General features: G+C 71.5%; 54 protein-coding genes. 33 read left to right on the top strand and 21 right to left on the bottom strand.

Translation table 11 applies throughout. The annotated features are described in order from the left end of the window. The 4 genes from M3C17_RS09590 to M3C17_RS09575 all read right to left on the bottom strand — a co-directional run. Positions 1-736 (bottom strand): SDR family NAD(P)-dependent oxidoreductase (locus M3C17_RS09590; protein WP_259977459.1); only part of this gene is annotated, 736 nt, incomplete at its 3' end. Between the two features lie 95 nt (positions 737-831). Further along, entirely contained in the window at positions 832-1,428 is a 597-nt protein-coding gene (locus M3C17_RS09585; RefSeq protein ID WP_259977458.1) for a dihydrofolate reductase family protein, read from the bottom strand. Between the two features lie 107 nt (positions 1,429-1,535). Further along, positions 1,536-1,892 carry a YciI family protein gene (locus tag M3C17_RS09580; protein ID WP_259977457.1) on the bottom strand — a complete coding sequence of 119 codons (357 nt, stop codon included), beginning with the start codon at positions 1,890-1,892 and terminating at the stop codon, positions 1,536-1,538. A 2-nt stretch (positions 1,893-1,894) separates the two neighbouring features. Continuing rightward, positions 1,895-3,163, bottom strand: coding sequence for an RNA polymerase sigma factor (locus tag M3C17_RS09575; RefSeq protein WP_259977455.1), 1,269 nt, complete (start codon positions 3,161-3,163; stop codon positions 1,895-1,897). A gap of 438 nt (positions 3,164-3,601) precedes the next feature. Here M3C17_RS09575 and M3C17_RS09570 point away from each other — a divergent pair, with 438 nt between their 5' ends. The 3 genes from M3C17_RS09570 (at position 3,602) to M3C17_RS09560 (ending at position 6,471) form a co-directional block, all read left to right on the top strand. Further along, positions 3,602-3,994, top strand: a complete 393-nt coding sequence (locus M3C17_RS09570) for a helix-turn-helix transcriptional regulator (protein ID WP_259977454.1) — start codon at positions 3,602-3,604, stop codon at positions 3,992-3,994. Position 3,995: 1 nt separating this feature from the next. Next, positions 3,996-4,973: an SRPBCC family protein gene (locus tag M3C17_RS09565; RefSeq protein ID WP_259977453.1), complete on the top strand. Its 978-nt coding sequence runs from the start codon at positions 3,996-3,998 to the stop codon at positions 4,971-4,973. A gap of 145 nt (positions 4,974-5,118) precedes the next feature. Beyond that, entirely contained in the window at positions 5,119-6,471 is a 1,353-nt protein-coding gene (locus M3C17_RS09560) for an FAD-dependent oxidoreductase (protein WP_259977452.1), read from the top strand. Here M3C17_RS09560 and M3C17_RS09555 read toward each other — a convergent pair. The 5 genes from M3C17_RS09555 to M3C17_RS09535 all read right to left on the bottom strand — a co-directional run bounded on the left by M3C17_RS09555 (position 6,462) and on the right by M3C17_RS09535 (position 10,161). Continuing rightward, positions 6,462-7,199, bottom strand: a complete 738-nt coding sequence (locus M3C17_RS09555; RefSeq protein WP_259977451.1) for a Pr6Pr family membrane protein — start codon at positions 7,197-7,199, stop codon at positions 6,462-6,464. The two genes, M3C17_RS09560 and M3C17_RS09555, sit on opposite strands and share 10 nt — an antisense overlap. 102 nt (positions 7,200-7,301) lie before the next feature. Beyond that, positions 7,302-8,180, bottom strand: a complete 879-nt coding sequence (locus M3C17_RS09550) for a ribonuclease H (RefSeq protein ID WP_259977450.1) — start codon at positions 8,178-8,180, stop codon at positions 7,302-7,304. A 52-nt stretch (positions 8,181-8,232) separates the two neighbouring features. Then, the gene (locus tag M3C17_RS09545; protein WP_259977449.1) at positions 8,233-8,505 is read right to left on the bottom strand and encodes a hypothetical protein; all 273 of its coding nucleotides are present in this window, start codon (positions 8,503-8,505) and stop codon (positions 8,233-8,235) included. A gap of 305 nt (positions 8,506-8,810) precedes the next feature. Continuing rightward, on the bottom strand, positions 8,811-9,116 hold the full coding sequence (locus M3C17_RS09540; protein WP_259977448.1) for a protealysin inhibitor emfourin: 306 nt from the start codon (positions 9,114-9,116) through the stop codon (positions 8,811-8,813). Continuing rightward, on the bottom strand, positions 9,091-10,161 hold the full coding sequence (locus M3C17_RS09535; protein WP_259977447.1) for a M4 family metallopeptidase: 1,071 nt from the start codon (positions 10,159-10,161) through the stop codon (positions 9,091-9,093). Before M3C17_RS09535 ends, M3C17_RS09540 begins: the two co-directional genes overlap by 26 nt. Positions 10,162-10,239: 78 nt before the next feature. On the opposite strand from M3C17_RS09535, the gene M3C17_RS09530 reads away from it, so the two are divergent. The 6 genes from M3C17_RS09530 to M3C17_RS09505 all read left to right on the top strand — a co-directional run bounded on the left by M3C17_RS09530 (position 10,240) and on the right by M3C17_RS09505 (position 18,103). Continuing rightward, positions 10,240-11,715 (top strand): hypothetical protein, encoded by a 1,476-nt coding sequence (locus M3C17_RS09530; protein WP_259977446.1) that lies wholly within the window; start codon positions 10,240-10,242, stop codon positions 11,713-11,715. Positions 11,716-11,782: 67 nt separating this feature from the next. Further along, positions 11,783-12,985, top strand: a complete 1,203-nt coding sequence (locus tag M3C17_RS09525; RefSeq protein ID WP_259977445.1) for a hypothetical protein — start codon at positions 11,783-11,785, stop codon at positions 12,983-12,985. A 223-nt stretch (positions 12,986-13,208) separates the two neighbouring features. After that, on the top strand, positions 13,209-14,519 hold the full coding sequence (locus tag M3C17_RS09520; RefSeq protein ID WP_259977444.1) for a sugar ABC transporter substrate-binding protein: 1,311 nt from the start codon (positions 13,209-13,211) through the stop codon (positions 14,517-14,519). A 4-nt stretch (positions 14,520-14,523) separates the two neighbouring features. Beyond that, positions 14,524-15,486: a carbohydrate ABC transporter permease gene (locus M3C17_RS09515; RefSeq protein WP_259977443.1), complete on the top strand. Its 963-nt coding sequence runs from the start codon at positions 14,524-14,526 to the stop codon at positions 15,484-15,486. Continuing rightward, positions 15,483-16,430: a carbohydrate ABC transporter permease gene (locus M3C17_RS09510; RefSeq protein WP_259977442.1), complete on the top strand. Its 948-nt coding sequence runs from the start codon at positions 15,483-15,485 to the stop codon at positions 16,428-16,430. The genes M3C17_RS09515 and M3C17_RS09510 overlap by 4 nt, the downstream gene beginning before the upstream one ends. After that, entirely contained in the window at positions 16,427-18,103 is a 1,677-nt protein-coding gene (locus M3C17_RS09505; protein ID WP_259977441.1) for an amylo-alpha-1,6-glucosidase, read from the top strand. Before M3C17_RS09510 ends, M3C17_RS09505 begins: the two co-directional genes overlap by 4 nt. An 18-nt stretch (positions 18,104-18,121) precedes the next feature. Here the strand turns inward: M3C17_RS09505 and M3C17_RS09500 are convergent, their stop codons facing one another. Continuing rightward, the gene (locus M3C17_RS09500; RefSeq protein WP_259977440.1) at positions 18,122-18,778 is read right to left on the bottom strand and encodes a GntR family transcriptional regulator; all 657 of its coding nucleotides are present in this window, start codon (positions 18,776-18,778) and stop codon (positions 18,122-18,124) included. Positions 18,779-18,921: 143 nt separating this feature from the next. On the opposite strand from M3C17_RS09500, the gene M3C17_RS09495 reads away from it, so the two are divergent. From M3C17_RS09495 to M3C17_RS09475, 5 genes are read left to right on the top strand one after another with little or no spacing between them, the layout of a single operon-like run. Next, on the top strand, positions 18,922-21,003 hold the full coding sequence (locus M3C17_RS09495) for a beta-galactosidase (protein ID WP_259977439.1): 2,082 nt from the start codon (positions 18,922-18,924) through the stop codon (positions 21,001-21,003). After that, positions 21,000-22,382 carry an aminomethyl-transferring glycine dehydrogenase subunit GcvPA gene (gcvPA, locus tag M3C17_RS09490; protein WP_259977438.1) on the top strand — a complete coding sequence of 461 codons (1,383 nt, stop codon included), beginning with the start codon at positions 21,000-21,002 and terminating at the stop codon, positions 22,380-22,382. Before M3C17_RS09495 ends, gcvPA begins: the two co-directional genes overlap by 4 nt. Beyond that, complete coding sequence (gene gcvPB, locus M3C17_RS09485) at positions 22,379-23,965, top strand: aminomethyl-transferring glycine dehydrogenase subunit GcvPB (protein WP_259977437.1); 1,587 nt, start codon at positions 22,379-22,381, stop codon at positions 23,963-23,965. The genes gcvPA and gcvPB overlap by 4 nt, the downstream gene beginning before the upstream one ends. Next, positions 23,962-25,254, top strand: coding sequence for an ATP-NAD kinase family protein (locus tag M3C17_RS09480; RefSeq protein WP_259977436.1), 1,293 nt, complete (start codon positions 23,962-23,964; stop codon positions 25,252-25,254). Before gcvPB ends, M3C17_RS09480 begins: the two co-directional genes overlap by 4 nt. A 16-nt stretch (positions 25,255-25,270) precedes the next feature. After that, a complete protein-coding gene (locus tag M3C17_RS09475; protein WP_259977435.1) occupies positions 25,271-26,029 on the top strand; it encodes an SDR family NAD(P)-dependent oxidoreductase in 759 nt (252 codons plus the stop codon). A 4-nt stretch (positions 26,030-26,033) separates the two neighbouring features. On the opposite strand, the gene M3C17_RS09470 is transcribed toward M3C17_RS09475, so the two are convergent. After that, positions 26,034-26,426 carry a VOC family protein gene (locus M3C17_RS09470; protein ID WP_259977433.1) on the bottom strand — a complete coding sequence of 131 codons (393 nt, stop codon included), beginning with the start codon at positions 26,424-26,426 and terminating at the stop codon, positions 26,034-26,036. After that, a complete protein-coding gene (locus tag M3C17_RS09465) occupies positions 26,423-26,704 on the bottom strand; it encodes a helix-turn-helix transcriptional regulator (RefSeq protein WP_259977432.1) in 282 nt (93 codons plus the stop codon). The genes M3C17_RS09470 and M3C17_RS09465 overlap by 4 nt, the downstream gene beginning before the upstream one ends. A 100-nt stretch (positions 26,705-26,804) precedes the next feature. On the opposite strand from M3C17_RS09465, the gene M3C17_RS09460 reads away from it, so the two are divergent. After that, complete coding sequence (locus tag M3C17_RS09460; protein ID WP_259977430.1) at positions 26,805-28,322, top strand: SDR family oxidoreductase; 1,518 nt, start codon at positions 26,805-26,807, stop codon at positions 28,320-28,322. Between the two features lie 58 nt (positions 28,323-28,380). On the opposite strand, the gene M3C17_RS09455 is transcribed toward M3C17_RS09460, so the two are convergent. The 3 genes from M3C17_RS09455 to M3C17_RS09445 are packed head-to-tail and all read right to left on the bottom strand — an operon-like array spanning position 28,381 to position 30,608. Continuing rightward, positions 28,381-28,800 (bottom strand): hypothetical protein, encoded by a 420-nt coding sequence (locus M3C17_RS09455; protein ID WP_259977427.1) that lies wholly within the window; start codon positions 28,798-28,800, stop codon positions 28,381-28,383. A 46-nt stretch (positions 28,801-28,846) separates the two neighbouring features. After that, complete coding sequence (locus tag M3C17_RS09450) at positions 28,847-29,926, bottom strand: HAMP domain-containing sensor histidine kinase (RefSeq protein ID WP_311198441.1); 1,080 nt, start codon at positions 29,924-29,926, stop codon at positions 28,847-28,849. A gap of 10 nt (positions 29,927-29,936) precedes the next feature. Further along, positions 29,937-30,608, bottom strand: a complete 672-nt coding sequence (locus tag M3C17_RS09445) for a response regulator transcription factor (protein WP_259977424.1) — start codon at positions 30,606-30,608, stop codon at positions 29,937-29,939. 87 nt (positions 30,609-30,695) lie between these two features. Between M3C17_RS09445 and M3C17_RS09440 the strand changes: the two genes are divergently transcribed. The 9 genes from M3C17_RS09440 (at position 30,696) to M3C17_RS09400 (ending at position 39,315) form a co-directional block, all read left to right on the top strand. Beyond that, positions 30,696-31,364 (top strand): M15 family metallopeptidase, encoded by a 669-nt coding sequence (locus M3C17_RS09440; RefSeq protein WP_259977423.1) that lies wholly within the window; start codon positions 30,696-30,698, stop codon positions 31,362-31,364. Continuing rightward, positions 31,361-32,602, top strand: coding sequence for an alanine racemase (gene alr / locus M3C17_RS09435; protein WP_259977422.1), 1,242 nt, complete (start codon positions 31,361-31,363; stop codon positions 32,600-32,602). Before M3C17_RS09440 ends, alr begins: the two co-directional genes overlap by 4 nt. Then, complete coding sequence (locus M3C17_RS09430) at positions 32,599-33,549, top strand: D-alanine--D-alanine ligase (RefSeq protein WP_259977421.1); 951 nt, start codon at positions 32,599-32,601, stop codon at positions 33,547-33,549. Before alr ends, M3C17_RS09430 begins: the two co-directional genes overlap by 4 nt. Positions 33,550-33,723: 174 nt before the next feature. After that, a complete protein-coding gene (locus tag M3C17_RS09425; RefSeq protein WP_259977420.1) occupies positions 33,724-35,103 on the top strand; it encodes an ABC transporter substrate-binding protein in 1,380 nt (459 codons plus the stop codon). A 58-nt stretch (positions 35,104-35,161) separates the two neighbouring features. Next, positions 35,162-36,055: a carbohydrate ABC transporter permease gene (locus M3C17_RS09420; protein ID WP_259977419.1), complete on the top strand. Its 894-nt coding sequence runs from the start codon at positions 35,162-35,164 to the stop codon at positions 36,053-36,055. Further along, on the top strand, positions 36,052-36,888 hold the full coding sequence (locus M3C17_RS09415) for a carbohydrate ABC transporter permease (protein ID WP_259977418.1): 837 nt from the start codon (positions 36,052-36,054) through the stop codon (positions 36,886-36,888). The genes M3C17_RS09420 and M3C17_RS09415 overlap by 4 nt, the downstream gene beginning before the upstream one ends. Beyond that, on the top strand, positions 36,885-38,027 hold the full coding sequence (locus tag M3C17_RS09410) for a Gfo/Idh/MocA family protein (protein WP_259977417.1): 1,143 nt from the start codon (positions 36,885-36,887) through the stop codon (positions 38,025-38,027). The genes M3C17_RS09415 and M3C17_RS09410 overlap by 4 nt, the downstream gene beginning before the upstream one ends. After that, the gene (locus tag M3C17_RS09405; RefSeq protein ID WP_259977416.1) at positions 38,024-38,869 is read left to right on the top strand and encodes an AraC family transcriptional regulator; all 846 of its coding nucleotides are present in this window, start codon (positions 38,024-38,026) and stop codon (positions 38,867-38,869) included. The genes M3C17_RS09410 and M3C17_RS09405 overlap by 4 nt, the downstream gene beginning before the upstream one ends. Before the next feature lie 56 nt (positions 38,870-38,925). Next, positions 38,926-39,315, top strand: a complete 390-nt coding sequence (locus M3C17_RS09400) for a VOC family protein (protein WP_259977415.1) — start codon at positions 38,926-38,928, stop codon at positions 39,313-39,315. Positions 39,316-39,322: 7 nt separating this feature from the next. Here the strand turns inward: M3C17_RS09400 and M3C17_RS09395 are convergent, their stop codons facing one another. The 6 genes from M3C17_RS09395 to M3C17_RS09370 form a co-directional block, all read right to left on the bottom strand. After that, a complete protein-coding gene (locus M3C17_RS09395) occupies positions 39,323-41,857 on the bottom strand; it encodes an RNA helicase (RefSeq protein WP_259977414.1) in 2,535 nt (844 codons plus the stop codon). 22 nt (positions 41,858-41,879) lie between these two features. Further along, the gene (locus tag M3C17_RS09390) at positions 41,880-42,374 is read right to left on the bottom strand and encodes a roadblock/LC7 domain-containing protein (protein WP_259977413.1); all 495 of its coding nucleotides are present in this window, start codon (positions 42,372-42,374) and stop codon (positions 41,880-41,882) included. Then, positions 42,371-42,910, bottom strand: a complete 540-nt coding sequence (locus M3C17_RS09385) for a hypothetical protein (RefSeq protein ID WP_259977412.1) — start codon at positions 42,908-42,910, stop codon at positions 42,371-42,373. Before M3C17_RS09385 ends, M3C17_RS09390 begins: the two co-directional genes overlap by 4 nt. 98 nt (positions 42,911-43,008) lie before the next feature. Then, positions 43,009-43,380 carry a hypothetical protein gene (locus tag M3C17_RS09380; RefSeq protein WP_259977411.1) on the bottom strand — a complete coding sequence of 124 codons (372 nt, stop codon included), beginning with the start codon at positions 43,378-43,380 and terminating at the stop codon, positions 43,009-43,011. 123 nt (positions 43,381-43,503) lie between these two features. Further along, positions 43,504-44,172 (bottom strand): DNA alkylation repair protein, encoded by a 669-nt coding sequence (locus tag M3C17_RS09375; protein WP_259977410.1) that lies wholly within the window; start codon positions 44,170-44,172, stop codon positions 43,504-43,506. A 23-nt stretch (positions 44,173-44,195) separates the two neighbouring features. Next, positions 44,196-45,233: an aromatic acid exporter family protein gene (locus tag M3C17_RS09370; RefSeq protein ID WP_259977409.1), complete on the bottom strand. Its 1,038-nt coding sequence runs from the start codon at positions 45,231-45,233 to the stop codon at positions 44,196-44,198. 140 nt (positions 45,234-45,373) lie between these two features. On the opposite strand from M3C17_RS09370, the gene M3C17_RS09365 reads away from it, so the two are divergent. The 9 genes from M3C17_RS09365 to M3C17_RS09325 form a co-directional block, all read left to right on the top strand. Beyond that, positions 45,374-45,829: an SRPBCC family protein gene (locus M3C17_RS09365; protein ID WP_259977408.1), complete on the top strand. Its 456-nt coding sequence runs from the start codon at positions 45,374-45,376 to the stop codon at positions 45,827-45,829. 128 nt (positions 45,830-45,957) lie between these two features. Beyond that, on the top strand, positions 45,958-46,536 hold the full coding sequence (locus tag M3C17_RS09360) for a TetR/AcrR family transcriptional regulator (protein WP_259977407.1): 579 nt from the start codon (positions 45,958-45,960) through the stop codon (positions 46,534-46,536). 145 nt (positions 46,537-46,681) lie between these two features. After that, positions 46,682-47,998 (top strand): cytosine permease, encoded by a 1,317-nt coding sequence (locus M3C17_RS09355; protein WP_259977406.1) that lies wholly within the window; start codon positions 46,682-46,684, stop codon positions 47,996-47,998. Then, positions 47,995-49,125, top strand: coding sequence for a DUF917 domain-containing protein (locus M3C17_RS09350; protein WP_259977405.1), 1,131 nt, complete (start codon positions 47,995-47,997; stop codon positions 49,123-49,125). The genes M3C17_RS09355 and M3C17_RS09350 overlap by 4 nt, the downstream gene beginning before the upstream one ends. Continuing rightward, positions 49,125-50,675: a hydantoinase/oxoprolinase family protein gene (locus tag M3C17_RS09345; protein ID WP_259977460.1), complete on the top strand. Its 1,551-nt coding sequence runs from the start codon at positions 49,125-49,127 to the stop codon at positions 50,673-50,675. Before M3C17_RS09350 ends, M3C17_RS09345 begins: the two co-directional genes overlap by 1 nt. A 63-nt stretch (positions 50,676-50,738) precedes the next feature. Continuing rightward, positions 50,739-51,785, top strand: a complete 1,047-nt coding sequence (locus tag M3C17_RS09340) for a DUF998 domain-containing protein (RefSeq protein ID WP_259977404.1) — start codon at positions 50,739-50,741, stop codon at positions 51,783-51,785. Between the two features lie 125 nt (positions 51,786-51,910). Then, complete coding sequence (locus tag M3C17_RS09335; RefSeq protein WP_259977403.1) at positions 51,911-52,141, top strand: hypothetical protein; 231 nt, start codon at positions 51,911-51,913, stop codon at positions 52,139-52,141. After that, positions 52,138-55,083: a helix-turn-helix transcriptional regulator gene (locus tag M3C17_RS09330; protein ID WP_259977402.1), complete on the top strand. Its 2,946-nt coding sequence runs from the start codon at positions 52,138-52,140 to the stop codon at positions 55,081-55,083. Before M3C17_RS09335 ends, M3C17_RS09330 begins: the two co-directional genes overlap by 4 nt. Positions 55,084-55,159: 76 nt before the next feature. After that, on the top strand, positions 55,160-55,359 hold a 200-nt coding region (locus M3C17_RS09325), incomplete at its 3' end, for a cold-shock protein (RefSeq protein ID WP_050723174.1).

Here is a 55,359-nt window from a genome sequence, read left to right as displayed (position 1 = left end):
CGCCGTCCACCAGGTGGTAGCTGCCGGTGATGAAGCTCGCCGCGTCGCTGGCGAGGAACACCACCAGGTTCGCCACCTCGTCGGCCTGACCGAGACGCCCGATCGGGTGCTTCGAGACGAGGAACTCCTTCGCCGCGTCGTCCATGCTCGCCAGCAGCGGAGTGTCGATGAAGCCGGGGCCGACCGAGTTCACGCGCACGCCCTGCGCCGAGTACTCGAGCGCTGCGGTCTTGGTCATCCCGACCACGCCGTGCTTGGCGGTGACATAGGCGGGGGAGCCGGCGAACCCGACGCTGCCGAGGATCGAGGCGATGTTGACCACGGAGCCGCCGCCGTTCGCGAGGATCGACGGGATCTGCGCCTTCATGTTGCGGAACACCGCGTTGAGGTTGATCGCGATGACCTTGTCCCAGGCGTCCTCCTCGTAGTCGGCCGTCGGCGCGGTGGCGCCGCCGATGCCGGCGTTGTTCACGCCGATGCGCAGCGGGGCGAGGGAGTTCGCCAGCTCGACCGAGGAGGCGATCCACGCGGGATCGGTCGCATCGCCGACGGACGCCTCAGCGGTCCCGCCGGCGGCGCGGATCTCGTCGACCACGGCCTGTGCGTTCTCGGCGTTCAAGTCGTTGACGACCACGGCGGCGCCGTTCTGCGCCAGCAGCAGTGCGACCGAGCGGCCGATGCCGCTGCCTGCTCCCGTCACGATCGCCGAGCGGTTCGAGACGTCGTACTGAGCCACGAGAGACTCCACTTCCGGGCGGGCGCGGTGCCGGGAGATCTTCTCGGACGGTCCGTCCTCACCTTCCAGCCTACGCCGGAATATCGGAGGTGGATTCAGCTGAATGGAATCGGGTGGCGCGTGTAGGTGCTGATCACGACGCCGCCGGGAGTGGCGACGCTGGTGCTGAGGCGGAATCGCGCCAGGCTGCTCTCGCCGTCGAACATCCGCTTCCCCGCGCCGAGGACGAGCGGGAAGGTGAGGATGCGGTACTCGTCGACGAGGTCGTGCGCGGCGAGACCTCGGACGAGAGTCCCGGAGCCGAAGACGGCGACGTCGCCGTCGGTGCGCGCCACGACGTCGCGGACCGCTCGTGGCAGGTCTCCGTCGATCACATGGGAGTTCTGCCACGGCGAACCGAGGGGCGAGGAGGTCACCACGTACTTCGGCATCCGGTTCATGGCGGCGATGGCGGGGACGGACTCATCGGCGTTGGCCCAGGCATCGCGAAGGATCTCGTAGGAGCGGCGCCCCAGCAGCATCGCGGCCGCACGAACCGTGGCGTCCTGCATGACGTCGTCGACGACGTCGTCGCTGAGGGGCGGGACCCAGCCTCCGCGGTCGAACCCTCCATCGGTGTCCTCGTCGGGTGACAGCGGCGACTGGATGACGCCGTCGATGCTGCTGAAGTTCACGACGACGATGCGTCCCATGACTGACCTCCGGAAGTGTGTGTCGCTGCGCGACGCGCGCTCAGGCTAGTGCAACTCTAAAGTTGCACTAGCCTGAGCGCAAGAGTGTCTCCGGGAGCCGACGGCGATCAGTCCTCGTCCCAGGGGAGCTTCACCATGGGCAGGACGTAGATGCGGCCGGAGATCGCGACGGGGTGCTTCGCCATGAACGCCGCGGCCTCGTCGATCGAGTCGGCGGTGATCAGGTCGTAGCCCGCGAACCACTCCTTGAACTCGGGGAAGGGGCCGTCGGTGACGATCGTCTTCCCGTCGCGGACCGCCACGGATTTCGCCTGTTCGGGCCCGGCGACGGGGCCGCCATCTCCGAGGCGCCCGGCGGCGTCGCCCTCGGTCGCCCAGCGCTCCAGGATCTCCTGGTCCTCGGCCCGCTCCAGCGGGGTGCCGGTGGCGTCGGACATGTGGATGACGAGGTAGGTGCTGCTCATGATCATTCTCCGTTCTGTGTGGTGAGGTGGTGGCGGCGGCGGATGAGGTGTGCGGTCTCGGCGGTGTTGCCGGCGAGCTCGATCGCGCGATCGTAGGCGGAGCGGGCTTCGGCAGTTCGGCCGAGCGCCCGCAGCAGCTCGGCGCGCGCAACGTGGAAGGCGTGGTGGCCGTCGAGCGACCCCGTGAGGGGCTCGACCATCGCGAGGGCGACCTGAGGGGAGTCGAACTCGGAGACCGCGATCGCCTTGTTCAGGGTGACGACGGGGCTCGGATCGATCCGTTCGAGCCGCGTGTAGAGCGAGACGATCCGGCCCCAATCGGTGTCGCGCGGGTCTCGCGCAGTCACGTGCACGGCGTTGATCGCGGCGAGCAGCAGGTACCGCCCGGGGCGGGCGTCGTCGCCGTCCAGGTCCGCGGCGCGCGAGTGCAGGAGCTGCGACCCTTCCGTGATGGCGGCGCGATCCCACACGGATCTGTCCTGCTGGTCCAGGCGCACGAGTTCACCATCGGGCGACAGGCGTGCCGCGGCGCGCGCATCCGTGAGGAGCATCAGGGCGAGCAGCCCGGTCGCGTCGGCATGGTCGGGAAGCAGCTCGTGAGCGAGCCGGGTGAGCCGGATCGCCTCCGCGCTCAGCGCGCTCCGGAGCGGGGCCGTGTCGGCGCCCGAGGCCAGGTAGCCCTCGTTGAACACGAGGAAGAGCACGGAGAGCACGGCGTCGATCCGGTCGGGCAGGTCCTCCGCGCGGGGGAGTGAGAAGGGGATGCGCGCCGCCTTGATCTTCGCCTTCGCGCGGGTGATGCGCTGGCCCATCGTGGTCTCCGCCACCAGGAACGCGTGCGCGATCTCGGCGACCGTGAGGCCGCCCACGATCCGCAGCGTGAGAGCAACTCGGGCCTCCCGCGGCAGGATCGGGTGGCAGCAGATGAAGAGCAGGCGCAGTCGGTCGTCGTCCACGGCGCCTGTGGACGCGGGTGGTTCCATGTCGTGCAGCATGATCGCCTCCCGGTGCTTCTCGTCGCGGCGGGCCTCGCGGCGCAGCCGGTCGATCGCGCGTCGGCTCGCGGTCGTCGTCACCCATCCGGCCGGGTTCGGAGGCACGCCCTGCGTCGGCCAGAGCTCGACGGCCGCAGCGAAGGCCTCGGCGGCCATCTCCTCCGCCAGATCGAGGTCTCCGAAGCGGCGGGCCAGTCCGGCGACGATGCGCGTCCATTCCTCGCGGTGCGTGCGCGCGATGATCGGCGCGGCCGCACGCGCGTCGGTGGGGCTCACGACGCCTCCGCCGCCGGGCGTCGGAGGGAGCGCGCCGCGGACCTCGTCGTCCGCTCCTGCTGATCGCGGATCGTCATGTCATGCATCCCTTCCGCGCCGGGGTGTTCCCGGCCTTCCTGATGTCCACGAACGGCGGACCGCGGATTCGACAGCCCGGCGAGAATCCCCCGGGGCGCATCGAGAAGCGCCCCTCGCCGCGGGTTCGTGGAGCGGGGTGCGGGGCGGCGTTCGGCGAGGGCGGCTCGGCGCTCCCACGCGGCCGTCCCCTGCTGCGTCGCCACGTCATGCAGCAGCAGGGCCATCATCGGATCAGTATGCACGGTGCCGCCTTTCGAGGTGAGGGCCGGAGCGCCCGAATACCTACACCACGAACGGGGCGTGCGCTTTTCGACAACCACCTCTTGACACACCCCACGAGCAGGCATAACGTACAACCAAATGGTTACACGAACAGAACTGAGCGAAGCGGAGGTCGACCGTGTGTTCCACGCACTGGCGACGTCGACCCGGCGCGACATCCTGCGCCGGACGATCGAGCGGGAGCAGTCCGTCTCGGCCCTCGCCTCCGAATACGAGATGTCGTTCGCCGCGGTCCAGAAGCACGTCGCCGTGCTGGAGGCTGCGAACCTCATCGTCAAGCGCGCCGAGGGACGCGAGCGGCTCGTCCGCGCGAACCCCGAGATGATCGCCCGCGCCAGGGCGCTCCTCGCCCGCTACGAAGAGCTGTGGCGATCGCGCATCGCCCGGCTCGACGACCTGCTGGCCGAAGCGCCCGCCGGCCGCCCCGACAACGACAGCACCGACACTGCACGAACCGAACAAGGAGACTGACATGCCCGTCACCGACGTCACCACCGATGCCGACACCCTCACCATGACCGTCACAGCCGACTTCGCGGCCCCCGTCGAGCGGGTGTGGGACGCGTACAGCGACCCGCGCCAGCTCGAGCGCTTCTGGGGTCCTCCCGGATGGCCTGCGACCTTCACCGCCTGGGACCACACCGTCGGCGGCCGCGCCGTCTACACGATGAACGGGCCGCGGGGCGAGAAGTCGACCGGCACCTGGGAGTTCCTCGCGATCGACGAGCCGCGCCGCTTCGAGGTGCTCGACGCGTTCGCCGACGAGAGCGGCACTCCGCTCGACGGCTTCCCCACGCAGCGCATGTCCTTCACCTTCGAGCCGACCGATCAGGGCACCCGCATGGTGACCACGAGTCACTTCGAGTCCGTCGACGCGCTCGAACAGGTCGTCGAGATGGGCCAGGTCGAGGGCATCAGGATGGCCATGGCGCAGCTCGACGCCGTGCTGCAGGACCTCCGCGAGTACGCGCAGGGCAAGGGCACGCGGGTCGAGCTGCTCGACGACACGCACGTACGCATCACCCGGCTCGTGGAGGGGCCGCGCGAGCTGGTCTGGCGCGCGCACTTCGAGCCCGAGCTGATCCGCCGGTGGATGCTCGGCCCTGACGGCTGGGAGATGACGGAATGCGTCGCGGCGACCGAGGTCGGCCAGTCGTACCGCAACTCCTGGGCGCCCGTCGGCGACACCCCCGGCGAGCCGTTCGGCTTCGAGGGCGAGGCGCTGCTGATCGACGCCCCGCGCCGCGCGGTCACCACCGAGCGCATGCAGGGGATGCCCACCGAGACCGTCAACGACCTCAGCCTGTATGAAGAGGACGGCGCCACCCTCGTCACGGTGCTCATCGAGTACCCCGACAAGGAGACGCGCGACATGATCCTCGCCACCGGCATGGCCGACGGCATGGAGGCGTCCTTCGCCCGACTGGAGCGGGAGCTGCTCTCCGTCTGAGCGGGACGGCGTTCACAACTCCTCAGAAACCGGCCGGATCCCCGCGGATCCGGCCGGTTTGCGCAGGCGAAGGGACGGATCTGAGGAGTTGTGAACGAGGTCCGCCGAGGCTCGGGCGCGGGAACCGGGATAAAGTGGCGACACCATGAGGATCACGCGCCGCACCCTGCTCCTCGGCGCCGGAGCCGGTGCCGTCTCGGTGCTTCTGGCCTCCTGCACTCCAGAGCCCGAGCCGACGCCCACCGCCACGCGCACCCGTGAACCCGAGCCGCCGCCCGGGGTGCCCGCTCCGGCCGCGAGCATCCGCAGCACCTGGACCACGGACCCGTTCTCACTGGGCGCCGCGAGCTTCATGCCCGTGGGGGTGCTCGCCGAGACCCGCTCCGCCCTCGCCCGGCCCGTCGACGACCGGGTGTTCTTCGCCGGAGAGGCCACGGCCGAGGAGGCCGCAGGCACCGTCCGCGGGGCCATCGCCTCGGGAGAGCGTGTCGTGCAGGAGCTGATGGATCCCGCCGGCTCGGGCGAGCGGATCGCCGTGGTCGGTGCGGGCCTGGCCGGCGCCACGGCGGCCGCGCTGCTCGCCGACCGCGGCATGCAGGTCACCGTGTTCGAGGCGCGCGACCGCGTCGGCGGCCGCGTGCAATCCGTGACGGACGACTCCTGGCCGCTGCCGGTGCAGCTCGGCGCATGGCTGTTCGGCGCGGACGACGCGGAGGTGCTCGACCGGCTGAGCAGTGGCGACGTCGGCATCGTCGACCTGGCCGGTGAGCTGTGGCAGACCCCCGACGGAGACATCGACCCCGTCGACCCGCAGCCCGTCACGGCAGCGCTCGCCGCCGCACAGGCCGCCCCCGAAGACACCTCGGTCACCGACGCGCTGACCGTCGCGGGCGTCGACCCCGCAGACCCCGGCATCGCCGCGCTGCTGCAGATCCTCGCCGCTCGCACGGGCGCCGACGCCACCGCGCTCTCCAGCTGGTTCGCGCCGCCCCTGCCCACGGGCGACCCGAAGGCCACGCGCGACAGTCTCGTCCCGTTCGTGGAGCACGCGCTCGACGGGGTGCAGGTGGGGCTGAACTCGCCCGTCGCGCGACTCGCCTACGACGACTCCGGAGTGAGCGTGCGACTGGGCACGGGCGAGGCGCTGTCGTTCGACCGGGTCGTGGTGACCGTGCCCCTGGGTGTGCTGCAGGATCGCAGCATCGAGTTCGACCCGCCGCTGCCCTTCGGCAACCGCGGCGCGATCTCCGCGCTCGGCATGGGCGCGATCGAGACCGTGTGGCTGCGGTGGGACGAGGCGTTCTGGGACAACGAGGAAGCCGTGTGGCACGCCGTCGGCTCCGATGCGCTGATCCCCACCTGGATCAACCTCCGCCCCGCGACCGGGGAGAACGTGCTCGTGGGCATCGTGGGCGGCTCCGCCGCGGCGGACTTCGCGGAGCTCGACGAGGACGCGGCGCTCGATGCGGCGCTGGAGTCCCTCGCGCTCTACCTCTGACCCGCGTTCGCCGAGACCAGCTCGCCCTCCTCGCTGTCTCGCGCGCGGTTCGCATCGGGCGGGTCGCCCGGCTCAGGATCCCGGGAGTCGGAGTCCCGCAGCGCCCGGGGCTGCGGCATCCGGCTGATGAGCACCAGGGCGGTCGCGACCACCGCGAAGGACGCGAGCGCGATCGCGCACGACACGAGGAACTCCGGCGGCCCGCTCACCTGTCGGGGGTCGAGGAAGTAGTACGGATACCAGCCGATCAGCGGGCCGCGGATCAACGTCGCGATCCCCCACAACACGGGGTATACGAGCGTCAGCGGCACCACGCGCCAGGGCACCGAGCGATGCCCCGGCGCCAGGGCCCACGCCGCGACCGTGACCGCCGGAAGATAGAAGTGCAGCACCTGATCCGACCACGGCACATCGATGCGGATGCCGCGCACGCCCGCCTGCCAGACGAGGATCGCGAAGACGAGGCCCGCCGTGATCGTCCAGGTCAGCACGAGCGCCAGCGCCACGGTGAGCCAGCGCGGGTCGCGGGCGCGACGCAGTGCCAGGACCCCTGCGATGGTCAGCAGCACGACGAAGGCGATGTTCGACTGATTGGTGAGGTAGGCGAAGAAGTTCTGGCTCGCGATCGTGTTCGACGCGAGCCCCCAGCTCAGTCGGTGGATGAGGGCGATGAGGCAGATCGCGGCCGCGCCGAGGCGGAGCAGACCGAAGACGGTGCGGGGCTTCACCGCTGCGTCACCGTCCCTTTCGCCATCCGCCGAGTCTACGGAGCCGAACCGCGCGCACGCGCATCCAGGCTCGTACGACGGCCGTCGGCGGGCGATCGTCCGTCAGATCAGGCGGCGAAGAGCCTCTTCGAGCGTGACGCCCTGGGCCTCGGCACGGTCCCGCAGGCGCGCGTGCTCGTCGGCCGAGAGTGGCAGCTGCAGCACGATCGGGTCGTCCTGCGCGGCGTCGAGTCCGTCGAGCAGGTCCGACGGCTCGGCCCACAGCGGCAGCGCATACGGGGAGTCGGCGGTTGCCGACGTCGCGGCGGCGGCAGCGGGCGCCGGGGCGGTGGACGTCGGTGCGGTGCGAGGGGCGGCGGCCGGCGTCGATGGTGCGCCGCCTGCGGTGGTCGGTGCGGTGGCGGATGCGGATGCTCCGGTGCTCGCGGCGTTCGTGGCTCCGGCGCTCGCTGCTCCGGCTTTCGTGGCTCCGGCGGCGACGGCGGCGGAGGCGGCGACCGCGGCACCGGCGTCGGTCGCGAGGGTGAAGCCCGGGCCACGGCGCGGTTCCTGTCCCTGCTGGTAGGCCTTGGCGGCGGCATTCGCGCGCTCGTCGGCCGCCTCGTTCAGCGGGTGTCCGGCGTGCCCCTTCACCCACGAGAACTCGACATCACGGCCACGGATCGCCTCGTCGATGCCCTCCAGCAGGTCGCGGTTGAGCACGGCGCCGCCGTCGGACTTCCGCCAGCCGCGGCGCTTCCACCCCGGCATCCACTTCGTGACGGAGTCGATGACGTACCGGCTGTCGCACTCGATCAGCAGCTTCTCGTCGGTGCCGGCCGTCGCGCGCAGCAGTTCGAGCACCGCCCGCAGCTCGCCCTGATTGTTCGTGCCGTGGGGGGAGCCGCCGGCCGCCCAGTTGGCGTCGTCGATGTACCAGGCCCAGCCGTTCGGGCCGGGGTTGCCCAGGGCGGAGCCGTCTGCGGCGGCGGTGATGGTCATCCTTCCACCGTATCGGTGAGGGAGGACGCGGCCGGGCGAGGCGGGAGCGGTGTCAGTCCTCGGGCTCGCCGTTCTCCGTGCTCTCGGCCTCGGGCGCGGGCGGGGCGACCGGGAACACGATCGAACTGACCGAAGAAGGCGCATCCGCGCCCAGGCCGAGCGTGAGCGGGTCGACGGCGGGGGCGGTGTCGAGCTGCTCCGCCTCCGAGCGCTCGAGCGGCTCCGAAGGCAGAGCCCACTGCTTCTCTTCTTCTTCGGGTCGCTGCTGGAAGAGTCCCATGCCCTCCATCATGACCCCCGCGCCGCCGTCTGCGTCCGATTCCACCGGATTCTCTGGGGCGCGTGCTGATCGAGGTCGCACTGTTGCGTCGGGGTCGCACGCATGAGTCGGGTGCGTGCGACGCGGGGCCGTATCTGCGACCGTGCACCCGTGCTCGTCGAGGTCGCGGAGTCGCGTCGAGGTCGCACTGTCGCGTCGAGGTCGCGGAGTCGCGTCGATGTCGCGGAGTCGCGTCGAGGTCGCACTGTCGCGTCGATGTCGCGGAGATGTGGCGGGGACGCGCGACGCGGGGCTGGATCTGCGGCGTGGGTGCTGCTCCAGGGCGCGCACTCACGCGTCGGGGAGGGGGCTCAGCGCGATGCCTGCCGTACGGCGTCGACGAGGGTGCGCCAGGGGCCGTCGATCGCGGAGTCGGGCAGTTCCCGCTCCCGCCGCTCGGAGGGGGTGCGCGCGCGGATGCTCCAGACGAAGCGGTCGGCGCCGCGGCTCTCATCGGGCTCGGCATCCCACGGGCAGCGGTCGATCAGGTCGATCCACTCGTCGGCATCGGGCTGCTCGGCCTCCACGCGCCACTGGCGACGGATCCCGGCGATGCCGCCCGAGCGGACCACCGCGATCACCACTCGCGCGTCAGTCGGTGGAGGGGAGTCGGTCACCCTCATAGACTCCCACGGCGGTCCACGCGCGTCGAGCCGCCGCCTCGGTCTCGGCGTCCACCGTTGCCGCCGCCGCGAGCGTGGCGTCGGCGAACTGCGTGAACGTGGCGGTGCGGGACAGCCCGCCGGTGAGCGCCCGGTACCAGACCGTGCCCGCGCGCTCCCACGCGTTGCCGCCGAGGTCGCGGGCGAAGAGGGCGAACGCGCGGTTGGGGATGCCGGAGTTGATGTGCACCCCGCCGTTGTCCTCCGTCGTCCGGACGAAGCCGCTCATGTGGTCGGGCTGCGGGTCCTTCCCGAGCTCGTCGTCGTCGTAGGCGGTGCCCGGCGCGATCATGGAGCGCAGCGCGGAGCCCTCGACCGCGTCGGTGAAGATCTCCGCCCCGATGAGCCAGCTCGCACGGTCGGCGGTCTGCCCGAGCGCGTACTGCTCGGTGAGGGCGCCGAGCACATCGGCGATCGACTCGTTCAGCGCACCGGGCTGCCCCTGGTACTCCAGGTCGGCGGTGTGCTGCACGACCCCGTGGGCGAGCTCGTGCCCGATCACGGTGAGGGAGCCGGTGAACCTCTGGAACACCTCGCCGTCGCCGTCGCCGAACACCATGCGCTCGCCGTCCCAGAAGGCGTTGTCGTAGTCGACGCCGTAGTGGACCGTGGCGTCGAGCGGCGCGCCGGCATCGTCGAGGGAGTTGCGGCCGAACGCCGCCAGCAGCATCTCGAACGTGGCGCCGAGGCCGTCGAAGGCCTGATTGACCGCCGTGTCGTGCACCGGGTCGTCGTCTTCCGTGCGGACGACCGCTCCCGGCAGCTGCTGGGTGTTGCCGGCATCGCTGATCGTGCGGTTCGGGGCGTCAGAGAGCTGGGCGACGAGGTCGCCGTTGGCGTCGATGGAGAGGTCGATGCGGGCGCGGAACGGCGGACGGCCCGCTGTGAGCGTCTGGCGGGCGGCTGCGGCCGCCTTGGGGAACCGCCCGGAGGCGGCCAGCCGCGCGAGCAGGTACGAGGGGACGACGCCATAACGGGGGAAGTGCTCTGCGCTGCTCATGCTGCGACCCTACGCCGGGCGAGGGACGTTGTCGGCGCGCTTGAGATTGAGAATCGTTATCAATAAGGTGGCAGGAACATGAACCTCTCGCTGCTCCGCCGTGCTGCCCTGCTCCCCTCCGCGCTCGCCGTCGCGCTCGCCGCCTCGGCCTGCGCGCCGGTGCCGTCGGCCGTGTCCTCCGGAACCCCCGCGGCCGATGATCACGGGGTCGGGGCGGCCGGAGCCGTCGAGGTGGCCTCACCGGCCCGCGCGCTCGTGATCGCCGACGAACACGGCGAGGCGACCCTTCTCGATCTCGACACCGAGGAGCGCCGGACTCTCGCGGCGGCCGAGGCCGACGTCACGGCAGTGACCGGGGACGGGCGCCTCGTCTTCCGCACTCGCGGTTCGGGAGCCGCCGCCGCCGTCGAGGTGATCGACACCGCCCGGTGGACCGTCCCGCACGGCGACCACACCCACTCCTTCCGCGGAGAGCCTCGACTGCTCGGCACCCTGGCGGGTGCGGGCGCCACGCACGCGGGTTCTGCAGGGCAGCGGACGGCACTCGGTCTCGACGACGGAGAGGTCGTGGTGCTCGTCCACGATGAACTCGGGGACGGCGTCGATCGAGCGCCGCGCCTCGACCTTCCCCACGCCGGGCCGGTCTTGCCGTTCGCCGACCATCTGCTCGTGCCGACCGCCGACGGCACGATCCGGGTCGTGGACGCAGACGGGGTGCCCGACTCGACCACCGCTCTGCTCTGCACCGCCGGAATCGCCGAATCCGGGGGTGCTCTCACCGATCCCGTCGCAGCCGATGCCGGTGCTCCGGTCGCGGACGCCGACGCTCTCACCGATCCCGTCGCAGCCGATGCCGGTGCTCCGGTCGCGGACGCCGACGCTCTCACCGATCCCGTCGCAGCCGATGCCAGTGCTCCCGTCGCGGACGCCGCCGGTCTCACCCCCGATCCCGCCCTCACCTCCGCCCTCACCTCCGGCCTCGCCGCCGCCGCCGGCCCCGACGTCGCAGCGCTCGATGCCGACATGACCCGGGTCGGCGCGGTGTACGCCTGCCGCGACGGTGCCGTGCTGTTCACGCGCGCAGTGGGTGGGACAGTCGTCGGCGAGAGCATCCTCGCGCCGCCCGGTTCCACGATGCCGGGCCGCCTGAGCGGGCGCACGGACCGCCCTGACCTCGCGGGGGTCGCCGTGGACGGGACGGCCTGGCTGCTCGACGTGCGCCAGCGCGCCTGGACGGCTCTGCCCTCCCAGACCCCGCTCGTGCGCGCGGCCGCGCTCGGCGATGACGACAGCCGCACGGTCGTCATCGACGTCGAGGGGCGCGTCCGTGTGCTGGCGCCCGACGGCGAGGTGCTCGCCCGCAGCGAGCCCGTGCTGGCGGATGCGGTCGCCGACCCCGCGCTGCGCGACCGCATCCACCTGCTGATCGACGCCACCCATGCCTACGTCACCGATCCCGCGGCGGGTGCCGTGCACGAGATCGACGTCGACGACGGTCGCACCATCCGCACGTTCGACGAGCTGGATCCGCGATTCGTCCAGCTGGTCGGCTGACCCCAGTCCGCGACGACCGCGGTCGTCACCGCGCATCCGCGCATCCCCCCAGAAAGAGAGAAGAACCATGACCCGAACCCGCAGCCGCCTCGCGATCGGTGCACTCGGCGCCCTCGCCGCCGTGGCGCTCGCCGGATGTGCCGGCAGCGCTTCCACCGCGAACACGACTGCCCCCGCGGGAGAGCAGCATCCGGCCGACACCCGCGTCGCCCTCACCTACGACGGCGGCATCCTCGTGCTCGACGGGGACACGCTCGCGCCGATCGGGGACGCCGAACTCGACGGGTTCCTGCGCGTGAACGGCGCGGGAGACCACGATGGCCACGTGTTCGTGACCGCGGAGGACGGCTTCCATGTGCTCGACACCGGGCTCGCCTCCGGCGCCGTCGCCTTCACCGGCGAGGTCTTCGACGCGGTGGCAGCCGGCCACGCCACGCCGCATGCCGGTCGTACGGCGCTGTTCGACGACGGCACCGGTGGGGTGCGGATCTTCGACACCGACGCGATCGGCACCGGCACGCTCCCGGCGGTCGACACGGTGACCTCGGAGGCCGCGCACCACGGCGTCGCGCTCGAACTCTCCGACGGCTCCGTGCTGACGACACTCGGCACCGCCGAGTCGCGCAGCGGGGTGCGGCACCTGGCGGCGGACGGCACAGAGCTGACGCGGAGCGAGGAGTGCCCGAACGTGCACGGCGAGGGCGCGCTGAAGGGGGAGGCCGTGGTGTTCGGTTGCGAGGACGGTGTGCTGCTCTTCGCGGATGGCGCCTTCACCAAGCTCGTGGCTCCCGACGCTTTCGGCCGCACCGGCAACGCGTATGTGTCCGACACGAGCGCGATCGCGTTCGGCGACTACAAGACGGACCCCGACCAGGAGGGCTACTTCCTGTCTCAGCTCGTGCGGATCGACACCGCCTCGCGGGAGCTTTCGGTGATCGATCTTCCCGAGGGGGTCGAATACACCTGGCGCGGGGTGGGGCGCAGCGCGCACGACGACGTCGTCGTGCTGGGGGCCGACGGTTCCCTGACGGTGCTCGACGAGCAGGGGGAGGTGCAGGACTCCTGGAGCGTCATCGATGCGTGGGAGAGCCCGACCGAGTGGCAGGAGCCGCATCCCGGGCTGCGCGTCGTCGGTGACATCGCCTACGTGACCGAACCGGCGAAGAGTCGCATGGTCGCGGTCGACCTGCATTCGGGGGAGATCGTCGCCGAGACGGCGCTCGATGTGGTGCCGAACGAGTTCGTGGTGGTCGGCACCGCCGGGCACTGATCGCGGAGCGTCCCGAGCGCCCGGCCTCTCTCGCGAGGCCGGGCGCTCGTTCGCGTGTGCGGGGGTCCGAGCTCCTGCGAGTCGGCGCGCGGTCGGGGCCCGATGGCCGCCAAGCCGCGCGCTCGCGTCTCGATCTTGACAGGATTGCGTTCTGTATACAGAATACTGGTGAGCCCCACGGGGCGATCCCGACCCGATCTTCAATGACGAAAGAGGTAGCGAGATGGCACGTGGCTCTGCGACACGGTATCTGGCATTGGGCGCCGTCGGAGCGCTCGCACTCGGACTCGCCGCATGCAGCGGCGGCGGTGGCGGCGGCGGTGTCGACGCCGACGGGAAGTCCACGGTCGTCTGGTCCACTTGGGGCACGCCGGAGGAGCTGACGCGCTACGAGGAGTTCAACAAGGAGTTCATGGAGCGTCACCCCGACATCACCGTCAAGCTCCAGCCCGTCGCCGGGTACGGCGACTACCACTCCAAGCTGCTCGCCCAGCTCACCAGCAACACCGCCCCCGACGTGTTCTACGTCGGCGACGACATGATCGGACAGTTCGTCGACTCGAAGCGGCTCATGCCCCTGCGCGAGCTGATGGACTCGAAGGACAGCAAGACCGCCTACGACGATTTCTTCCCCGGGCTGTTCGGCGCCGCCGAGAAGGACGGCGAGGTCTACGCCGCCCCCAACGACTCCAACCCGGACGTGTTCTGGTACGACAAGCAGGCGCTCGCCGCGGCCGGCATCACCGAGGACCCGGCGACCCTCGCCGAGAACGGTGAGTGGACCACCGACAAGTTCCTGGAGATGAACGCCGCCCTTAACGACGCGGGGCTCACCGGCACCATGTACTGGAACTACTGGGCCACGCACTGGAGCTGGCTCTCGTCGCAGGGACTCGACGCGCCCTACGACGACAAGGGCGCGTTCGTCGCGAACGAGGACGCCGACACCGTCGAGGCCATGCAGCAGTTCGGCGAGCTGTTCCAGGACGGCACCTTCGTCGTCGCCGACACCCTCCCGGACGGCGCCGGGGCCGACAGCGTGTTCGTGACGCACAAGGCCGGCTTCTTCGTGCAGGGCCGCTACACGATCGGCACGGTCAGCGCCGCGGGCGAGCAGGACAGCTACGACATCGTGCGCTGGCCCACCCCGGACGGCGAAGAGGCGCCCACCGGCGTCGCCACCTCGTTCCTCGCCATCAACGGCAAGACCAAGGTCAAGGACGCGGCGTTCACGTTCTGGACCGAGTTCCTCTCGGCCGAGGGGCAGACGTTCCGCCTGGAGGGCGGCGGCAACGCGGTGCCGTCGATCAAGGGCGCCGACGAGGTCGTGCTCGAGGGCGATTACCCCGCACACGCCCAGACGTTCCTCGACATGCGCGACATCGGCTTCGAGGACTACCCCGCCGAGGCCCGCATCCCCGGGCTTCCCGTCGCCATCGCGGAGGAGTTCCAGAAGCTCTACGAGGGCAAGGTCGACGCGCAGACGACGCTCGACACGATCGCCGAGGTGGTCGCGGAACGGTCGGAGAAGTAGGCCGGTGACCACTCTCACCGAGAACGGGCGGATGCCGCAGGTCGACCCTGCGGCATCCGCTCCGCCCCTGCGCCGAGAGGCCGCATGGCGGCGCCGCGACCGCCGCTGGGGCTACGTCTTCGTCGCGCCGCAGCTGCTCGGCATGGCAGTCTTCGTGCTCCTGCCGTTCACGGCGAGCCTCGTGCTCGCCTTCGCCGAATGGGACGGCCTGAGCGACCTCGAGTGGGTCGGCTTCGCGAACTTCGCCGAGCAGCTGACCGACCCCCTGCTCGGCAGGGCGATCCTCAACACGCTTCTGATCGCCCTGATCACGGTGCCGATCGGCCTGGCTCTCGCCGTCGTCGTCGCGGTGGCGCTGGAGAAGCTGAAGACCCGCACGCTCTACCTGATCCTGTTCTTCGCACCCGTGGTGACCTCGACCGTCGCGGTCGCCATGATCTGGCAGCAGATGTTCCGCGCCGACGGACTGCTGTCCACCACGATCGCCGAGGTGTTCGGCATCACGCCGCCGGACTGGCTGCAGGACCCGAAGCTCGCGCTGCTCGCGGTGTGCATCGTCACGATCTGGTCGTCGATGGGCCTGAACGTGGTGATCTTCCTGGCCGGGCTGCAGAACATCTCGCCCGCGGTCATCGAGGCCGCCCGCATCGACGGTGCCGGCGCCTGGCGGCTGTTCACGTCCATCCGCCTTCCGCTGCTGTCACCGATCGTGTTCTTCTCCTCGGTGATCGCGTTCATCTCCTCGCTGCAGACGTTCGACACGGTCTATGTGCTCGTCTCCGGCGGCGGGCCGGACAACGCCACCCGCACGATCGTGTACCACATCTTCGATCTCGGCTTCGGGCGGTTCGAGTTCGGTCCGTCCAGTGCCGCCAGCATCATCCTGCTCGTGCTCACGCTCGTGATCACGGCGATCCAGTTCGGCGCGCAGAAGAAGTTCGTCCACTACGAGGATGACCCGGCATGACCCTGCAGACCCCCTCCCTGGCCGAGCCGCACGCCCCGGCGACGGACTCCACGATCGCGATCACCGCACCGGGCTACCGGCGTCGAGGGCGCGGTGGACCCGGCGCCGACCGCGCCCGCCGACGCCTCGGCGCGACCGCGCTGCACATCGTGCTCACGATCGCCGGCATCTCGATGGTGTTCCCCTTCGTGTGGATGCTGCTGACGTCGTTCAAGACGCTGCCGCAGCTGCTGAAGAACCCGCTCGAGTTCCTGCCGAACCCGTGGACGGTGCAGAACTACGCCGACGCCTGGAACGCGGTGCCGTTCGGACAGGCGTATCTCAACAGCGCCTACATCGCCGTGCTCGTCGTGGTGGGCACGCTGCTCACAGCGTCGATGGCGGGCTACGCGTTCGCGCGTATCCGCTTTCGCGGCAGCAAGGTGCTGTTCATCGTGTTCCTCGCGACGCAGATGATCCCGGCGCAGGTCACCCTGATCCCGTTCTACCTGCTGATGTCGCAGATCGGGTGGGTGGACTCCCACCTCGCCCTGATCGTGCCGGGGATGATCGCCAACCCCTTCGCCGTGTTCCTGATGCGCCAGTTCGTGCTGGCCTTGCCGCGGGAGCTGGAGGAGGCGGCGCTGGTGGACGGCGCCGGCCGCTGGCGCATCTTCTGGAGCATCGTGCTGCCCAACCTCAAGCCCGGGCTCGCCGCGCTCAGCATCATCACCGCGCTCGGGGTGTGGAACGCGTTCCTCTTCCCGCTCGTGCTGCTGAACACCCCCGACCTCTTCACGGTGCCGCTGCTGCTGACCTCGTTCCAGGGGCAGTTCGGCTCGATCAACTACGGGCTCGTGATGGCCGCGTCGGCGATCGCCACCGTGCCGATGCTGATCGTGTTCGTGATCGGACAGCGGAAGATCCTCAACAGCATGGCCGCCTCCGGCCTCGGAGGCCGATGATGACGGACGCCCTCGATCTCGCGGGGCTCGCCGGCCGGCACCTCGACCTCGTGACCGCCCCGTTCACGCTGCCCCGCTCGCGCGTGCTCGTCTTCCGCGAGGGCGACGGCGTGCGCGTGCACACCTCGGAGTACGAGCGGAGGCTGTCGGACTGCCGGGTGCTCGACCTCGTGGAGGTGCTCGACCCGGACGGGGCCGTGCTTCCCGTGGCGGACGTGCGGCCCGAGCGGATCGCGTTCGGGGGCCCTCCTCTCGCTGCGCCGGCTGAGGAACCGGAGGTGCGTGCCACGCTCACGTTCGCCGATCCTGCGACGCTGAGCCTCGGTGGACACCCCGGCCTGCGGGTGCGGCTCACGCACCCGGACGGGCGGATCGAGGAGCACGCGCTCGGCCCTGGCCTCCGCCTGCACATCGGCGCCGACCGCTCCGTCACGGTCGAGCCCGGCGAACACGCCGAGGCGCTCGCGGCGACCACGGAGGTGTGGCGGGACTGGTTCGCCCGCTGCCCGCGTGTGCGGGACGATCTGCAGGAGATGACCGCGTTCTGCTGGTGGGTGCTCGGGGCGAACATCGTCGAGCTGCCCTCGCTCGGAGACGCGCGGGCGATCGTGCCGTCGAAGATCGGCTACGTCGGGCTGTGGCAGTGGGACGCGTACTTCATCGCGGTCGGTCTGCGTCACGGCGACCCCGCCCTGGCGCGCGAGCAGCTCGACATCGCGTTCCGCTTCCCCCAGCCGAACGGGCAGCTGCCCGACGTCGTGCACGAGGAGGGGGTGCTCGCGACGAGCGACGACCTCCCGGAGAGCGACAGGGCGAACCTGCGCCGCGCGGGGTCGCAGATCGCCGACCCCGCCGCACCCGTGCCCCTGACGAAGCCGCCGCTCGCCGCCTGGGCGCTGCGGAAGGTGCTCGACGCGGAGGACGCCCCGGAGTGGGTCCGCCGGCAGCTCGCGACCGTGATCCGCTCGCAGGACTGGTGGTTCGCCGACAGCGACCTCGACGGCGACGGCATGCCCGAGTACGGCCACCCGTACTCGTCCGGGCTCGACGACAGCCCCATCTTCGACGGGCCGCTGCCGACCGCGGCACCCGACCTCGGCGCGTATCTCGTGCGCCAGGACCGCGAGCTCGCCGCCCTCCTCTCCCGCTACGAGCCGGATGCCGACGTGTCGCGCTTCCACGCCCGTGCTGCCGCGACCCAGGAGCTCCTGCTGCGGATGTGGGATGCGGACGCCGAACGCTTCCTCGCCTTCGGCGGGGGAGAGACGCTGCGCAGCGACACCGTCGTCGGCCTCATGCCGCTGCTCACCGGCACCCTGCCGGAGCCGATCGCCGCCGCACTGCGTGCCGCGGTGGACGACACGGAGCGGTTCGCGCTGCCCTGGGGGCTGCCGACCGTGGCCGCGTCCGACCCCGACTTCTCCGAGGAGCGGATGTGGCGCGGGCCGGTGTGGATCAACACGGCCGCCCTGGTCGCGGAGGGGCTGGAGGCCTCGGGCGACCCCGAGCGCGCACGGCAGCTGCGCGAGCAGACCGTGGCGCTCGTGATCCACGGCGGCGGTCCGCACGAGTACTTCCACCCGCGCACGGGGCAGAAGGCCCGCACGGCCACGACGGCCTTCGGCTGGTCGGCCGCGCTCTTCGTCGACCTCGCCGTGACCCTGTCGGCCTGAGCCGTGCGGGGGCGCGGGTCAGGCGGTGAAGTAGCTGCTGGTGGCGCTGTCGAGGATGCGCTGCATGCCGTTGGTCCAGTTGAGCTTGAGCGCCTCGATCGCGCCGGGCACGTCGCCCTCGGCCAGGTGCCTGGCGATCTCGGCGTGCTCGGCGGCGACGCGCTCGACCTTCACGTCCTCCGGGACGAGCAGGGACTCGTAGCGGTGGAAGGAGCTGCGCACGCTCTCGATCACCGCGAGCAGCCGGGTGTTGGGGCAGGCGGACAGCATGAGGCTGTGCCACTCGTCGTCCTTCGTGATGACGAGCTGATGCTCGACCAGCTCGTCGGCGAACGCGTCGGCCATGTCCTTCAGCCGGGCGCCGATCGCCCGCAGCTCCTCTGGCGGACTGAGCTCGAGTGCCAGGCTCTCCAGTGCCGCCATGACGGGCGCGAGGTCGCGGAACTCGGAAGCGCTCAGCGGCACGAAGCGGAAGCCCTTGCCGTTCTCGCTCTCGATCTGCCCCTCGGACTCCAGGGCGATGAGCGCCTCCCGGAGCGGAGTGCGACTGACCCCGAGCTCGGTGGCGAGCTGCACCTCGTTGATGCCCTCGCCCGGCTGCACCAGCCCGGCGCGCATGCGGGTCAGCAGTTCCTCGCGCACCTGCGAGCGCAGGTTCTTGCGTTCGATCGCCATGCCTTCCCCTTCTGACGCCTGCCCGTCAGCCTATGGCTTGACGCCATCCTGACCAGCGACCTAGTGTGTGTATACAGAATACAGCTGAACGGGGAAATGCACCAGAGTGCCGCTCCCCGGCCGTGCCTCAGAGAGGAGCACCCGTGCCCGCACCCCGCGCCGACCAGCCGATCCGTCGCGTGCGCCTGGACGCACTCGCCTTCGGCGGGGACTACAACCCCGACCAGTGGTCGGAGCAGACGTGGCACGAGGACATCCGCCTGATGCGCGAAGCGGGCGTGAACATGGTGAGCCTGCCGATCTTCAGCTGGCCGCAGCTCGAGCCGGAGCCCGGCGTCTACGACTGGGGCTGGCTCGACAGGATCATCGACCTGCTCTGGGACGCGGGCATCGCGATCGACCTCGCCACCGCGACCGCCACCCCGCCCTCCTGGCTGCTGCGCGCCCACCCGGAGATGGCCCCGTGGGATGCCGACGGGCACCGGCTCGAGTTCGGCTCCCGGCAGACCTACTGCCCCTCCTCGCCGATCTGGCGCGAGAACGTCGCGCGCATGGCGCGGGCCATGGCCGAGCGCTACGGCGACCACCCCGGACTCGCGATGTGGCACATCTCCAACGAGTACGGCGACCACACCTCGCGGTGCTGGTGCCCCGAGTCGGCCCGCCACTTCCGGCGCTGGCTGCAGGAGCGCTACGGCGACCTCGACGGGCTCAACGAAGCCTGGGGCGTGAACGTCTGGGGTCAGCGCTACACGTCGTGGGACCACATCGAGACGCCCAAACGCGCCCCCGGACCGGTCAACCCCACCAAGCTGCTCGACTTCGAGCGCTTCTCCTCCGACGCGCTGCTGGAGCTGTTCCAGCTGGAGATCGACGTGCTGCGCGAGGTCACGCCCGACATCGCGGTGACCACGAACTTCATGAGCATGTTCCGCGACCTGGACTACTGGGACTTCGCCGCGGTCGAGGACGTGGTGACCGACGACGCCTACCCCGACCCCGCCGACCCCACCTCGCACGTGGGCGCCGCCCTCAACTACGGCCTCATGCGCGCGCTCAAGGGCGGGCAGCCGTGGCTGCTGCTGGAGTCCTCCGCGAGCGCCACCAGCTGGCGCGACGTGAACGTGCCGAAGGCCCCCGGCAAGATCCGCGTGGAGAGCCTGCAGGCCGTGGCGCACGGGTCCGACGCCGTCATGTTCTTCCAGTGGCGTCAGGCGAAGTACGGGCAGGAGAAGTTCCACTCCTCGATGCTCGGCCACCGCGGCGAGCGGTCGCGCAGCTTCCAGGAGACCAAGGCCCTCGGGTGGGAGCTGCGCAAGCTCGAACCCGTGCGCGGCACCCGCGTGCGCTCGCGCGTCGGGCTCGTGGTCGACTGGGACTCCTGGTGGGGATCGAGCGCCGCGGAGTCGCTGCCCTCCCAGCGGCTGCAGTGGGCGCAGCAGGCCCGCGCCTGGCACCGGGCGCTGTATGCGCTCGGGCAGCCCGTCGACGCGGTGCGCGCCGCCGGCCCCTTCGACGGCTACGACGTGATCGTGGCGCCGAACCTCTACATCGCGGAACCGGAGCACGCCGCAGCCCTCACGGCCTTCGTCGAGCGCGGCGGGCACGTCGTGGTCGGACCGTTCTCCGGCGTCGTCGACGCCACCGAGAAGGTGCACGACGGCGGCGCACCGGGACCCCTGCGGCGGCTGCTCGGCATCGAGGTGGACGAGCAGTGGCCGCTCGCCGACGGCCTCACCGAGCGGATCGCGTACGCCGACGAGACGCTGACCGTGCCCAGCTGGAGCGAGTGGATCGAGGCCGACGCCGACGTGGAGGTGCGCGGCGTGTACGCCGGTGGCGAGCTCGACGGCCTGCCCGCGATCACCCGGCGCCCGCTCGGCCGCGGTGCGGCCTGGTACGTGAGCGCCATGATCGACCACGACGGGTTGCTGCCGCTCTTCCGGGACGTGCTGCGCACGGCAGGGCTCCCCGCGCGCGACCGCATCGACCTCGACGTGGAGGTGGTCACCCGCGCCGACGACACCACCGACTACACGTTCTACCTCAACCACGGACGCACCCCTGTCGCCTTCGAGATCCCGGCACCCGCCGTCGACCTGCTCACCGGCACGACCCACCGCGACCGCATCGACCTCGGCCGCTACGGCGTCGCCGTGCTCGCCGCCCCGCGCTCCGAGACCATCCCCACCGCCACCCCGATCCCCGTGAAGGAGGACGCATGACCGCCCCGTTCGTGCATCCGTACATCCCCAACACCGCGCCGGAGTCGCGCGCCGCGATGCTCGCGGCCGTCGGGGCCGCCTCGGTCGACGAGTTCTACGCCGACGTGCCGGCCGACCTGCGCCTTGGCCGCCCGCTCGACCTGCCCGCCCCGCTCGTCGCGGAGCAGGACCTGGCGCGTCACGTGCGCGGCCTGCTCGCCAGGAACCGCTCGACGCAGGAACGGCTGAGCTTCCTCGGCGCGGGTGTCTACAACCACTACGTGCCCGCCGTGGTCGACGAGGTCATCGGGCGCAGCGAGTTCCTCACCGCCTACGCCGGGGAGCCCTACGAGGACCACGGCCGCTTCCAGGCCCTGTTCCAGTACCAGTCGCTGATGGCGGAGCTGCTCGCCATGGACGTGGTGAACGTGCCGACCTACGACGGCTACCAGGCCACCGCGACCGGGCTCGCCATGGCCGGCCGGATGACCGGCCGCCCGCGGGTGCTCGTCGTCAGCGACGTCCTTCCCGCGAAGTTCTCCAAGGTGCGCGACTACGTCAGGGCGCACCTCGAGCTGGAGCACGTGCGCGCCGCGGACGGCACCGCCGACGTGGCAGCCGTCCGCGCCGCACTCGGCGACGACGTGGCCGCGGTCTGGGTGGAGACGCCCAGCGCCACCGGAGCGGTCGAGGCCGCCCTGCAGGACCTCGCCGACGCCGCCCATGCCGCGGGCGCGGTGCTCGTGGTGGGCACCGACCCCATCGGCTACGGCGTGCTCGCACCGCCCGCGCTCGCCGGAGCCGACATCGTCACGGGCGACATCCAGTCCCTCGGGCTGCACCAGTGGTTCGGCGGAGCCCACGGCGGCTTCATCGCCGTGCACGACGACCCGGCGTTCGTGATGGAGATGCCGTCGCGCCTGTTCGGCCTCGCGACCACCGACGTGGAGGGGGAGTACGGCTTCGGCGACGTGGCCTACGACCGCACGTCCTTCGCGCACCGCGAGGAGGGGAAGGAGTGGGTCGGCACCGCCGCCGCCCTGTGGGGCATCGCCGCGGGCGTCTACCTCGCGCTCATGGGCCCCGCCGGGATGGCCGAGCTGGGGGAGGTGCTGCTCGCCCGCACCCGCTACGCGCAGCAGGCCCTCGCCGCGGTGCCCGGCGTCGCGCTCGATGACACCGCCGTGCACCTGCGCGAGTTCACCGTCACGCTGCCGCTCCCCGCGGCGGAGGTCGTGACGGCGCTCCGCGCCGAGGGCATCGAGCCCGGGGTCGTGGTGGGCGAGCACCGCCTGCTCGTCTGCGTCACCGAGCTCACCTCCCAGACCGACATCGACCGACTCGCCTCCGCGCTCGCCGCGGTCGTGACCCCCGAGCTCGCAGAGGAGCAGAACCGATGAGCCTCCCCGTCGCCCCCAAGCCCGCGCTCCGGCGCTTCCAGCAGGCCCGCTGGGACGAGCCGATCATCTTCGAGCTGTCCACCCCCGGCGAGCGCGGCGTGCTGGTCTCCGCCGTCGAGCCCGGTGTGCGCGCCCAGGTGGGCGACGTGGTCGCCGACCTGCCCGCGTCGCTCCGTCGCCCGACCCCGCCCGCGCTCCCGGAGATGGGGCAGATGCGCGTGCTCAAGCACTACCTCCGCCTGTCGCAGGAGAACCTCGGCGCCGACTTCAACGTCGACATCGGCCAGGGCACCTGCACCATGAAGTACGCCCCCAAGATCAACGACCAGCTCGCGGGCACCCCGCAGCTCACCGCCATGCACCCGCACCAGGACCCGGCCGACGCGCAGGGTGTGCTGGAGATCGTCTGGCAGCTGGAGCGCATGCTCGCCGAGATCTCCGGCATGGACGAGGTCTCGCTGCACACCCAGGGCGGCTCCGCGGCGATCTGGGCGAACATCGCCATGATCCGTGCGTACCACGAGGCCAACGGTGAGGCCGAGCAGCGCCGCGAGGTCATCACCACGATCTTCAGCCACCCGTCGAATGCGGCGGCCGCGAAGGCCGCGGGCTACGAGGTCATCACGGTCTACCCGGACGCCGACGGCTACCCCTCGCTCGACGCGCTCAAAGCCGCGCTGTCCCCGCGCACCGCCGCGATCATGGTCACGAACCCCGAGGACACGGGCATCTACAACCCCGCGATCCGCGAGTGGGTCGACGCCGCGCACGCGGTGGGCGCGCTCGCCTCGTACGATCAGGCCAACGCGAACGGCATCCTCGGCATCACCCGGGCCCGCGACGCCGGCTTCGACGTGTGCCACTTCAACCTGCACAAGACCTTCGGCACGCCCCACGGCTGCGGCGGACCCGGCTCCGGAGCGAACGCCGTGAGCGCGGCTCTGGCCCCGTTCCTTCCCGGACCCCGCGTAGTACGCCAGGACGACGGCGCCTTCGGGGTCGCGGAGGCGGGGGAGCAGTCCATCGGCGCGGTCGCCCCGTTCTTCGGCGTGATCCCCGCGCTCGTGAAGGCCTACTCCTGGATCATGGCCCTGGGTGCGGAGGGGCTGCTCGCGGCCGCGGAGACCGCGGTGCTCAACAACAACTACCTGATGGCGAAGGTCCTCGCGATCCCCGGCGCCTCGGCGCCCTATGCCACGGGTCGCCGCCGCATCGAGCAGGTCCGCTACTCCTGGGAGGAGCTGTACCAGGACACGGGGGTCTCGTCGGAGGAGATCGGCGTCCGGATGTCCGACTTCGGCATGCACTACTGGACGAGCCACCACCCGTACGTGGTGCCGCAGCCGTTCACGCTGGAGCCGACGGAGTCCTACTCGATGGCCGAGCTGGACGAATACGCGGCCACGCTCGCCGAGGTCGCCCGCGAGGCCAGGGAAACCCCGGAGATCGTGCGCACGGCCCCGCACAACCAGACTGTGCACCACACGCACCACGACGACCTGGACGACCCCGAGCGCTGGGCCATCACCTGGCGCGCCTACCGCCGCAAGTACTTCGGCGCCGCGGAGGCCGTCGCGTCGTGATCGGACTGGTCGTCAACCCGGTCGCCGGAGTCGGCGGCCCCGCGGGTCTCGCCGGCTCCGACGGGCCGGAGGTGCAGCGCCTCGCCGTCGCGCGCGGCGGTGTCCCGCGCGCGCCGCAGCGGGCCATCCTGGCGTTGACGACCCTGGCCGCACAGCACCCCGGGCTGGAGGTGCTGACCGCCGCCGGGGCCCTCGGGGCCGACGCGGTGCGCGTCGCCGGACTCGAGCCCCGGGTCGTGTACACCCCCGCCCCCGCGCCCGCGCCGGCCGCCCCCGCCCCCGCTGCCCCTGCCCCGTCCGCCCCAGCGCCGACCGAGGCGGCCGACACGTCCCGCGCGGTCGCGGCCCTGGCGGCGGCAGGGGCCACGCTGATCCTGGTGGTGGGCGGCGACGGCACCCTGCGCGACGCGGTCGCGGGGCTCGGGCTCGCGACCTCCACGTTCACAACTCAGGAGAAGTACACGGGCTCTGTGGTGGAAGCGCTGGATCTGCGGCGAACTGCACCGGTTCTCCTGAGTTGTGAACGCGCACCGACGCCACCCCCGCCGGCCGTGCTCGGCGTCCCCGCGGGCGTGAAGATGTACTCGCCCGTGTTCGCGGTGAGCCCGCGCGCGGCCGGGGCTGTCGCGGCGGAGTGGGCCGACCGGGGGCCGCTGCCGACGGCGGAGCGCGAGGTGCTCGACGTCGACGAGGCCGCGCTGCGCAGAGCCAGGGTCGAGCCGACGCTGTACGGACTGCTCCGGGTGCCCGTCCACGCGGGGCGCACGCAGGCGCGCAAAGCCCCCACACCGGTGACCGAGGCCGCGGCGGTCGAGGCCGCCGCCCGCGGAGCCGTCGCCCGCATGCGCCCGGGCGTCCGCTACCTGCTCGGCCCCGGCGGCACCACGGCCGAGATCGCGCGGCAGCTGGGCGTAGAGGGCACGCCGCTGGGTGTGGACGTCGTGCGCGACGGACGGCTGCTGCTCCGCGGCGCCAGCGAGGCGGAGCTGCGCGCCCAGCTCGACCAGGGCCCCGCGCAGGCCGTCGTCACGGTGATCGGCGGCCAGGGCTTCCTGCTCGGCCGCGGCAACCAGCAGCTCTCGGCCGCGGTGCTGCGCGCACTCGGTGATGACCCGCTGCTCGTGGTGGCCCCGGAGCAGAAGCTGATCGACCTGCACGGTCAGCCCCTGCTCGTCGACACCGGGGACCGCGAGCTCGACGCGCGGCTCTCCGGCCACATCCGCATCGTCACCGGACCAGGCACGAGCAGCCTCTACCCTGTGACCGCTCCCGAACTCTCTCCCGTCTGACCCGAAAGGAACCCCCATGCGACTCGAGAACAAGAAGGCCATCGTCACCGGAGGCGCGGGCGGCATCGGCCGCGCCACGTGCCTCGCGCTCGCCGAGGAGGGCGCGGCGGTCGCTGTGGTCGACCTGAACGGCGAGGCCGCGGAGGCCGTGGCGGCGGAGATCCGCGATGCCGGGGGTCGTGCGGTCGCGATCCCGGCCGATGTCTCCTCCGAGTCGGACATCGAGCGCGTCGTCTCCACGACGGTCGGCGAGTTCGGCGGGGTCGACGTGGTGTTCAACAACGCGGGCATCATCCGCCGGCAGACCGCCGTGGAGATCGACGTGGACGACTGGGACCTCGTGTTCGGCGTGAACGTGCGTGCGATCTACCTGATGTGCAAGCACGTCGTGCCGATCATGGAGGCGGCGGGCGGCGGCTCGATCGTCAACACGGGCTCGGGCTGGGGCCTCAAGGGCGGCGGCAGGGCGCTGTCGTACTGCGCCTCGAAGGGCGCCGTGGTCAACATGACCAGGGCCCTCGCGATCGACCACGGCCCCGCAGGCATCCGCGTGAACTCGGTGAACCCGGGCGACGTCAACACGGGGATGCTCCGTGACGAGGCCCGCCAGCTCTCGCAGGACGCGGATGCGTTCCTCGCCGAGGCCGCCGACCGCCCGCTGCGCCGCATGGGCGAGCCCGAGGAGGTCGCGCAGGCCGTGGTGTGGCTGGCGAGCGACGCCTCCTCGTACGTGACCGGTTCGGCGCTCGTGGTCGACGGCGGCGGGATCGCCTAGTCGCTCAGACGCTCTTCAGCTGGACGAGCTGGATGAGGTTGCCGCAGGTGTCGTCGAGCACGGCGACCCAGGCGCTGCCGATGTCGGTCGGCGGCTGGGTGAACACGACGCCGAGCCCGGTCAGGCGCTCGTGCTCGGCCGCGAGGTCGTCCACGGAGAACTGTGCGAGCGGGATGCCGTCTTCGACGAGGGCGTCGCGGTAGGGCTTCACGGCGGGGTGACCGGAGGGCTCGAGCAGCAGCTCGGGTCCATCCGGCGCCTCGGGCGAGGCGACCGTAAGCCAGGCGGCGTCGCCGAGCGGGATGTCGTGCTTCTTGGTGAAGCCGAGCACATCGGTGTAGAAGGCGAGGGCCGCGCGCTGGTCGTCGACGAAGATGCTGGTCAGTTCGATTCTCATGGGGTGCTCCGTGTCTGCGGCCACCGCTCGGCGATGCGGGCGAGTGGCTCGGGGTGGAAGTAGTGGAACTTGGAACGGCCGCGCCGCTCCGTGGACACGAGTCCGGCGGACTCGAGGACAGCGAGGTGCTGCGAGACGGCCTGACGGGTCGACGTCACGCCGTGTCGCATCGCCAGGGTCGTGCAGATCTCGAAGAGGGTCTGTCCGTCGCGCGCCGACAGCTCGTCGAGGATGCGACGTCTCGTCTCGTCGTCGAGCGCGTGGAACAGATCGGTCATGCCGTCATAATAGGCAAGTGTGTACTTGCATATCAAGACCCGGCAGGGCAGCAGCCGCCGGAGCGCCGGGCACTCAGGTCGCTCGCGTAAAATCGGCACAATGACCGACGCGCCCGACACCACCCCCGACCCGGGCCTCGGCATCGACCCCGACGACCTCGCCACCACGCTGCGCGTGCTCCGCGAGCTGCACCTGATCGACAACGAGCACCCCGACTTCGTGGCCGTGCGCCAGGCGACGGCGGCCATGTTCAAGGACGTCAAGCGCGTCCGCCGCAAGCAGATCAGGGACGCGATCGCCGAGGCCGACAAGGCCGTGGTCGCGCGCACCGCCACCGGCGCCCCCGACCGCATCGACGACGAGACCCGCGGCAACGACCTCGCGTCGAGCGTCGTGGACGCGCCCATCGCGGGCGAGCTGCTGAAGCCGCGCAACTGCTACATCTGCAAGCAGCCGTACACGCTCGTCGACGCGTTCTACCACCAGCTGTGCCCGGACTGCGCTCGCTTCAGTCACGGCAAGCGCAACGCCCGGACCGACCTCACCGGCAAGCGCGCGCTGCTCACGGGCGGCCGCGCCAAGATCGGCATGCACATCGCCCTGCGGCTGCTGCGCGACGGCGCGCACACCACCATCACGACCCGCTTCCCGCGCGACGCCGTTCGGCGCTTCTCGGCCCTGCCCGACGCGGCCGACTGGCTGCACCGGCTGCGTGTCGTCGGCATCGACCTCCGCGACCCGGCGCAGGTGATCGGCCTGGCCGACTCGGTCGCGGCGCAGGGGCCGCTCGACATCCTCATCAACAACGCGGCGCAGACCGTCCGCCGCTCGCCCGGCGCGTACTCGCTGCTCGCGGACGCCGAGCTGCAGCCGCTGCCGGACGGGCCGCTGCCGGAGATGGAGACCTTCGGGCACACGGCCGACCCGCACCCGCAGGCGCTGCAGGCGTCGGTCGACGCGCACCCGCTGCTGTCGGTCGCGGCGCTCGGCGGCACCGTCGCGGAGCAGGGCGGCCAGGCGCTCACGGCGGAGGACCTCGCACGGCTCGCGATGGCCCCCGGCTCCTCGTCGCTGGAGAAGCACGCCGACGGCACCGCGATCGACGCGGGCGGTCTCGTGCCCGACGTGAACCGCGTGAACAGCTGGGTGCAGTCGGTCGACCAGGTCGATCCGCTGGAGATGCTCGAGGTGCAGCTGTGCAACACGACGGCGCCGTTCCTGCTGATCAGCCGGCTGCGCGCGTCGATGGCCGCCTCCCCGGCGCGCCGCACCTACGTGGTGAACGTGTCCGCCATGGAGGGGCAGTTCTCGCGCCGCTACAAGGGGCCGGGCCACCCGCACACGAACATGGCCAAGGCCGCGCTCAACATGCTCACCCGGACGAGTGCGGGGGAGATGCTGGAGAAGGACGGCATCCTGATGACCGCGGTCGACACGGGCTGGATCACCGACGAGCGCCCGCACTACACGAAGGTGCGGCTCGCCGAGGAGGGGTTCCACGCCCCGCTCGACCTGGTCGACGGCGCTGCGCGGGTGTACGACCCGATCGTGCGCGGCGAGGCCGGCGAGGACATCCACGGCGTCTTCCTGAAGGACTACGAGCCCAGCCCCTGGTGACGCGTCAGGCCCAGATGTCGGTTCAGGCCCAGATGTCGGTTCAGGCCCAGATGTCGGTTCAGGCCCAGATGTCGGTGAGTGCGACGGGCGCGCTCGCCACCGGGCCGAACCCGGCGGCGACCGCGACCGCACGGATCTGCGTGTACGCGGCGAGCGTGGTCCGGGGCAGCGTGCTCGCGTAATAGCCGGACGAGTTCGTCGACTGTCCCGTGAGGATCGGTTCCCAGCCGGTCCCGCTCTCGCCCTGGAAGTCGAAGGCCTGGGTGAGATCGACCTCGCCGCTGCGGGAGAACGTGACGGTCCCCCACGCATAGCTCGAATCGAGGGCGAAGGCGCTCAGCGTCAGCTCCGGTGTGCCGAGCGAGGCGGCCGCTGCGGGGGTCGCGGTGGAGAACGCGATGACCGGCGTGACCCAGGCCGCGTGGATCATCGTCCGGCGTGACATGACACCGCGTGCGCGCGGCTCCTCGGTGGTCATGTCGAAAGACTAGCGTGCGGGCTCGACGCGGCGAGACGCTGTGGCCTCAGCCGACCGCCGGGGGCAGCGGCGCGGGGTACGGGAACCATACCGTGACGACCAGGCCGCCCTCCGCGCGCGGCGTGAGCACGAGGGTGCCGCCGTGCGTGTCGGTGATGCGCTGCACGATCGCCAGTCCGAGCCCCGCGCCCGCGTGGTCGTCGCGCGTGCGTTCGGCCCCGCGCTGGAACGGCTCGACGAGCGTGGCGACCCGGTGCGACGACAGCCGCTCCCCCGTGTTCTCCACCACGAGTGCCACCGCGTGCGGCATCGCGTGCGTCCGCACGGCCACGGCGCCGCCCGACGGCAGGTTGTGCACGATCGCGTTGAGCACCAGGTTCGTCACGAGCTGGGGCAGCAGCGCGCTCGACCCGAGCACGGGCGCCGCGACGCCGCCCACCTCGACCGAGACCCTGCGCCGGTCGGCCAGGGGCAGCAGGACCTCGACGGACTCCTCCGCGAGCAGCGACAGGTCGATGAGCTCACGCGGGAACGTGCGACGCTCGGCCCTGCTCAGCAGGAGCAGCGCCTCGGTGAGGTCGATCGCGCGGGTGTTCACCTCACGCAGCCGGGCGATCAGGGCGTCCACGTCGCGGTCGGGGTCGTCGCGGGCCACCTCCAGCAGCGTCTGCGAGATCGCGAGCGGGGTGCGCAGCTCGTGTGAGGCGTTGGCCGCGAACCGCTGCTGCTCTGCCACGTGCGCCTCCAGCTGCTCCAGCATCCCGTCGAACACGTCGGCGAGGTCGCGGAACTCGTCCCGGGGACCCTCCAGACGCACCCGGTGGGACAGCGATCCCTGCGCGGCGAGGCGGGCGGCGTCGCCGATGCGGTCGAGCGGAGCCAGCATCCGCCCGGCCAGCAGCCACCCGCCGCCCAGACCGATCGCGAGCAGGACCACCATGACCGCGGCGGCCACGGGCACGAACGCCCGGATCAGGTCGGAGCGGTTGGGTACGCGGATGTCGGCCACGATCTGCACGTCCGGGACGTAGCGCAGCAGGTACACCGCGACGGCGGCCAGCAGCAGCAGCCCGGAGACCACGACGATGCCCGCGTAGCTGAGGGTGAGCTTCAGGCGGGCGCTCATGCCCCGTCGCCTAGGCATCCGCCTCGGCCCCGATCCGGTAGCCCACCCCGGGCACGGTGCGGATCACCCAGGGCTCGCCCAGGCGCTTGCGCAGCGACGACACCGTGATGCGCACGGCATTGGTGAACGGGTCGGCGTTCTCGTCCCATGCGCGCTCCAGCAGCTCCTCGGCGCTGACCACACCGCCCGCGGCCTCGACGAGCACCTCCAGCACGGCGAACTGCTTGCGGGTCAGGGCCACGTAGCGGTCGTCGCGGTACACCTCGCGGCGGAACGGATCGAGCCGGAGACCTGCGACCTCGAGCACGGGCGGCCTCGCGCGCTGCCGACGGCGGTCGAGTGCCCGCAGCCGCAGCACGAGCTCGCGCAGCTCGAACGGCTTGGTCAGGTAGTCGTCCGCGCCGATCTCGAAGCCGGTCGCCTTGTCGTCGAGCCGGTCGGCCGCGGTGAGCATGAGGATCGGGATGCCGCTGCCGGACGCGACGATCCAACGCGCGATGTCGTCGCCGGAGGGCCCGGGGATGTCGCGGTCGAGCACGGCGATGTCGTACGCGTTGACGCTCAGCAGCTCCAGCGCGGTGTCACCGTCGCCCGCGATGTCGGCGGCGATGGCCTCCAGGCGCAGGCCGTCCCGCACCGCCTCGGCGAGGTAGGGCTCGTCCTCGACGATCAGCACACGCATGGGTGCGATCCTACGCACCGCGGTATATCGCGAGCGTATGGAAAAGCGCATACGCCCCGGCAACCGCGCCCCTCCTTCACTGGGAGCATGAACGTCCCCACCGTCCCCCGTCCGTCGCGCGCCCGTCGCCGGCGGCGCCTCGTCACCACCGCCGTCGCCCTCGCGCTCGCCGTGATCGCCGCGTTCGCCGTGCAGCAGTCGCTGTCCGTCGCGTTCGCCGACGCGCAGCGCGGCGGACCGTCTCCCGCGCCGACGCCGGTGCCGCCTGCCGGGATCGTCGGGTCGCCGGTCGCGCCGAGCGAGGCGGACGGCGTGATCCGCGACGGCGACCAGCCGACCGTGTTCGAGGAGGACAGGGCGGCGATCGGCAACCTCGACCCCGAACTGCGTGCGGCCCTGCAGCGTGCCGCCGTGGACGCCGAGCACGACGGGGTGACGATCCTCGTGAACAGCGGCTGGCGCTCCGCACTTCTGCAGGAGCACATGCTGCAGGAGGCGATCACCGAGTACGGCTCCGAGGAGGAGGCCCGTCGGTGGGTCGCCACGCCGGACACCAGCGAGCACGTGACGGGCGATGCCGTCGACCTCGGCCCGCTCCCCGCCCTGGACTGGCTCGTGCAGCGCGGCTGGCGCTACGGCCTCTGCCAGATCTACGCCAACGAGTCCTGGCACTACGAGCTGCGGCCCGCGGCTGCCGACGAGGGCTGCCCGGAGCTGCTGGCCGACCCCACCGCCGACCCCAGGACGAAGCGATGAGCGCCACGACGTCACCCGGCGGCCCCTCCGTGCGGGCGTCAGCCGCGCTGACGTCGCCATCCGGGCTGACGTCTTCCGGGCTGTCGCCATCCGTGCTGCCGCCATCCGTGCCGTCGTCGCCCGATCTCCTGCCGTCCCACCCCGCGCTGCCGCGCATGGTGCCGTCGACCCTGGTCACGCTGCCGGACGCCGTCGCTGCGAACGTCCGACGGGTCCGCGAGAGCACCACGGCCGCCGTCATGGCGGTCGTGAAGGCCGACGGCTACGGCCACGGCGCGGTGACCGTGGCCGGGGCGGCGCTGGCGGCCGGTGCCACGTGGCTCGGAGTGACCGAGGTCGCGGAGGCGGTCGCGCTGCGCGCGGCGGGGTTCACGGTGCCGATCCTGTCGTGGCTCAACACCGCGGGCATCGACGCGGCGGAGGCCGCCCGTCACCGGGTCGACATCGCCGTCGGGTCGGTCGAGGAGCTGCGGGAGCTGATCGCCGCCGCGTCCTCGCCCGTGCGCGTGCACCTGCACCTCGACACCGGCATGGCACGCGGGGGCTGCCCGCACGGCGACTGGCCGGAGCTGCTGCGTCTGGCCCGCGCCGCGCGGGGGCGTGTGGAGGTGGTCGGGGTGATGGGCCACCTGCCCCGTGCCGACGAGGCCGACCCCGCGGCCAACGCGGCGGCGGTGCTGCGCCTGAGGCACGGCCGGGATGCGGTGCTCCGTGCCGGGCTCGGTCCCGTGCTCGTGCATCTCGCGGCGACGGCGGGCGCGCTGACCGACTCGGCCACGCACTTCGACCTGGTGCGTGTCGGGGCGGGTCTGGTCGGCATCGACCCGTCCGGCACCGTGGCACTGGCGGGAGCGTCGCGGTGGACGGCGCCGGTCGTGCACAGCGCTCTGGTGCCGGCCGGCACGGCCGTGGGGTACGGCGGCACCCAGGTCACGGCGCGCGAGACGCATCTCGCGGTGGTGGGTGTGGGCTATGCCGACGGCGTTCCGCGCGAGGTCGCACCCGGAGCCGCGGTGGAGATCGGCGGCGCGCGGCATCCGCTCATCGGGAGGGTGTCGATGGATCAGCTCGTGGTCGACACGGGGTCTCGGCGGTTCCCGCACGGGGCGACCGCGACCGTTTTCGGGCCGGAGGGCGGGGCGGTGCCCTCGGTGCACGAGTGGGCGCAGTGGGCGGGCAGCATCCCGCACACCATCGTGACCGGTGTCGGGCCGCGAGTCAGGAGGGAAATCGCATGAGTGCGACGGTGCTGGTGATCGGCGGCGGACAGAACCCGGAGCACGACGTGTCCCTGGCCTCCGCGGCCGCGGTGTCGGCAGCCCTGCGCCTGGGCGGGTATGCCGTGACCGGTGTCACGATCGGCCGGGACGGGGTGTGGCGCGGCGACGGACTGCCCGCCGGCGGCGATGCCGCGCTGTCGCTGCACCACGCCCTGCGCCTGGTGTCGGAGGCGGATGCGGTGTTCCCGGCGGTGCACGGCGCACTCGGGGAGGACGGTGCGCTGGCCGCTCTGTGCGCGCTGGCGGGAGTGCCCGTCGTGGGGTCGGGTCTGCGGGCGGGGGCCGTGGGCATGGACAAGTGGACGACCAAGCTGGTCGCCGCGGCCGTGGGCATCCGCACGGCGCGCGGCCGGCTGATCTCTGCGGACGACATCGGGGACCTGGAGTTCGAGGGTCCCGCGGTGGTGAAGCCCGTGTCAGCCGGATCCAGTCACGGCGTGGGGCTCGTGTCGACGGAGGCGGAACTGCTGCCCGCACTGCGCGCCGCGGCGGCCCTCGACCGCCGGATCCTCGTGGAGGAGGTCGTGCGGGGCCGGGAGATCGACGTGGCGGTGCTGCGCGAGAGGGGCGGGGTGCGGTGGGCGGCGCCGCCGCTGGAGATCCACGCGCCCGGGCTGTTCGACACCGCGACGAAGTACGACGGCACCGCGCGCTTCACGGTGCCGGCGCAGCTCGATGCGGCCGAGGCTGCGGCACTGAAGCGGGCGGCCATCGCGGTGTTCGACGCGCTGGGCTGTGCGGGGGTGGCGCGCATGGACTTCTTCCTCACGCCGCAGGGACCCGTGCTGAACGAGGTCAACACCATGCCCGGGCTGACCGCGGCCTCGCAGGTGCCGCGCATGTTCGCCGCGGCCGGGGTCCCGTACGTCGACCTGATGACGCGGCTTGTGCGGGCGGCGCTGTGACAGGCGCCGCAGCGACGGCGGATTCAGCGGGGGTCGTGAGCGCCTGGTGCTAGCACGAGACGGTCACGGAGCATCGTGCGCGGTCGATTGCGCTGCGCTCGTGTTGACACATCAGATGTCTGATATCTAGCGTCGGAACTCCGAGCTGTGCCACCGCGACGAAGGAGTACGACCATGGCCACGACCACCCGCGCACAGGGATCCCGACGCTCCCGACGCCTGCTGCCCGCGGCCGCCGCCGCCGCGGTCGCCGCCCTCGCGCTCAGCTCCTGCGGCAGCGCCTCCGGAGACGCCGACGCATCAGCAGGAGACGGTGAGCTCAGCGGCGAGGTGGTCTTCTGGCACAGCTTCACCCAGGGCCCTCGCGCCGAGTACATGGAGCGCATGGCCGAGGAGTTCGAGGCCGAGCACCCTGACGTCGACATCCGCATCGAGACCTTCAGCTGGGGTGAGTTCCAGACGAAGTGGACCACCGGACTCGCGGCGGGCCAGGTGCCGGACCTCTCCACCGCCCAGCCCAACCAGGTGGTCGAGATGATCAACGTGGGTGCGCTCGCGCCTCTCGACGGGGTCATCGACGCGGTCGGGCGCGACCGGTTCTCGGAGGCCGCGCTGCGCGAGGGCACCCTGGACGGCGTCAGCTACTCCATGCCGCTCTACTCGCACGCGCAGGTCATGTGGTACCGCACCGATCTGCTGGAGGCCGCGGGGCTGGAGGTGCCGCAGACCTGGGACGAGCTGAAGGAGGCCGCGGTCGCCCTCACCGCCGCCCCCGGGCAGTACGGCCTGTCGGTCCCGATGGGCACGAACGACCTCATGTCGGCGCGCTTCCTCAACTTCTACCTCCAGTCGGCCGGCGAGTCGCTGCTCGACGAGGACGGCCGCGCCAACCTCACGTCGGACGCCGCCATCGACGGCATCGAGTACTGGGTCGACCTGTACGACAAGACCTCCCCGGAGGGCAGCGTCAACTACAACGTTCTCGACCAGGCGACGCTCTTCTACCAGGGCAAGACCGCCTTCGACTTCAACTCCGGCTTCCAGATCTCCGGGGTGGCCGGCACCTCGCCGCAGTTGGAGGACGCGATCGCTGCGGCGCCGCTTCCGCGGCTCGACGCCGACGACGAGCTCTACGGCGGCGAGACCAGCAACATCGCCACGGTCGTGTGGGATCGCAGCGACGTGAAGGAGGAGGCGGCCGCGTTCCTCGAGTTCCTGTACCAGGACGAGGACTACATCGAGTTCCTGCACTCCGTCCCGGGGGGCATGCTGCCCGCGCTCTCGGACATCGCCGAGAACGAGGCGTACCTCGACGACGCGACGCTGCAGCGTCACGCCGACAGCGTGCAGGTGATCAGCGACGCCGTGCCGATGGGCACCGCGATCGGGATGGAGGAGGGGCCGCTCGTGCAGTCCGGCATCCTCACCAGTCAGGCGGTGATCGAGAAGATGTTCCAGGACATCGTCCTGAACGGCGCCGACGTCGAAGAGGCCGCGAAGGCTGCTGAGGACCAGCTGAACCAGCTCTTCGTCACCGCCGGCGTCTCGTTCTGACCGATTCCGAGGGCGGTGCTGCCGCACGCACCGCCCTCGGCTCCACCCGAGGAGCCCCATGCGCACCCGCACCCGCACCGTCCACCTGACCGGGCTGCTGTTCATCCTGCCGTCGCTGCTCGTCGTCGTCTCGCTGCTGTTCTATCCGGTCGTCTCGAGCATCTTCTTCAGCTTCACCGACCGGCATCTGCTGCGGACGGACTTCGACTTCGTCGGCATCGACAACTTCGTCGCCGTGCTGCAGAACCCGCAGTTCTGGAACGCGTTCCGCACGTCGATCCTGTGGACGGTGGCGTCCATCCTCGGCCAGCTGGTGATCGGCTTCCTCGCCGCGCTGGCTCTGAACCGCATCCGCCACCTGACCGGCCTGTTCCGCACGCTCCTGATCATCCCGTGGGCGTTCCCCGCCATCGTGATCGCGTTCGGCTGGCGGTGGATCCTCAACGACGTCTACGGGTTCCTGCCCAACCTGCTCACGCGCCTCGGTCTCACCGAGAGCAACGTCAGCTTCCTGTCGAACCCGGACGTGGTGATGGCGACCGTGCTCGCGATCAACATCTGGTTCGGCGCCCCGCTGTTCATGGTCAACATCCTCGCCGCGCTGAAGACCGTGCCACGGGAGCAGTTCGAGGCGGCGACCGTCGACGGCGCGAGCGGACTGCAGCGCTTCGCGTACATCACCCTGCCGCACGTGAAGAAGGTCATCGGGCTGCTCGTGATCCTCCGCAGCATCTGGGTCTTCAACAACTTCGAACTGCTGTTCCTGCTGACGGGCGGCGGCCCCGCCGGGCTCACCGAGACGCTGCCGATCTTCGCCTACCGCACCGGCTGGGGACTCCAGCAGCTCGGCGTCGCCTCGGCCGTGACCGTGCTGCTGCTGGTCTTCCTGCTCGCCCTCGGAGCCCTCGCGTTCCGCCTGCTGAACCGCTGGGACACGAAGGACGCCTCATGAACCGCCGCCTCGCCCGCCGCTTCGCGGCCGCCCCCGCCTACGCCTTCCTCACGGTGCTCGCCGTCGTGTGGGTGTTCCGCCTGCTGTGGATCCTGCTGTCCAGCGTGAAGGGCTCGACCGAGCTCGCCACCGACCCGATCGGGTTCTGGCCCACCGACTTCACACTCGACCACTACACGCATGTGCTGTTCGAGCTGGGCATCCTCGGCAACCTCGGCAACAGCCTGCTGATCGCCCTGTCGACCACCCTGGTCACGATCGTCGTGAGCACGACGTGCGCCTACGGCATCGTGCGGTTCTTCCCGCGCGTGGGGCAGAAGCTCACCCAGATCCTCATCAGCACGTACATGTTCCCGCCCATCCTGCTGGCCGTGCCGTACACGCTCATCATGATCTCGCTCGGGCTCATCAACACGTATGCGGGCCTGGTGCTGGCGTACCTCTCCTTCTCCATCCCCTACGCGGTATGGATGCTGACGGCGTTCTACCAGACCGTGCCGCTGGAGATCGAGGAGGCGGCGCAGGTCGACGGCGCCGGTCGGTTCCGGGTGTTCGCGACCATCGCCTCGCCCATCGTCGCCCCGGGGATCGTGGCCACCGCGATCTACACGTTCATCAACTCCTTCAACGAGTTCCTCTTCGCACTGCTGTTCATCAACGACAGCGACCGCATGCCGATCACGGTCGCGCTGTACTCGCTCAGCGGCTCCGAGGTGCTCGACTGGGGCGCCATGCTCGCGGCCTCCGTGGTCGTGGTCGTCCCGTCCGTGCTCTTCTTCCTGCTCATCCAACGACACATCGCAGCCGGGCTCTCGGAGGGGTCCGTCAAATGAACCAGTCAGCACATCCCCGTCCCATCCGCTACGGCCTGATCGGCTCCGGCTACTTCGGGCTCGCGCTCGGGCGCGGCTTCCTGCGCCAGCCAGGGGCCCGCATCAGCCGCGTCTACGACCCGGAGAACGCCGAGATCGCCCGCCGTGAGCTCGGGGCGGTGCCGACCGCGAGCATCCGCGAGCTGTGCGAGAGCGACGACGTGGACGCGGTGATCGTCGCGTCGCCCAACTGGGCGCACCGCGAGGCCGTCGTGCAGGCGGCGGAGGCCGGCAAGCCCATCTTCTGCGAGAAGCCGATGGCGCTGTCCTACGAGGACTGCTCGGCGATGGTGGATGCGGCGCAGCGTGCGGGCGTGCTGCTCATGTCGGGCCACGTCATGAACTTCATGAACGGCGTGCGACGGGTGAAGCGGCTGATCGCCGACGGGGTGCTCGGCGACGTGCTGTACTGCCGCGCGGCCCGCAACGGCTGGGAGGAGCCGCAGGACACGATCTCGTGGAAGAAGCGCCGCGAGCTGTCCGGCGGGCACCTGTACCACCACATCCACGAGCTCGACGTGGTGCAGTTCATCATGGGCACGCCGAAGACGGCGACCATGGTGGGCGGCAACGTGGCGCACCAGGGCGAGCACTTCGGCGACGAGGACGACCTGCTGCTCATCACGCTGGAGTTCGAGAACGGCTCGTTCGCGACGCTGGAGTACGGCTCGGCGTTCCGCTGGCCCGAGCACTACCTGCTGGTGCAGGGCACGCTCGGCGCCGCCATGATCGACATGACCGACACCGGCGTGACCGTGCGGCACTCCGGCACCGAGGAGCGGTTCCTGCTGCACCGGAACGAGGAGGAGGATGCGCAGCGCACCGCGATCTATGCCTCCAGCAGCATGGACGGCGGCATCATGTACGGCACGCCGACCACCACGCCGCCGCTGTGGCTGACCGGCATCGTGGAGCAGGAGACGGAGTACTTCCACGGACTGCTCACCGGCGCTGACCCCGAGCCCGAGTTCGCGGCGCTGACGGACGGCTCCGCCGCCCGGCTCTCGATCGCGACCGCCGACGCCCTGACCCGCTCGCTCGCCGAGGACCGCAAGGTGCGCGTCGCCGAGATACTGGAGGGGGCCGAGGTCTCGGCGTGAGCGGGAGGATCGATGTGAGCGCGTTCCGGCTGAGCGTGATCAACGCGGAGGTGTTCCGCTTCCCGGAGCCCTGGACGTTCCCCGCCGCCGAACTGCCCTACTCGATCCTCCGCCTGATCCGCTCCGGCACCGGCGAGATCGCGTTCGACGGGCTCCGCCGCACGGTGAGCCCGGGCGACCTCGTGCTCATCCGGGAGGGCGCCGTGCTCGCATGCCGGGCCACCTCGCCCGACTTCTCGTTCGCGTCGATCCGGTTCTCCGCCTCGGTGGACGCGTCCGGGGTCGTGGCGGGGGAGCTCCCGGTGCCGCCGGTGTCCGACGCGGGGGCCGATCCGCTCGTGCGCTCCCAGGTCGACGCGGTGATCGCGGCCTGGGAGCAGCGCACGCCAGGGCGCTCGCTCCGCGTGTCGGGGCACCTCGCCGTCGCCCTCGGGCGGGCGGCAGACCTCGCGGCGCCGAACGGCTCGACGGCGCCGACCGCCGTGGTCGCGCCGCCGCGCCCGCACACGCGTGTGCGCGATCCGCGCGTGACCCGCATCATCGAGCATCTGCGCGCCGACCTCCGCCGCACACCCGACCCGGAGAGCCTGTGCGCCCTCGCCCACATGAGCGAGTCGACCCTGCGCCGCACGTTCAAGGATCAGACGGGCAAGACCATCGGCGCGTTCCTGCGGGAGCTGCGGATGTCTGCCGCCGCCCGGCGCCTCGCCCTCAGCGACGAGCCCGTCGGAGAGATCGCGGACGCGGTGGGGCTGCCCGACGCGAACTACTTCGCGCGCTCGTTCCGCGAGGTGTTCCGGGTCACTCCGAGCGAGTACCGCCGCCTCGCGCGGGAGACCTGAGCCCGGCCGCGGAGGAAGGGGTCGACAGGACCCTCGGGGAGGCGGATCCTGGAGGGATGACGGCGTTCACGGTGCAAGACGCGTTCAGCGGGTTCAGTGTCGACGATCTCGACGCGGCCAGACGGTTCTACGGCGACACCCTCGGGCTCAACGTCGAGCGGAATCCGATGGGGTTCCTCGAGATCCGGCTCGCCAGCGGCGGCAGCATCCTCGTGTACGACAAGCCGAACCACGAGCCGGCCGGCTTCACCATCCTGAACTTCCCGGTCGCGGATCTGGACGCCGCGGTCGACGAGCTCATCGCAAAGGGTGTGCAGACCAAGATCTACCCCGATCACGTGTTCCCCTCGGACGAACGGGGCATCGTGCGCGGCGGTGACAGGGGCCCGGACATCTGCTGGTTCCGCGATCCGGCGGGTAACGTGCTCGCGGTGATGCAGGCCTGACCGCGCCTCAGAGCCGATCGACCGCGGTGACCGCGACCACCGCCTCACCTGCCTCGTCGGACGCCGCGAGGTCGACCGTCGCACTGATGCCCCAGTCGTGGTCGCCCGCGGGATCGTCGAGGATCTGTCGCACGGTCCACACGGTCGACCCCTCGTCGAGCAGCAGCAGGCGGGAGCTGCGGGCGTCCGCCCCGGTCAGGATCTCGTCGTGCTCGGCGAAGTACGCGTCGAGCGCGTCCGACCACGCCGCCGCGCCGAAGCCGGGATCGAGCGCGGCCAGCGCCTCCACGTCCTCCCGCGCCGCGAGCTGCACGCGGCGGAACAGCTCGTTGCGCACGAGCGTGCGGAAGGCCCTGGCGTTGCTGGTGAGGCGCTTCGGCGCCGGTGGTACGACGGGCTCGTCGTGGCCGTGCGGGTCGAAGCGGCCGTTGTCGGTCCCGGCGGCCAGCTCCGCCCACTCGTCCAGCAGGCTCGAGTCGATCTGCCGCACAAGCTCGCCGAGCCAGGCGATGAGGTCGCGCAGATCCTCGTCCTTGCGCTCCTCCGGGATGGTCTGCGCGGCCGCCCGATACGCGTCGGAGAGGTAGCGCAGCACCACGCCCTCCGAGCGGGCGATCTTGTAGAACGCCACGTACTCGCCGAACGACATGGCCCGCTCGTACATGTCGCGAACGACCGACTTCGGGTGCAGCGCGAAGTCGCGGATCCAGGGCTGGGCGGCGCTGAACGTCTCGAAGGCGGCGCCCAGCAGCTCTTCCAGCGGCTTCGGGTACGTGATCTGCTCGAGCAGCTCCATCCGCTCGTCGTACTCGATGCCCTCGGCCTTCATGGCGGCGACGGCCTCGCCGCGCGCCAGGAACTCCTGCTGACTGAGCACCGCACGGGGGTCGTCGAGCGTGGACTCGACGATGGAGATCATGTCGAGCGCGTACGAACCGGTGCCCGTGCCGGCGGCGGGGTCGGGGTCGAGCAGGTCGAACGCCGCGAGCGCGAACGGCGACAGCGGCTGGTTCAGGGCGAAGTTGGGCTGCAGGTCGACCGTGAGGCGGATCTCGCCATCGGGCGTGCGCTCGACCACGCCCGACTCCCGCAGCGTGCGGAAGATCCCGATCGCGCGCAGCGCCAGTTCCCGCTGCCGTGCCCGCGTCTCGTGGTTGTCGTACACGAGCCGGCGCACGTTGCCGAAGACGTCGCCGCCGCGCGCGATGACGTTCAGCATCATGGCGCTCGTGATCTGCATGTGCGAGGTCAGCGTCTCGGGCGTCTGCTCGATGAGCTTGCGGAACGACGGCTCGCCCCACGACACGAAGCCGTCCGGCGCCTTCTTGCGGATGATCTTCCGCTTCTTCTTCGGGTCGTCACCGGCCTTGCGGATCGCGGCCAGGTTCTCCGTCTCGTGCTCGGGCGCCTGGGCCACCACGGTGCCGGCGGTGTCGTAGCCGGCGCGCCCCGCACGCCCGGCGATCTGATGGAACTCGCGCGCGTTGAGCTGGCGCATCCGCGTGCCGTCGAACTTGGTGAGCGCGGTCAGCAGCACGGTGCGGATGGGCACGTTGATGCCGACGCCCAGGGTGTCGGTGCCGCAGATCACGCGCAGCAGTCCGCGCTGGGCGAGCTGCTCCACGAGCCGGCGGTACTTCGGCAGCATCCCCGCATGGTGTACGCCGATCCCGGCGCGCAGGAACCGGGACAGGGTCTTGCCGAACGCCGTGGTGAACCGGAACTCGGCGATCAGGGCCGCGATCTCGTCGCGCTGCTCGCGGGAGGCGACCTTGGTGCTGGACAGCGCCTGGGCACGCTCCATGGCGGCGGCCTGGGAGAAGTGCACGATGTAGATCGGCGCCTGGCCGGTGTTGAGCAGGTCGTCGATCGTCTCGTGGATGGGCGTCGTCTCGTAGAAGTAGTGCAGCGGCACCGGTCGCTCGACACCCGTGACCGACGCGGTCTCCCTGCCCGTGCGCCTGGTCAGGTCGGCGGACAGCGCGGTGACGTCGCCGAGCGTGGCCGACATCAGCACGAACTGCACCTGGGGCAGCTCCAGGAGCGGCACCTGCCACGCCCAGCCCCGGTCGGGGTCGGCGTAGAAGTGGAACTCGTCCATCACGACCAGGCCCACATCGGCGGCGGGACCCTGCCGCAGGGCGAGGTTCGCAAGGATCTCGGCCGTGCAGCAGATGATCGGCGCCTCGGGGTTGACGGACGAGTCGCCGGTGATCATCCCGACGTTCTCGGCGCCGAACACCTCGACCAGAGCGAAGAACTTCTCGCTCACGAGGGCCTTGATGGGTGCCGTGTAGTAGCTGCGCCGCCCGCCGACCAGGGCCGCGAAGTGCGCGCCCACCGCGACCAGCGACTTGCCCGTCCCGGTGGGGGTCGAGAGGATCAGGTTGTGCCCGGAGACGATCTCGATCAGCGCCTCGTCCTGGGCCGGGTAGAGACGGATGCCCGTGGACTCCGCCCATTCCACGAAGGCGAGGTAGACCGCATCGGGGTCGGCCGCGTCGAGAACGGTGGTGGGCTCGAGACGCGGCGCGGAGGTCATGGTCCTTCGATCATCGCACCCCTCAGGCGGTCGATCCCGCGACGCCCAGGGCGGTCAGCAGCTCGTAGGCCGTGGAACGGGCGTGCACGATGACGGCGCCCAGCTGCGATTCGGTGGCCGACACCGACAGCAGCAGCTGCCCGTACGGCGCGAGGATGAAGCTCAGCAGCGCCATCTGGCTCTCCTCGACCGACAGGGACACGATGGCCGACAGCGTCGGCTCCGTGCCGCCCGAGATGATGTCGGCCTCCGCCCTCGCCACGCGGAACAGCGAGCTGTTCATCGCGGCGAGCTGGTCGCCCGACTCGGCCTCGATCCCGATCGACGCGATGTGCAGGCCGTCCGCGGTGCCGAGCACCGCTGTCGTGAGCTCGGGGAAGCGCCCCCGCAGCTGCTCCAGCCGGGTGATCGCCGACTGGTTCACGATCCCGGACCACAGCGTCCAGTTGCCGGCGATGTCGGGATGCATCCGCGCCGGGTCGTGCGGAGCACCCTCCGCCTCTCCGTGTGTCTTCATCTGTTCTCCTCAGGAAGGTCGAGTGCCGCGCACGCGACGCGGATCACGCTGTCGCGGTCGCGCGCGTCGGCGAGGAGCACCCGAGCGGGCGGAAGCCCGTGCCGCTGGAGCACCTCGGCGAGCGCGCGCCGCAGCGAGCCCACCGTCCGATCGGGGGCGTGGCTGATGGCGATGACCACCCGATGCTCCTGGCCCGCGAACTCGGCGAGCCAGGCCTCGGCCTCCGCGGCCATGTCCGGTCGGTCGGCGCGCAGCCACAGCAGGATGCGGGTGCCGGGAAGCGTCGCAGTCTGGCGTGCCGAGGCGAAGCGCTGCTGGCCGGGGATGCCGATGAGAGCCACCGAGACCTCGGCCGTCGGCTTCCACGAGCCGTAGTCGAGCCCGACCGTCGTCGTCGTCTTGTCCTCGCCCTCGGGCGTGACCGCCGACATCGGCACCTCGGTGTCGACCATCGGGACGTCGCTCAGCGCGCGCACGGCGGTCGTCTTCCCGGCACCGACGGGCCCCGCGAAGATCATGCGATATCGGGTCGGCATGTCGGGACGCCGCCACCGCGAGCGTCTCGACATCGTGTCCGAGGAGCGCCGCCTGCGCGGCCACGGGCTCCCGAGGCCGTTCCCGACGGCCTCGTCGATCAAGCGTTGAGGGCCGCGACGTGGCGGTTGACGGCCGAGCGCAGCAGCGCCAGGTTCGTCGCCTGCCGGTCGGCCGCGAGGTAGAGGAACAGCTGGTCGTCGATCAGCTTGAGCAGATGCAGCTGCGTGTCCAGCGTCAGCAGCATGTCCTCCAGCGTCGCCTCGAGCCCGAGCGCCTCGATGGTCCTCTTCTTGTTCTTGACGATCTCGCTGTTGTACGCGCTCGCGACCTCGAGATCGAAGTCGGGGCGGGTCGAGCTCGACGTGAGCGGCAGCCCGGACTCCAGGTCGACGATCGAGGCGCCGATGAAGCCGTTGATGTCGCCCGCGATGTCGTCGATCAGCTGATTCAGCTCATCCTGCGTGGCCATGATTCTCCCCAGATTCTCGCGTCGCGCGCAGCAGAGATCGCCCTGTGCGATCACCCCCAGAGTGCTCGCGACGCATGAAGTGTATAACGTTACCCTCTCATTCGGCGAACCGTGCGGGAGCGCTCAGCCTTCGCGGCGACGGACGATCTCGGCGATCCAGAGCGGCGCGAAGGGAGAGGTGCACCCCGGTGGCGTCGGGTAGTCGGCGAGCACCTGCAGCCGCTCGCCGATGGCCACCGCCCTCGCGCGCAGCCCGGGGTGGAAGATGCCGATCGTGGCGAGCGTCTCGTTCATCGCCCACTGCAGCCGCGCCGGCGCGTCCGCCAGCTCGCGCTCGATGCGGTCGAGCAGGTCCGGCAGATCCAGCCCCTCACCGCCCTTCGCGACGCGCACGGTGGTGAGCGACCAGGCGGCGGCGGCGACCGTGGGATCCGGATCCTCAAACCACCGCACGCGCAGCTCCTCGGCCAGCGGGGTCTTCTTCGCGACGTAGTTCACGAACCAGTCGTTCACCTTGGGCGGGCGGGTCTCGCGCAGCATGGCGTCGAGCTCGTCGGCGTCGAACGCGGAGGGGCGGCAGAGCAGCAGGGCGAGCAGCCGCGCGGCCGTGTCGCCGGTGGCCCACAGCTCGCGCGCCAGCGGCTGGTCGGTCTTGATCGTCTTCGCCAGCGCCCGCAGGCGGCTCAGGTTGATGCCGTGGTCGTCGCCGCGCTTCTCGTTCGCGGCGCGCTGCTTCGGATCCTCGAGCGCCGCCAGCTCGGCGAGGGCGGCCGCGGCGGTCATGGCGGGCATGCAGCTAGAGTACGCGCCCGAGGTCAGTCCTCGTCGAGCAGTTCGCCCCGGATGCGGCGCAGGTCCTCCATCAGCGACCCGATCAGGATCCAGTGCTGCGACGAGGGGGGACGGATCACGAGCGGGGCGGTGAGAGCGGGGATCGTCGAGGTCAGCGCCTCCGGCTCCGTCAGCGCCTCCGCACCTTGCACCGCGAGGCGGACGTCGTGCCCCGCACGGTGCAGCTGCTCCGCGATCGCGGCCACCGCCGGCTCCGTCGCGAGGGCGTCGTCGTAGTGGTCGAAATACGCCCTGGTCATGCCGATCGTCTGGGTGACGATGGGAGACAGCTTCTCGAGCAGGGTGCGCAGCGCGCGCAGATCGTCGCGATGCACCGAGCGCCGCGGATTGAGGGTCAGCGATTCCTCGCCCGCTGCGATCGACGCCTCCGCCGCGTCCTTCATGGGGCGCAGGAGGCGCACCTCCAGCATCAGCTCCTGCAGCCGCTCGGGCGTCTGCGGCGCGATCAGTGCGGCAGCGAGGCGGTCGAGGCTCGCCGCGAGCTCGCGGCCGAGCAGCGCCACGTCCCGCCGCGCGGGCTCGATCAGCACGGGGGGCACGATCAGCGCGTTCACGACGATGCCGATCGCGACGCCGATCAGCGTCTCGCCGATCCGGGCGATCGCGTACTCCGGGCTCGACGAGCCCAGCGCCAGCACGAGCATGGCCGAGATCGCGACCTGGTTGCCGGTGCCGGGAGAGGCGCGGAGGATCCAGGCCACGAGCATCGCCACCACGATCGCGAGCAGCACGATCCAGCTCGGCGAGCCCAGCAGCAGCCCGAGCGCGATCGCGATCAGGACGCCGACGATCACGCCGATGCTGCGCTCCAGAGCCTTGGACAGCGACTGGTTCACGCTGGGCTGCACCACGAGCAGGGCGGCGATCGCGGCGAACACGGGGAGCTGACCGGGGAAGACCCACCCGGCGATCAGCCAGGCGGCGATCGTCGCGGCCGCCGACTTGACCACCTGCAGCAGCGGTGACCGCTTGGGGGCGCGGATCGCGGCGGGGATGCGCATGACCCCACGCTAGTCCGCCGGGCGGGGCGGGTGCATCGCAGCGCTACGGGTCTGCGGCGGCCCCTGTCAACCCCATCGCCGATCCGTGCGGCACCGGGCTGAATGGAGGCACACGAACGACGAACAGTGAGGAGCATCCCATGGTGCAGATCATCGAGACCATCGACGTCGACGTTCCCGTCCGCACGGCGTACAACCAGTGGACGCAGTTCGAGAGCTTCCCGAAGTTCCTCGACGAGGTCGTGTCCATCACGCAGCTCGACGACACCCACACGCACTGGAAGGTGAAGGTCGGTGGCGCGGAGCGCGAGTTCGACGCCGTGATCACCGAGCAGCACCCGGATGAGCGTGTCGCGTGGAACAGCACGGGCGGCGAGACCGAGCACGCGGGCGTGGTGACGTTCCACAAGCTCGACGAGACCACCACGCGGGTCACGGTGCAGCTGGACTGGGAGCCGGAGGGGCTGCTGGAGAAGGTCGGGTCGCTGGTCGGCGCCGGCTCGCACGCGGTCAAGAAGGACCTGAAGAACTTCAAGGAGTTCATCGAGGGCCGCGGCGTGGAGACCGGCGCCTGGCGCGGCGACGTCGACGCCTGACACTCGACGACAGAAGGCCCGACGGCTCGCCCGTCGGGCCTTCTCGCGTCTCCGGTCGGCGTGGTCGTTCTTGCATCCGGGGGAGACACGGGGTTACGCTCTGCCTAACTAATAGTCGTTAGGCAGCCATGACCCGAGCAACGATCCTCGCCGAAGCCCGCACGATCTTCGCGCGCCAGGGCTACGCCGAGACCAGCCTGCGGGAGATCGCGGAGGCCGTCGGGATCAAGACGCCCTCGCTGTACGCGCACTTCGCCAGCAAGGACGCGCTCTACGCCGAGGTCTACGCCGCGGTCGTCATCGACCACACGGCCTACTTCGACGACCTCGCCCGCCGCGGCGAGGCCCTCGCCCCGCTCGAGCGTCTGCAGCACCTGCTGGGCGGCATCGAGGCGTACTACCGCGACCGCCCCGACCTGGCCGAGTTCAGCCTCCGCGCGGCCGTGACCGAGTACGGGCCGGGCGGCGAGCAGCTGCGGCAGATCTTCCTCGACTCCGAGTCCACCCTCGCCGCCGCCGTGCGCCAGACCTACCGCGACGGCGTCGAGGCGGGCGCCTTCGCGGCGGGGGACGCCGACGGCTTCACCGCCCTCGTGCTCGTCATCATGGACGGCCTGTTCCTCCAGCTCACCCACTACACCCCCGAGGTGTACCGCCAGCGCTTCGACCAGGCGTGGCGGCACCTCGCCCTGATCCTCTCCCGATGACGCCGGCCGGGGCCACGAACCCCGACCGGCACCCCCACCCGGCCCCATCGACGGCCGCCCCCTGAACCCGTCCTGCGGGTCCTCCGCACCGAGGGAACCCGAAGCCCCGCGGACCGACCCGCAGGACCCCTCCCAAGGAGCCCCCATGACCACCACCGACTACGAGCACGGCGTCGTGCCCCAGGACCAGCGCAAGAGCTGGCTGTCGATCGCGACCGTCTGGATCGCGATCGGCATCGACCTCTCCGGCGCCTTCCTCGGCGTCGCGCTCGCCTCGGGCATGGCGTTCTGGCCCGCGATGGGCGCGACCGCGCTCGGCTCGTTCCTGCTCGGACTGCTCGCGATGGCCTGCGCCTACGTCGGCGCCGCCACCGGTCTGTCGACCGCGATGATCTCCCGGGCCGTGTTCGGCCGGATCGGCGGCGCCGTCCTCGCCCTCGCGATCGCCATCAGCCTCGTCGGCTGGTACGCCGTGCAGGCCGGCTTCTTCGGCGCGAACGCCCAGATCGCCTTCGCGGAGTTCACCGGACTCGATGTGCCGGTGCAGGTCTTCACCGGCATCGGCGGCGTGCTCATGGCCATCACCGCGTTCTGGGGCTACCGTTCCATCAACCGGTTGAGCACCCTCGCCGTGCCGCTGCTGCTGCTCCTGCTGATCGTCGGCGTCGTCGTCGCGTTCACCGTGCACGGCGCCGCCGGTCTGGACGCCCGGGTCGAGGCGACCTTCACGTTCGGCGGAGCGGTATCGCTCGTGATGGGCATCTTCATCCTCGGCGTGGTGCTCGCCCCCGACATGGCGCGGTGGGCGAAGACGCCGAAGCAGGCGATGATCGCCGGATTCGTCGGGTTCTTCTTCGGCAACTCGATCATCCTCGTCGTCGCGATCCTGCTCGCCCGCATCATGGACGGCACCGAGCTGATGGCGATCTTCTTCGCACTCGGGCTCGGCGGCGTGGCCGTGATCGTGCTGATCCTGGCGCAGTGGACCACGAACACCACCAACCTCTACAGCGCGGGTCTGGCCTTCGCCTCGATCAGCGAGCGGCTCGGCCGCCGCACCGTCACGATCGTGCTCGGCGTGATCGGCATCGTCGTCGGCGTGATCGGCGCCGCCGACTACTTCGTGCAGTTCATCCTCGTGATCGGCACGATCATCGCACCCTACGGCGGCGTGTACCTCGCGTCGTTCTTCACCGGAAGGCGGACCGCCCGCTGGACGCACGGGGCGACCGTGCCCCTGGTCGACGGCTGGGCCATCGCCGCGTGGGTGGCCGGCATCGTCGTCGCCGTCGCCACGACGAACCCGGCCGACGGGCCCGGCTTCGGCTGGTTCACCCTCACCTCGATCTCGGCGCTGGACGGCCTGCTCGTCGGCTTCGTGGTCTACCTGGCCCTGGTGCCGCTGCGTCGTCGTGTGCAGCCCGATGCCGCGACCCCGGCATCCGACGAGGTGACCGCATGACCTGGCACACGATCACCGAGGCCGACATCGACGAGATCGCCCTCGGCGCAGCGGTACTCGGCACCGGAGGCGGCGGCGACCCGCACGTCGGATCGCTGATCGCGAAGCGACTGATCCGCCTGCACGGCCCGGTCGCGCTGCGCGCGGTGGAGGAGCTGACCGAGGAAGACTTCGTGATCCCCATCGGCGGGATCGGCGCGCCCTCCGTGAGCGTCGAGCGCATCCAGGCGGAGTCCGAGCTGCTCGCCGCCCTGCGCGCGATCGAGCGGTCGGTCGGCCGCCCCGCGACCGCCGTGATGCCCATCGAGGTCGGCGGCGGCAACTCGATGCTGCCGATCGCGGCCGCCGCGGTCGCCGGGCTCCCCGTGGTCGACGGGGACGCCATGGGCCGCGCCTTCCCCGAGGCGCAGATGGTCACATTCCACCTGGCCGGGTACGGGCCCGGCACGACCGTGCTCGTGGACCACCACGGCAACGAGGTCGTCAGTCGTCCGGTCGACGGCGCCTGGTCGGAGCGGCTCGCGCGCGCGGTCACGGTCGAGATGGGCGGCGGCGCGACCATGATCGACTACGCCTACGACGGTGCCGTGGTGCGCGAGTGCGCCATCCCCGGCACGCTCTCCCTCGCCCGTCGCATCGGCACGATCCTGCGCGGCAGGGACGCCGCAGGGCGCGAGCTCCGCGACGACGAGCGCATCGAGGCCCTGTGCGCCGATCTCGGCGCCGTGCGGCTGTTCGACGGGAAGGTCGCCGATCTGCAGCGCGCGGTCGACGGGGGCTTCACCCGCGGGGCGGCCGAACTCGTCGGAGTCGGCGTCGACCGGGGGAGCGGCTTCCGGCTCGACTTCCAGAACGAGATGCTCCTCGGGCGCCGCGACGGCGCGCTGGCCGCGGTCACGCCCGACCTCATCGCCGTGCTCGACCTCGCCACCGGGATGCCGATCACCACCGAATCCCTGCGCTACGGTGCCAGGGTCGCCGTGATCGCGATCCCCTGCCACGACAAGTGGCGCACCCCGGAGGGCCTGCGGACGGCCGGACCCGGGCACTTCGGCTACGACGTGGAGTGGGTCCCCGTCGAGGACATCGCGCGCGCGCCGCGCACGACGGACGGGGAGGCCGCGTGATGGTCGGCGGCTACCGCATCGGGATCGACGTCGGCGGCACCAACACCGACGCCGTCATCCTCGACGACCGGCTCCGGGTCGTCGCCTCCGTCAAGCGGCCGACCACGGCCGACACCGGCGACGGCGTGGCCGCGGCCATCGACGCGGTGCTCGCGGCCTCCGGAGTCGACCCGGCACTGATCGCGCACGCGATGCTCGGCACGACCCACTGCACGAACGCCATCGTGGAGCGTCGCGGGCTCGGACGGGTCGGCATCCTCCGCCTCGGCGCCCCGGCCACCACGGCCGTCCCGCCGCTGGAGGGGTGGCCGCACGACCTTCGCGCCGCGATCGGCGACCACGCGCACCTGCTGCCGGGCGGCTTCGAGGTGGACGGCCGCGTGCTGTCTCCGATCGACGAGGACGCCGTGCGCGCGGCCTGTGCCCGCATGCGCGGGGAGGTCGACGCGGTCGCCGTCGTCGGCGTGTTCGCCCCGATCGACGAGAGCCAGGAGGAGCGCGTCGCCGCGATCGTCACGGAGGAGCTCGGCGTGCCGGTGTCGCGGTCGGCGCGGATCGGCTCGCTCGGGCTGCTGGAGCGCGAGAACGCGACCGTGCTGAACGCGGCCCTCATGCAGACGCTGCGGCAGATGGCCGCGGGCTTCGTCGCGGCGCTGCGCGAACGCGGCATCCCGGCGACGCCGTACTTCGGGCAGAACGACGGCACGCTCATGCAGCTCGAGTACGCCCTGGAGTTCCCGGTGCTGACGATCGGCTGCGGGCCGACGAACTCCATCCGCGGCGCCGCGCACCTCTCCGGCGCCACCGACGCCCTGGTGGTCGATATCGGCGGTACCACGACCGACATCGGCGTGCTCGTCGACGGCTTCCCGCGGCAGTCGGCTCACGCGGTGGAGATCGGCGGCATCCGCACGAACTTCCGCATGCCCGACGTGCTGTCGGTCGGCCTCGGCGGCGGCACGATCGTGCGCGAGACGGCCGACGGTGCGCGTGTGGGACCGGACAGCGTGGGCTTCCGGCTCCCGCAGGAGGGGCTCGCCTTCGGCGGCGACACCCTGACCGCGACCGACATCGCGCTCGCGGTCGGCGGCGCGCAGGTCGAGGGACTCGTCGCGCCTCCGGTGCCGGTCGAGCTCGGGGCGTCCGCCTGGGCGGCCATGCGCGGGATCCTGGAGGACTCGATCGACCGCATGAAGCCGAACGCGGCGCCGATCCCGGTGATCCTCGTCGGCGGGGGCGGCATCATCGCCCCGGCCGAGCTCGACGGCGTCGACTCCCTGCTCCGCCCCGACCACTTCGGCGCCGCGAACGCGGTGGGGGCGGCGCTCGGCGAGGTCGCAGGGCAGATCGAGAAGATCTACCGCGTCGACCCGTCCGACCGGCGCGCCGCCCGCGAGGATGCCGCGGCGGAGGCGACGGAGCGGGCGCGTCTCGCGGGAGCCGACCCCGCCACGATCGAGGTCGTGGCGGTGGAGGAGCTTCCGGTGGCCTACTCCGACGGCACCGCGGTGCTCATCCGCGCCAGGGCGGTCGGGCGGCTCGCGGTCTGAGGTCGTCCGTCCCCTCCGACCTCAGGGGTTCCCGAGGTCGGAGGCGCGTGCTTGCATGAGCACATGGAGAGGGAGCGGCGTCTGCGCGCCGAGGCGACGGCGGTGTGGGCGACGGTGCTGTGCTTCGTCGTGGGCGCTGTGGCGGGCGCGCTGCTCCTGGGCGGCGATCCGCGACCGCTGACAGGGCCCGGCGGGCTGGCGATGCCCGTGGCCGCGGTGGCCGGGGCGATCGCGGGGCTGGCATTCGCGGTGAGCACCCGCATGCACCGTCGCGGCGAGACGGCGGGCATGCCACGGTGGCAGGCCGTGATCTCGCACCTGTCGGCGACGGCGCTCACGGTGGCCTTCGCGGCCGTGACCGTGATGGGGGTGCTGCTCACCGCCGAGGTGCTGGCCGTCGGGCTGCGCGGGCTGGAGCTGGGTGCGTGGGGCGGCGGGCTGCTGGCGGGGGTGGCGGCGGCAGTCGGAGGGCGCTTCGCGTTCGGGGCGGGGATCCGCCTGCGCACGGCCGACCTCTCCGCGCTGCTGTTCGGGTTCCTGGTGATCGGGACGCTGTTCGCGATGGTGACGGCGGCCGATCCGCGGTGGTGGGAGCAGAACTTCTCGCAGCTCGGCGTGGGGTGGGCGTTCACCGGCACGCTCGTGGTGGCGGGGCTCCTGATCGCGACCGTGGGTGCGTACATCGGCCGCGACCTGCACCGCCTCCTCGGCGATGAGGCCCTCCCGCGCCTCGCCGCGATCGTGGCGCTGTGGGCGGCGGCGGGTGCGGCGCTCGCCGCGGTCGGTCTGCTGCCCCTGCACCGCGTGCCGCTGCCGCATGACATCGCAGCGGTCGTGGCCCTGCTGCTGTTCCTCGCCGCTGCCGCCGTCACCACGCTCACGGTGCCCGGCCGCCCGCCGGCGCTCGTGGTCACCTCCGTCGCGCTCGCCGTGCTCGTGGTGGTCGCGGTGCTGCTGTGGTGGCCGTTCGGGGCGGTCGCGGTGACCGCGGTCGAGGCGATCGTGGTGGGGCTCGGGCTGCTGTGGATGACCACGCTCGTGCGGGTGCTGGCGATCCTGGTGCCGGACGGCTCGCGGCCGTCTGCGCGGCGCTCTCCGCTGCGCGCCTGAGGCAGCGGACGACCTCCCTAGTCGCGGGCGCGGCGCGGGCGTGCGGAAGATAGGGAATCCGTCCGATGTGGCGCGGGCGCCTCAGAGCGGAGTGTAGGGATACGCACAACCGTCGAGGAGACATCATGTTCGAGCACCCCTACCTCTTCCAGCAGGTCACCGCCCACGAGCAGGAGCAGATCGAGCGCACGCTCGCGCGTCGCCGCATGATCGCCGAGCACGCGGACCAGATCGTCCCGCGCGAGGCCGGACCGGTGCGTCGCGCGCTGCGTCGGCTGACGACCGGTCGCCCGGCCGGGCGCGCGGTGCGCGGCGGACAGCACGTCTGCACGGGCGAGACGGCGACGGCGCGATGACCGACGCCCCCGTGCTGCCGTTCCCGCGCCGCGACCCCGATGTCGGCGGGGAGTGGGACGATGGGTCCATGGCCCCCACCCCCAGTGCCGCGATGGTCGGGCGAGACGCCGAGCTCGCCGAGGTGCGTCGTCTGTTCGACGGCGCGCGCGAGGGCGTGCCCGCGGCTGTCCTGGTCGAGGGCGAGGCCGGCATCGGCAAGTCGCGCCTGGTGCGAGAGTTCGGCGAGGAGGTCGCGAACGCGGCCGATGTGCATGTCGGCTGGTGCCTGGACCTCGGGGCCTCGCGCATGCCGTTCGGGCCGCTCACGGGCATCCTCCGCTCGATCGTGGCGCGGATGGGCGTCGAGCGCGTGCGTGCGACCGTCGGCGTGGGTGTCGAGGCCCTCGGGATGCTGCTGCCCGAGCTCGTCGACGCCCCCGCCGAGCGCGAGCGCACGAGCCCCGAGCGTCTGCGCGACGCGATGGCCTCGCTCGTGGAGGCCGCGGCGGAGTCCGCGCCGCAGGTGCTCGTGGTCGAAGACCTGCACTGGGCGGACGACTCCACCCTGGCGATCCTGTCGTTCCTGCTGCGGGCGTGGAACCGGGGCCGCATCCTCCTGCTGATCACGTGCCGCACGGACGACGTGCGCCGGGGTGACGCGGTGAGCCGCTTCATCGGCGAGGCCACGAGGGCGCGGCTGCTGGAGCGCCTGTCGGTCTCCCGGCTCGGCGACGAGTCCGTGCGCGAGCTGGTCGAGCAGATCACCGGCCGCCCGCCGACGCCCTCCGCGCTCGAGCGCCTGCAGGTGCGGGCCGAGGGCGTGCCCTTCTTCGTGGAGGAGATCGCGGGGTGCTCGCAGGGCCCGCTGCCGGAGAGTCTGCGCGATCTGCTGCTCTCCCGCTTCGACCGTCTCGGCGACGACGCGCGCCGCGTGGTGCAGGTCGTCTCCGGGGCCGAGCGTCCGCTCAGCCATCCGCTCATCACGCGGCTCGCCGGGTTGCCGGAAGACCGTCTCGACGAGGCGCTGCGCGAGGCCGCCCGCAGCGGGATCATCGTGGTCGGCGACGACGACTACCGCTTCCGGCATGCGCTACTGCGCGAGGCCGTGCACGAGGACCTGCTGCCCGGCGAGCGCGCCCGCCTGCATCGCGCGTACGCCGAGGCCCTGGAGGAGCAGTGCGAGGGCGGCGCGTATCGCGGCGATGCGGCGGCTCTCGCGTACCACTGGCAGCTCGCGCAGGACGACCGCCGGGCGATCACCGCCGCGGCGGAGGCCATGCGGCAGGCGAAGGCGCAGTATGCGTTCGCGAGCGCCGCCCGCTTCGGCGAGCTGGTGCTGGAGCTGTGGCCGCTGGTGCCGGATGCGGAGGAGGCGACCGGGTTCGCCCGCCTCGACCTGCTGCACCTGCTCGGGTCGGTGCTGCGCAACGCCGGCGACGGGGAGCGCGCGCTCGCGGTCGCCAACGTCGCGCTGGCCGAGGTCGATCCCGCGACCGTCGAGCCGCGCCTGCATGCGCGGCTGCTGCGCAACAAGGCGCTGTACCTGGTCAACCTCGGGCGTCTCGGCGCGATCCCGCTGCTGCAGCAGGCCCTGGCGATCGCGGAGGAGCGCGTCGCCGACGAGGGCTTCCGCGCCGAGGTGCTCAATCAGCTCGCGAGCCGGCTGATGATCGCGGGCGACCGTGAGGAGGCCATCCGGCTCGCCGACGAGGCGGAGCGCCGGGCGGAGGCCGCGGGTTCGACGGACCAGCTGTCGATCGCCGCGAACGTGCGCGGCGGCTCCTTGGCGCATCTGGGTGCGGTCGATGAGGGCGTGCGCGAGTACGAGCGCTCGCGGGCGCTGGCGACCGGGTCGAACGCCGAGCTGCGCTACCGCGTCAACTACTCCGACCTGCTCACGCTGCTCGGTCGCTACCGTGAGGCGGTCGAGGTCGCGGAGCAGGGGCTGCGCCGTGCGCGCGAGCTGCGGGTCGAGCGCACGTCCGGGTCGATCATGGCGCAGAACATGATCGTGCCCCTGCTGGAGCTGGGCGACATCGACCGCGTGGAGGAGATGCTGGCGCGCGACTTCGTGCAGGGCACGCTCCGCGTGTTCCGGATGTACATGAGCATGACCAGGGTGCGGGTGCTGGCCTGGCGCGGGCGCTCGACCGAGGCGGCGGAGATGCTGCGCGAGTGGCTGCCGGCGTTCGAGGAGACCGGGGGCACCGAGCGGCAGATCTGGTACGACCGGGTGACGATGGCGGTCGCGGTGGCGCAGAGCGCCGGCGACCTGCGCGGTGCGCTCGACGAGATCATCGCGATGGTGCACGACGAGAAGCCGGCGCTGCTGCATCAGCGGCGGCTGCTGCTGGAGGGCGGTGCCATCCTGGCGGAGCTGCGCGCCGCGGGGGCGGATGTCGCGGCGGATGCGGCGACGATCCGCGGAGCCTGGCTCGCGCAGCCGCAGCAGCTGCAGCACGACGCGTGGTCGACCATGCTCGACGCGCTGCTCGATCCGCGGCCCGAGCTGGTGGAGGCGGCGTTGCGCCACGCGGACGGCGACGACGTGCCGGTGACCTTCCGCGTGGTGCTGCGACTGGAGCGCGCGCGACTGCACGTGCACGATGGCGAGCGCGCAGCGGCGGCGGCCGTGGTCGACGAGGCCGCGTCCATCGCGGAGGCACTGGGGCACGCGCAGCTGCAGGCCGATGTGGCGCGCTTCGCGGAGGCCGCGGGGCTGCGCGCCGGAGGGCCGTCCGACGACGCCGAGCTGCTCACCGCGCGAGAGCGGCAGGTGCTCGACCTGATCGCCGAGGGCCTGAGCAACCGTCAGATCGGCGAGCGCCTGTTCATCAGCGTGAAGACGGTGAGCGTGCATGTCTCGGCGGTGCTGCGCAAGCTCGGGGTGAGCACACGCACCGAGGCGGCGCTGGCGCAGCGGTCGCTCGACCCGGCGGGACGCTCCGCCGTGGTAGCGTGACCGAGCACGCATGTCGGATGTTCCGGCGTGGTGCAGGCCGCGCAGGCGGCCGGTTCAACAGAAAGTAGAAAAGCACATGGCCACTGGCACTGTGAAATGGTTCAACGCGGAGAAGGGCTTCGGCTTCATCGCTCCTGATGACGGTTCCGAGGACCTCTTCGCCCACTATTCGGCTATCGCCGGCTCCGGTTTCAAGGAGCTCCGCGAGAACCAGAAGGTCGAATTCGACGCTGAGCGTGGCCCCAAGGGCATGCAGGCGGCGAACATCCGCGCTCT

The organism is Microbacterium sp. p3-SID336 (genome assembly GCF_025143365.1).
In the GTDB taxonomy this organism is placed as follows: Bacteria; Actinomycetota; Actinomycetes; order Actinomycetales; family Microbacteriaceae; genus Microbacterium.
The sequence above is the reverse complement of the archived record's forward strand: the minus strand, read 5'-3'. Positions and strand labels throughout refer to the sequence as shown.

Bases quoted from the DNA above. Each gene is read 5' to 3' on its own strand.
- gcvPB (WP_259977437.1), top strand. From the start codon at position 22,379: ATGAGCCTCCCCGTCGCCCCCAAGCCCGCGCTCCGGCGCTTCCAGCAG.
- M3C17_RS09335 (WP_259977403.1), top strand. From the start codon at position 51,911: ATGTTCGAGCACCCCTACCTCTTCCAGCAGGTCACCGCCCACGAGCAG.
- M3C17_RS09440 (WP_259977423.1), top strand. From the start codon at position 30,696: ATGAACGTCCCCACCGTCCCCCGTCCGTCGCGCGCCCGTCGCCGGCGG.
- M3C17_RS09530 (WP_259977446.1), top strand. From the start codon at position 10,240: ATGAACCTCTCGCTGCTCCGCCGTGCTGCCCTGCTCCCCTCCGCGCTC.
- M3C17_RS09460 (WP_259977430.1), top strand. From the start codon at position 26,805: ATGACCGACGCGCCCGACACCACCCCCGACCCGGGCCTCGGCATCGAC.
- M3C17_RS09560 (WP_259977452.1), top strand. From the start codon at position 5,119: ATGAGGATCACGCGCCGCACCCTGCTCCTCGGCGCCGGAGCCGGTGCC.
- M3C17_RS09470 (WP_259977433.1), bottom strand. From the start codon at position 26,426: ATGAGAATCGAACTGACCAGCATCTTCGTCGACGACCAGCGCGCGGCC.
- M3C17_RS09400 (WP_259977415.1), top strand. From the start codon at position 38,926: ATGACGGCGTTCACGGTGCAAGACGCGTTCAGCGGGTTCAGTGTCGAC.
- M3C17_RS09380 (WP_259977411.1), bottom strand. From the start codon at position 43,380: ATGGCCACGCAGGATGAGCTGAATCAGCTGATCGACGACATCGCGGGC.
- M3C17_RS09580 (WP_259977457.1), bottom strand. From the start codon at position 1,892: ATGAGCAGCACCTACCTCGTCATCCACATGTCCGACGCCACCGGCACC.
- M3C17_RS09355 (WP_259977406.1), top strand. From the start codon at position 46,682: ATGACCACCACCGACTACGAGCACGGCGTCGTGCCCCAGGACCAGCGC.
- M3C17_RS09505 (WP_259977441.1), top strand. From the start codon at position 16,427: ATGATGACGGACGCCCTCGATCTCGCGGGGCTCGCCGGCCGGCACCTC.
- M3C17_RS09415 (WP_259977418.1), top strand. From the start codon at position 36,052: ATGAACCGCCGCCTCGCCCGCCGCTTCGCGGCCGCCCCCGCCTACGCC.
- M3C17_RS09450 (WP_311198441.1), bottom strand. From the start codon at position 29,926: ATGAGCGCCCGCCTGAAGCTCACCCTCAGCTACGCGGGCATCGTCGTG.
- M3C17_RS09455 (WP_259977427.1), bottom strand. From the start codon at position 28,800: ATGACCACCGAGGAGCCGCGCGCACGCGGTGTCATGTCACGCCGGACG.
- M3C17_RS09565 (WP_259977453.1), top strand. From the start codon at position 3,996: ATGCCCGTCACCGACGTCACCACCGATGCCGACACCCTCACCATGACC.
- M3C17_RS09570 (WP_259977454.1), top strand. From the start codon at position 3,602: ATGGTTACACGAACAGAACTGAGCGAAGCGGAGGTCGACCGTGTGTTC.
- M3C17_RS09410 (WP_259977417.1), top strand. From the start codon at position 36,885: ATGAACCAGTCAGCACATCCCCGTCCCATCCGCTACGGCCTGATCGGC.
- gcvPA (WP_259977438.1), top strand. From the start codon at position 21,000: ATGACCGCCCCGTTCGTGCATCCGTACATCCCCAACACCGCGCCGGAG.
- M3C17_RS09365 (WP_259977408.1), top strand. From the start codon at position 45,374: ATGGTGCAGATCATCGAGACCATCGACGTCGACGTTCCCGTCCGCACG.
- M3C17_RS09340 (WP_259977404.1), top strand. From the start codon at position 50,739: ATGGAGAGGGAGCGGCGTCTGCGCGCCGAGGCGACGGCGGTGTGGGCG.
- M3C17_RS09445 (WP_259977424.1), bottom strand. From the start codon at position 30,608: ATGCGTGTGCTGATCGTCGAGGACGAGCCCTACCTCGCCGAGGCGGTG.
- M3C17_RS09535 (WP_259977447.1), bottom strand. From the start codon at position 10,161: ATGAGCAGCGCAGAGCACTTCCCCCGTTATGGCGTCGTCCCCTCGTAC.
- M3C17_RS09550 (WP_259977450.1), bottom strand. From the start codon at position 8,180: ATGACCATCACCGCCGCCGCAGACGGCTCCGCCCTGGGCAACCCCGGC.
- M3C17_RS09520 (WP_259977444.1), top strand. From the start codon at position 13,209: ATGGCACGTGGCTCTGCGACACGGTATCTGGCATTGGGCGCCGTCGGA.
- M3C17_RS09510 (WP_259977442.1), top strand. From the start codon at position 15,483: ATGACCCTGCAGACCCCCTCCCTGGCCGAGCCGCACGCCCCGGCGACG.
- M3C17_RS09370 (WP_259977409.1), bottom strand. From the start codon at position 45,233: ATGCGCATCCCCGCCGCGATCCGCGCCCCCAAGCGGTCACCGCTGCTG.
- M3C17_RS09420 (WP_259977419.1), top strand. From the start codon at position 35,162: ATGCGCACCCGCACCCGCACCGTCCACCTGACCGGGCTGCTGTTCATC.
- M3C17_RS09390 (WP_259977413.1), bottom strand. From the start codon at position 42,374: ATGAAGACACACGGAGAGGCGGAGGGTGCTCCGCACGACCCGGCGCGG.
- M3C17_RS09500 (WP_259977440.1), bottom strand. From the start codon at position 18,778: ATGGCGATCGAACGCAAGAACCTGCGCTCGCAGGTGCGCGAGGAACTG.
- M3C17_RS09475 (WP_259977435.1), top strand. From the start codon at position 25,271: ATGCGACTCGAGAACAAGAAGGCCATCGTCACCGGAGGCGCGGGCGGC.
- M3C17_RS09425 (WP_259977420.1), top strand. From the start codon at position 33,724: ATGGCCACGACCACCCGCGCACAGGGATCCCGACGCTCCCGACGCCTG.
- M3C17_RS09375 (WP_259977410.1), bottom strand. From the start codon at position 44,172: ATGCCCGCCATGACCGCCGCGGCCGCCCTCGCCGAGCTGGCGGCGCTC.
- M3C17_RS09465 (WP_259977432.1), bottom strand. From the start codon at position 26,704: ATGACCGATCTGTTCCACGCGCTCGACGACGAGACGAGACGTCGCATC.
- M3C17_RS09430 (WP_259977421.1), top strand. From the start codon at position 32,599: ATGAGTGCGACGGTGCTGGTGATCGGCGGCGGACAGAACCCGGAGCAC.
- M3C17_RS09360 (WP_259977407.1), top strand. From the start codon at position 45,958: ATGACCCGAGCAACGATCCTCGCCGAAGCCCGCACGATCTTCGCGCGC.
- M3C17_RS09345 (WP_259977460.1), top strand. From the start codon at position 49,125: ATGGTCGGCGGCTACCGCATCGGGATCGACGTCGGCGGCACCAACACC.
- M3C17_RS09350 (WP_259977405.1), top strand. From the start codon at position 47,995: ATGACCTGGCACACGATCACCGAGGCCGACATCGACGAGATCGCCCTC.
- alr (WP_259977422.1), top strand. From the start codon at position 31,361: ATGAGCGCCACGACGTCACCCGGCGGCCCCTCCGTGCGGGCGTCAGCC.
- M3C17_RS09385 (WP_259977412.1), bottom strand. From the start codon at position 42,910: ATGCCGACCCGATATCGCATGATCTTCGCGGGGCCCGTCGGTGCCGGG.
- M3C17_RS09525 (WP_259977445.1), top strand. From the start codon at position 11,783: ATGACCCGAACCCGCAGCCGCCTCGCGATCGGTGCACTCGGCGCCCTC.
- M3C17_RS09585 (WP_259977458.1), bottom strand. From the start codon at position 1,428: ATGGGACGCATCGTCGTCGTGAACTTCAGCAGCATCGACGGCGTCATC.
- M3C17_RS09330 (WP_259977402.1), top strand. From the start codon at position 52,138: ATGACCGACGCCCCCGTGCTGCCGTTCCCGCGCCGCGACCCCGATGTC.
- M3C17_RS09395 (WP_259977414.1), bottom strand. From the start codon at position 41,857: ATGACCTCCGCGCCGCGTCTCGAGCCCACCACCGTTCTCGACGCGGCC.